37 protein-coding genes, 8 tRNA genes and 1 riboswitch are annotated in these 57671 nt (G+C 72.9%); of the genes, 21 read left to right on the plus strand and 24 right to left on the minus strand.

The window, feature by feature from the left end:
- Positions 1-169: 169 nt before the first annotated feature.
- A complete protein-coding gene (locus ABT345_RS14610; protein WP_345088649.1) occupies positions 170-727 on the minus strand; it encodes a MarR family winged helix-turn-helix transcriptional regulator in 558 nt (185 codons plus the stop codon).
- 214 nt (positions 728-941) lie between these two features.
- Between ABT345_RS14610 and ABT345_RS14615 the strand changes: the two genes are divergently transcribed.
- Positions 942-2246 carry an MFS transporter gene (locus tag ABT345_RS14615; RefSeq protein WP_345088652.1) on the plus strand — a complete coding sequence of 435 codons (1305 nt, stop codon included), beginning with the start codon at positions 942-944 and terminating at the stop codon, positions 2244-2246.
- A gap of 119 nt (positions 2247-2365) precedes the next feature.
- Here the strand turns inward: ABT345_RS14615 and ABT345_RS14620 are convergent, their stop codons facing one another.
- Together ABT345_RS14620 and ABT345_RS14625 are read right to left on the minus strand one after the other, a co-directional pair.
- The gene (locus tag ABT345_RS14620; protein ID WP_345088654.1) at positions 2366-4174 is read right to left on the minus strand and encodes an ATP-binding SpoIIE family protein phosphatase; all 1809 of its coding nucleotides are present in this window, start codon (positions 4172-4174) and stop codon (positions 2366-2368) included.
- A gap of 390 nt (positions 4175-4564) precedes the next feature.
- Positions 4565-5890 (minus strand): NAD(P)/FAD-dependent oxidoreductase, encoded by a 1326-nt coding sequence (locus tag ABT345_RS14625; protein WP_386460305.1) that lies wholly within the window; start codon positions 5888-5890, stop codon positions 4565-4567.
- 499 nt (positions 5891-6389) lie between these two features.
- Between ABT345_RS14625 and ABT345_RS14630 the strand changes: the two genes are divergently transcribed.
- The gene (locus ABT345_RS14630) at positions 6390-7190 is read left to right on the plus strand and encodes a TetR/AcrR family transcriptional regulator (RefSeq protein ID WP_345089653.1); all 801 of its coding nucleotides are present in this window, start codon (positions 6390-6392) and stop codon (positions 7188-7190) included.
- A gap of 222 nt (positions 7191-7412) precedes the next feature.
- The gene (locus tag ABT345_RS14635; protein ID WP_345088658.1) at positions 7413-9377 is read left to right on the plus strand and encodes a sigma-70 family RNA polymerase sigma factor; all 1965 of its coding nucleotides are present in this window, start codon (positions 7413-7415) and stop codon (positions 9375-9377) included.
- A gap of 34 nt (positions 9378-9411) precedes the next feature.
- Here ABT345_RS14635 and ABT345_RS14640 read toward each other — a convergent pair whose 3' ends face one another.
- Positions 9412-11511, minus strand: a complete 2100-nt coding sequence (locus ABT345_RS14640) for an asparagine synthase-related protein (RefSeq protein WP_345088660.1) — start codon at positions 11509-11511, stop codon at positions 9412-9414.
- A gap of 707 nt (positions 11512-12218) precedes the next feature.
- On the opposite strand from ABT345_RS14640, the gene ABT345_RS14645 reads away from it, so the two are divergent.
- Positions 12219-13676 carry an NsdA family TPR-like regulatory protein gene (locus ABT345_RS14645; RefSeq protein WP_030284263.1) on the plus strand — a complete coding sequence of 486 codons (1458 nt, stop codon included), beginning with the start codon at positions 12219-12221 and terminating at the stop codon, positions 13674-13676.
- 347 nt (positions 13677-14023) lie between these two features.
- On the plus strand, positions 14024-15238 hold the full coding sequence (gene lhgD, locus ABT345_RS14650) for an L-2-hydroxyglutarate dehydrogenase (protein ID WP_345088664.1): 1215 nt from the start codon (positions 14024-14026) through the stop codon (positions 15236-15238).
- Positions 15239-15320: 82 nt separating this feature from the next.
- On the opposite strand, the gene ABT345_RS14655 is transcribed toward lhgD, so the two are convergent.
- A complete protein-coding gene (locus ABT345_RS14655; RefSeq protein WP_345088666.1) occupies positions 15321-16610 on the minus strand; it encodes an outer membrane protein assembly factor BamB family protein in 1290 nt (429 codons plus the stop codon).
- Between the two features lie 1398 nt (positions 16611-18008).
- On the opposite strand from ABT345_RS14655, the gene trmB reads away from it, so the two are divergent.
- On the plus strand, positions 18009-18914 hold the full coding sequence (gene trmB / locus ABT345_RS14660) for a tRNA (guanosine(46)-N7)-methyltransferase TrmB (RefSeq protein WP_386460280.1): 906 nt from the start codon (positions 18009-18011) through the stop codon (positions 18912-18914).
- A 74-nt stretch (positions 18915-18988) separates the two neighbouring features.
- Here the strand turns inward: trmB and ABT345_RS14665 are convergent, their stop codons facing one another.
- Positions 18989-19933, minus strand: a complete 945-nt coding sequence (locus ABT345_RS14665; protein ID WP_345088668.1) for a YDG/SRA domain-containing protein — start codon at positions 19931-19933, stop codon at positions 18989-18991.
- A 294-nt stretch (positions 19934-20227) separates the two neighbouring features.
- On the opposite strand from ABT345_RS14665, the gene ABT345_RS14670 reads away from it, so the two are divergent.
- Positions 20228-20530 (plus strand): hypothetical protein, encoded by a 303-nt coding sequence (locus ABT345_RS14670; protein ID WP_030284274.1) that lies wholly within the window; start codon positions 20228-20230, stop codon positions 20528-20530.
- Positions 20531-20680: 150 nt separating this feature from the next.
- On the opposite strand, the gene ABT345_RS14675 is transcribed toward ABT345_RS14670, so the two are convergent.
- The 3 genes from ABT345_RS14675 to ABT345_RS14685 form a co-directional block, all read right to left on the minus strand.
- On the minus strand, positions 20681-21769 hold the full coding sequence (locus ABT345_RS14675; protein WP_345088672.1) for a protein kinase family protein: 1089 nt from the start codon (positions 21767-21769) through the stop codon (positions 20681-20683).
- A gap of 321 nt (positions 21770-22090) precedes the next feature.
- The gene (locus tag ABT345_RS14680; RefSeq protein WP_345088674.1) at positions 22091-23032 is read right to left on the minus strand and encodes an aldo/keto reductase; all 942 of its coding nucleotides are present in this window, start codon (positions 23030-23032) and stop codon (positions 22091-22093) included.
- 216 nt (positions 23033-23248) lie between these two features.
- Complete coding sequence (locus tag ABT345_RS14685) at positions 23249-24400, minus strand: M23 family metallopeptidase (RefSeq protein WP_345088676.1); 1152 nt, start codon at positions 24398-24400, stop codon at positions 23249-23251.
- A 12-nt stretch (positions 24401-24412) separates the two neighbouring features.
- Positions 24413-24566: riboswitch (cyclic di-AMP (ydaO/yuaA leader) on the minus strand.
- 385 nt (positions 24567-24951) lie between these two features.
- Between ABT345_RS14685 and ABT345_RS14690 the strand changes: the two genes are divergently transcribed.
- Positions 24952-26061, plus strand: a complete 1110-nt coding sequence (locus tag ABT345_RS14690; protein ID WP_345088678.1) for a DUF2332 domain-containing protein — start codon at positions 24952-24954, stop codon at positions 26059-26061.
- A gap of 125 nt (positions 26062-26186) precedes the next feature.
- Here the strand turns inward: ABT345_RS14690 and ABT345_RS14695 are convergent, their stop codons facing one another.
- The 3 genes from ABT345_RS14695 to ABT345_RS14705 form a co-directional block, all read right to left on the minus strand.
- The gene (locus tag ABT345_RS14695) at positions 26187-27326 is read right to left on the minus strand and encodes a PP2C family protein-serine/threonine phosphatase (RefSeq protein WP_386460274.1); all 1140 of its coding nucleotides are present in this window, start codon (positions 27324-27326) and stop codon (positions 26187-26189) included.
- 310 nt (positions 27327-27636) lie between these two features.
- Positions 27637-27709: transfer RNA gene (locus ABT345_RS14700), tRNA-Lys, on the minus strand.
- Positions 27710-27905: 196 nt separating this feature from the next.
- Positions 27906-30122: a DEAD/DEAH box helicase gene (locus ABT345_RS14705; protein WP_345088680.1), complete on the minus strand. Its 2217-nt coding sequence runs from the start codon at positions 30120-30122 to the stop codon at positions 27906-27908.
- A gap of 271 nt (positions 30123-30393) precedes the next feature.
- Here ABT345_RS14705 and ABT345_RS14710 point away from each other — a divergent pair, with 271 nt between their 5' ends.
- Entirely contained in the window at positions 30394-30792 is a 399-nt protein-coding gene (locus ABT345_RS14710; protein ID WP_345088682.1) for a hypothetical protein, read from the plus strand.
- A 388-nt stretch (positions 30793-31180) separates the two neighbouring features.
- Here ABT345_RS14710 and ABT345_RS14715 read toward each other — a convergent pair whose 3' ends face one another.
- Positions 31181-31531 carry a metallopeptidase family protein gene (locus tag ABT345_RS14715; RefSeq protein ID WP_345088685.1) on the minus strand — a complete coding sequence of 117 codons (351 nt, stop codon included), beginning with the start codon at positions 31529-31531 and terminating at the stop codon, positions 31181-31183.
- A gap of 186 nt (positions 31532-31717) precedes the next feature.
- Between ABT345_RS14715 and ABT345_RS14720 the strand changes: the two genes are divergently transcribed.
- The 3 genes from ABT345_RS14720 (at position 31718) to ABT345_RS14730 (ending at position 31990) form a co-directional block, all read left to right on the plus strand.
- Positions 31718-31790: transfer RNA gene (locus tag ABT345_RS14720), tRNA-Glu, on the plus strand.
- 47 nt (positions 31791-31837) lie between these two features.
- Positions 31838-31912: transfer RNA gene (locus tag ABT345_RS14725), tRNA-Asp, on the plus strand.
- Positions 31913-31916: 4 nt separating this feature from the next.
- Positions 31917-31990 (plus strand) — tRNA-Phe (locus tag ABT345_RS14730).
- A gap of 60 nt (positions 31991-32050) precedes the next feature.
- Here the strand turns inward: ABT345_RS14730 and ABT345_RS14735 are convergent.
- The gene (locus ABT345_RS14735; RefSeq protein ID WP_345088687.1) at positions 32051-33211 is read right to left on the minus strand and encodes an ABC-2 transporter permease; all 1161 of its coding nucleotides are present in this window, start codon (positions 33209-33211) and stop codon (positions 32051-32053) included.
- A gap of 186 nt (positions 33212-33397) precedes the next feature.
- Here ABT345_RS14735 and hrpA point away from each other — a divergent pair, with 186 nt between their 5' ends.
- The gene (gene hrpA, locus ABT345_RS14740) at positions 33398-37507 is read left to right on the plus strand and encodes an ATP-dependent RNA helicase HrpA (RefSeq protein WP_345088689.1); all 4110 of its coding nucleotides are present in this window, start codon (positions 33398-33400) and stop codon (positions 37505-37507) included.
- Positions 37508-37716: 209 nt separating this feature from the next.
- Positions 37717-37791: transfer RNA gene (locus ABT345_RS14745), tRNA-Asp, on the plus strand.
- A gap of 884 nt (positions 37792-38675) precedes the next feature.
- Here ABT345_RS14745 and bldC read toward each other — a convergent pair.
- Together bldC and ABT345_RS14755 are read right to left on the minus strand one after the other, a co-directional pair.
- Positions 38676-38882, minus strand: a complete 207-nt coding sequence (gene bldC / locus ABT345_RS14750) for a developmental transcriptional regulator BldC (RefSeq protein WP_003980577.1) — start codon at positions 38880-38882, stop codon at positions 38676-38678.
- Positions 38883-39492: 610 nt separating this feature from the next.
- A complete protein-coding gene (locus ABT345_RS14755; RefSeq protein ID WP_345088691.1) occupies positions 39493-40332 on the minus strand; it encodes a DUF8083 family protein in 840 nt (279 codons plus the stop codon).
- Positions 40333-40536: 204 nt separating this feature from the next.
- On the opposite strand from ABT345_RS14755, the gene ABT345_RS14760 reads away from it, so the two are divergent.
- Positions 40537-41676 carry a Leu/Phe/Val dehydrogenase gene (locus ABT345_RS14760; RefSeq protein WP_345088693.1) on the plus strand — a complete coding sequence of 380 codons (1140 nt, stop codon included), beginning with the start codon at positions 40537-40539 and terminating at the stop codon, positions 41674-41676.
- Between the two features lie 397 nt (positions 41677-42073).
- Complete coding sequence (locus tag ABT345_RS14765) at positions 42074-42328, plus strand: DUF3073 domain-containing protein (protein WP_030284304.1); 255 nt, start codon at positions 42074-42076, stop codon at positions 42326-42328.
- Between the two features lie 149 nt (positions 42329-42477).
- Here the strand turns inward: ABT345_RS14765 and purM are convergent, their stop codons facing one another.
- From purM to ABT345_RS14780, 3 genes are all read right to left on the minus strand, one after another.
- Positions 42478-43566 (minus strand): phosphoribosylformylglycinamidine cyclo-ligase, encoded by a 1089-nt coding sequence (gene purM, locus ABT345_RS14770; RefSeq protein ID WP_345088697.1) that lies wholly within the window; start codon positions 43564-43566, stop codon positions 42478-42480.
- Positions 43567-43598: 32 nt separating this feature from the next.
- Entirely contained in the window at positions 43599-45158 is a 1560-nt protein-coding gene (gene purF, locus ABT345_RS14775; RefSeq protein WP_345088699.1) for an amidophosphoribosyltransferase, read from the minus strand.
- Between the two features lie 310 nt (positions 45159-45468).
- The gene (locus ABT345_RS14780; protein ID WP_345088701.1) at positions 45469-46257 is read right to left on the minus strand and encodes a maleylpyruvate isomerase family mycothiol-dependent enzyme; all 789 of its coding nucleotides are present in this window, start codon (positions 46255-46257) and stop codon (positions 45469-45471) included.
- Positions 46258-46758: 501 nt separating this feature from the next.
- Here ABT345_RS14780 and ABT345_RS14785 point away from each other — a divergent pair.
- Positions 46759-50637 (plus strand): CLIPPER-2 domain-containing protein, encoded by a 3879-nt coding sequence (locus ABT345_RS14785; RefSeq protein WP_345088703.1) that lies wholly within the window; start codon positions 46759-46761, stop codon positions 50635-50637.
- 214 nt (positions 50638-50851) lie between these two features.
- Here ABT345_RS14785 and purL read toward each other — a convergent pair whose 3' ends face one another.
- Genes purL through purS form a run of 3 tightly spaced genes read right to left on the minus strand, consistent with a single transcriptional unit; the run spans position 50852 to position 54050 of the window.
- On the minus strand, positions 50852-53101 hold the full coding sequence (gene purL, locus ABT345_RS14790) for a phosphoribosylformylglycinamidine synthase subunit PurL (protein ID WP_345088705.1): 2250 nt from the start codon (positions 53099-53101) through the stop codon (positions 50852-50854).
- Positions 53098-53802 (minus strand): phosphoribosylformylglycinamidine synthase subunit PurQ, encoded by a 705-nt coding sequence (purQ, locus tag ABT345_RS14795; RefSeq protein ID WP_345088707.1) that lies wholly within the window; start codon positions 53800-53802, stop codon positions 53098-53100. The genes purL and purQ overlap by 4 nt, the downstream gene beginning before the upstream one ends.
- The gene (purS, locus tag ABT345_RS14800) at positions 53799-54050 is read right to left on the minus strand and encodes a phosphoribosylformylglycinamidine synthase subunit PurS (RefSeq protein WP_030284318.1); all 252 of its coding nucleotides are present in this window, start codon (positions 54048-54050) and stop codon (positions 53799-53801) included. The genes purQ and purS overlap by 4 nt, the downstream gene beginning before the upstream one ends.
- 300 nt (positions 54051-54350) lie before the next feature.
- On the opposite strand from purS, the gene ABT345_RS14805 reads away from it, so the two are divergent.
- The 4 genes from ABT345_RS14805 to ABT345_RS14820 all read left to right on the plus strand — a co-directional run bounded on the left by ABT345_RS14805 (position 54351) and on the right by ABT345_RS14820 (position 55320).
- The gene (locus ABT345_RS14805; protein ID WP_345088710.1) at positions 54351-54671 is read left to right on the plus strand and encodes a histone-like nucleoid-structuring protein Lsr2; all 321 of its coding nucleotides are present in this window, start codon (positions 54351-54353) and stop codon (positions 54669-54671) included.
- Between the two features lie 119 nt (positions 54672-54790).
- A tRNA-Gly gene (locus ABT345_RS14810) sits at positions 54791-54862 on the plus strand.
- Between the two features lie 89 nt (positions 54863-54951).
- A tRNA-Gly gene (locus ABT345_RS14815) sits at positions 54952-55024 on the plus strand.
- 223 nt (positions 55025-55247) lie between these two features.
- Positions 55248-55320 (plus strand) — tRNA-Gly (locus ABT345_RS14820).
- Between the two features lie 52 nt (positions 55321-55372).
- Here ABT345_RS14820 and ABT345_RS14825 read toward each other — a convergent pair.
- Both ABT345_RS14825 and ABT345_RS14830 read right to left on the minus strand, forming a co-directional pair.
- A complete protein-coding gene (locus ABT345_RS14825; RefSeq protein WP_345088712.1) occupies positions 55373-56272 on the minus strand; it encodes a phosphoribosylaminoimidazolesuccinocarboxamide synthase in 900 nt (299 codons plus the stop codon).
- 81 nt (positions 56273-56353) lie between these two features.
- Positions 56354-57583: an MFS transporter gene (locus tag ABT345_RS14830; RefSeq protein ID WP_345088714.1), complete on the minus strand. Its 1230-nt coding sequence runs from the start codon at positions 57581-57583 to the stop codon at positions 56354-56356.
- Between the last annotated feature and the right edge of the window lie 88 nt (positions 57584-57671).

A 57671-nucleotide genomic window follows, 5' to 3' on the forward strand; every position in this document is an offset into this window, starting at 1 on the left:
CGGTGTGAATTTCGGGCATGCCGAAATTCGTTCCGGTGAGGAGTCGTGCGGTAGTGGTGTGCCGCGATGCGGCGGATGGCTGCCACAGAACCGTTCCGGCTGTGTGGCAACTCGGAGAACACTACGTATCGGCCAGGGCCGCGTCAACTCGATCAGTCGAGCGACCCGGTCAGTCGAGGTCGCTGAGGCGGCCTTCGGCGTCGGGCTGGGTCTCCTCGACGCGGCGCAGGAGACGGGTGAGGACCGCGCCGAGGACGCGGCGCTCCTCGGCGTCGAGGTCCTGGAGGAGGTCCTCCTCGAAGACGGAGGCCATCCGCATGGCCTCCAGCCACTTCTCGCGGCCCTCGTGGGTCAGCTCGACGATCACCCGGACCCGGTTGTTCTCGTCCCGCTCGCGGTTGACCAGTCCTTCGGCGGCCATGCGGTCGATGCGGTGGGTCATCGCGGCGGGGGTGAGGCCGAGGCGCTTGGCGAGTTCGCCGGGGCCGAGGCGGTACGGGGCGCCCGAGACGACGAGGGCCTTGAGGACCTCCCATTCGGCGTTGCTCATGCCGAGGGTGGCGGTCTGGCGTCCGTAGGCGACGTTCATCCGCCGGTTGAGCCGCTGGAGTGCGGAGACGACCTGTTCCACCTGGGGGTCGAGGTCTTGGAACTCTCGCTGGTAGGCCGCGATCTGTTCCTCAAGGCTCGGCTCGGTGGCACCGGCCGTATCTGAGGTCTCAGGCATGCGCCGCAGTATGGCATGGAACTCATTGGCGTTGAAGTCCTTCGCCATGTACTCTTTAGCTTCGAACTTTAGAGTTGAAGTCTTCAGGGTGTGATCGTCCGGTCCCCTGGAGAGGCGGGGGCTTTTTCGTGCCCGCGCGCCGGTCCGCCGGGCTTCCTCCGCAGTTCATCCCGTACTTCCTGATCGTCTTTCGACCTGACCTAGGTAGGTGAGTGTGACCACCGCAATGGGCGCCGCGCTGCGCCGGATCCAGCTGGGGAACGCGCTGAGCGCGTTCGGCAACGGCTTCACGGTTCCGTATCTCTACGTCTATGTGGCGAAGGTGCGGGACCTGGGTGCCAGTACCGCGGGTGTGGTGCTGGCGATGCTGGCGATTTCGGCGCTGGCCGTGCTGCCGCTGACCGGTCGGGCCATCGACCGGCGCGGTCCCCTTCCGGTGGCCGTCGTCGGTACGGTCTCGGCGGCGCTCGGTGCGCTGGGGATGGGGCTGTCCGTCAGCCAGACGCAGGTCATCGCGTCGGCGGTGGCGCTCGGTGCCGGTATCGCGGTGATCCAGCCGGCGCTCGCCACGATGATCGTGTGGTGCTCGACGACGATCACCCGCTCGCGGGCGTTCGCCACGCAGTTCTTCCTGAACAACCTGGGGCTCGGCATCGGCGGGCTCGTCGGCGGGCTGCTCGTCGATGCGGCGCACGCGTCGAGCTTCGTGCGGCTCTTCGCCATCGAGGCGGCGATGTTCCTGGTGCTCGGCGCGGCGGTGGCGACCGTGCGGCTGCCGCGGACGCCGAAGGTCGAGGGCTCGGTGCCGACGGGTGAGAAGCCGCAGGGTGCCTGGCGGGCGCTGCTGTCCGACCGGCGGATGGTGTGGCTCTGCGTGCTGGGCTTCGTCCTCTTCTTCGCCTGCTACGGGCAGTTCGAGTCGGGTCTGGCGGCGTACGCCACGGAGGTCACCCGGATCGCGCCGGCCACGCTGGGGATCGCGCTGGCGGCCAACACGGCGGCGATCGTGGTGGCGCAGTTCGTGGTGCTGAAACTCGTCGAGCGGCGGCGGCGCAGCCGGGTGATGGCGGTGGTCGGGCTGATCTGGACGGTCGCGTGGGTCGCGGCCGGTCTGTCCGGGCTGGTGCACGGCTCGCAGGTGATCGCGACGACGCTGCTGATCTCGACGTATGCGCTGTTCGGGATCGGGGAGTCGCTGCTGTCGCCGACGGTGGCGCCGCTGGTGGCCGATCTGGCCCCGGCGTCGCTGATCGGGCAGTACAACTCGGCGTTCGCGCTGGTCAAGCAGTTGGCGCTGGCGGTCGGTCCGGCCGTGGGCGCGCTGATGGTGGGCCATGGGATGTCGGCTGCGTACATCGGGATGCTGGTGCTGTGCGCGCTGGGGATCACCGTGCTGTCGCTGCGGCTGGGGCGGATGCTCTCCCCGGTGCAGGACAACCCGCACCGCGCGGCGGTCGCTCCGGTCCGTCCGGCGGAGGGTGCGGCGGACGGCGCGGAGACCGCGGTGGCGGTGGCCTGAGCGGTCCCGGCGGGCGGTGGCCCGTGCCCGTAGGGGGATCCCGTACGGGATGAGTGGTGAAGGGGAACGGCCCGGCGCGAGGTGCGCCGGGCCGTTCGTCGTTGCTGCGGGGCCGGGCGTCAGGGGGACGGGAGGGCGAATTCGCACCAGACGGCCTTGCCGCCGTCGGGGGTGCGGCGCGAGCCCCAGTTGGAGGCGATGGTCGCGACGATGGAGATGCCGCGGCCCGCTTCGTCGGCGGGCTCGGCGGTGCGGCGGCGCGGGAGGTGGTCGTCGCCGTCGGTGACCTCGACGATCAGGCGGCGGTCGGTGCGGCGCAGCCGCAGGCGCATCGGCGGGGTGCCGTGCTGGAGGGAGTTGGCGACCAGCTCGCTGGCGGCGAGGACGCCGAGGTCGTGCAGCTCGGGGGCGAAGCGCCAGGAGGCGAGCACGCCGGAGGCGAAGGCGCGGGCGCGCGGCGCGGCCTCGGTGCCGCCGTGCAGCTCCAGGACGGCGTTGTGGAACAGCTCGGCGTCGTGGCCGGTGCGCTCGGGGTGCTGGACGACGAGGATCGCGACGTCGTCGTCGTGGGCGTCGGTGATGCCCATGGAGCGCAGCAGGCGGTCGCAGACGACGGCGGGGGCGTCGTCCGCGCCGGCGAAGGCGGCGGCCAGTGCCTCGACGCCGTGGTCGATGTCCTTGTCGCGGCGCTCGACGAGGCCGTCGGTGTAGAGGACGGCGGCGGCGCCGGGGCCGAGCGGGACGGTGCCGGAGGTGTGCAGCCAGCCGCCGGTGCCCAGGGGCGGGCCGGTCGGCTCGGCGGCGCGGTGGACGGTGCCGTCGGCGTCGCGGACGAGGATCGGCAGATGGCCGGCGGAGGCGTAGACCAGGCGGCCTTCGTTGGGGTCGTGGACGGCGTAGACGCAGGTGGCGATCTGGCTGGCGTCGATCTCGGCGGCGAGGCCGTCGAGGAGCTGGAGGACCTCGTGGGGCGGCAGGTCGAGGCGGGCGTAGGCCCGGACGGCGGTGCGCAGCTGGCCCATGACGGCGGCGGCGCGGACCCCGCGGCCCATGACGTCGCCGATGACGAGGGCGGTGCGGCCGCCGCCGAGGGTGATGACGTCGTACCAGTCGCCGCCGACCGCGGCTTCGGTGCCGCCGGGGCGGTAGGTGGCGGCGACGCGGAGGTCGTCGGGCTGCTCCAGCTCCTGCGGGAGGAGGGAGCGCTGGAGGGTGACGGCGGCGGCGCGCTGGCGGGCCTCGCTGGCGCGGAGGCGTTCGGCCGATTCGATCTGGTCGGTGACCTCGGCGCCGAAGACGAGGACGCCCTTGTGCGGGGCGACGCAGGCGACCTCCGGGTCGGGGGCCGGGCCGCTGGCGGCGACCTCGATGGGGGTGCAGGTGAAGGTGTAGTAGGTGTCGCGGGCGCGGGCGGCGCCGGCGCGGATCCGGCGGGACTTGACGGTGCGGGGGCGGCCGCTGCGCAGGACCTGGTCCATCAGGGGCAGCAGGCCGAGTTCGTCCAGCTCGGGCAGGGCCTCGCGGGCGGTGCGGCCGGCCGGGCGGGGGCCGAAGACGGTGGCGTAGGCGGCGTTGACATAGGCGAGGCGGTGCTCGGGGCCGTAGACGACGGCGACCAGGGCGGGGATGGTGCCGAGGATGTCGTGGACGGAGAGGGCGTCGACGGTGGGCGGGGCGGCGGCGCCCTGGGGGCCCGCGGCGGCCGCGGTGGACTCGGCGGCGGGCGGTACGTCGCCGTCGGGGGCGGTGGGGCCGGATGCCTCGGCGCGGGCGGCCGGGACGGCGCCGCCGGGCGGGGGCTCGGCCGCGGCGGCACGGGCGGCGGGCGGCTGCTGGCCGCCCTGCGGGGCGGCGGCCGGGCGTGCGGTCCGGCCGGGGCGGGCGGTGCGCCGCTGGGGGAGCTTGGCGCTCCAGCGCGTGAAGATCACGGAGGGGTACCTCTTACTTCGCTTCGTCGCGCGGGCTCGGACCTGTCGTCACGCTCCCGTTGTCGCCCGAAGGGCGCCGGGCGGGGCCTTGCGGACACGCCCCGGGGCCGTCGGCTCGGGGGGTGTGCCTGCCGGGGGACCGTCGTGCGGTCGGCCGGGGCCCTGTGCGGCGCTCTCTGACGTGGTGCAGCAAACGTCCGAATTCCTCGTGATTATTACTCTTCGCGGAGACGAGCCCACCCATGGTCACACGACCAGTGTGGCCGACCCGGGCGGTATCCGTCAGACGTCCGGGCGCCGGGCTGGAGTTCCGGACTCCGTTTCGCCCGGCCGGACCCGGTGCGGCCGGGCCGCACGGGTGGGGCGTGGCGTGTCCCGGTGGACGGCGGGTCAGCTGGCCTCGTTGTGGCGGCCGGTGCCGGCCGCCAGCTCGAATTCGGCGCGGGGGTTCTCCAGCGAGCCGAGCGAGACGATCTCGCGTTTGAACAGGCCGGAAAGGGTCCACTCGGCGAGCACCTTGGCCTTGCGGTTGAAGGTGGGGATGCGGCTGAGGTGGTAGGCGCGGTGCATGAACCACGCCGGATAGCCCTTGAGCTTGCGGCCGTAGACGTGCGCGACGCCCTTGTGGAGGCCGAGGGAGGCGACGGAGCCGGCGTACTTGTGGCGGTAGTCGAGGAGCGGGCCGCCGCGGACGGCGGAGGCGACGTTCTCGGCGAGGGTGCGGGCCTGGCGTACGGCGTGCTGGGCGTTGGGGGCGCAGAGGGCGGGCGGGTCGTCGGGGGAGGCGGGCGCGGGGGCCGTGAGGTCGGGGACGGCGGCGGCGTCGCCGGCGGCCCAGGCGTGGTCGGCGCCGTCCACCTGGAGGGCGGCGGTGCACTTGAGACGGCCGCGGTCGTTGAGGGGGAGGCCGGTGGCGGCGAGGACCGGGTGCGGTTTGACGCCGGCGGTCCACACGAGGGTGCGGGTGGGGAAGCGGGAGCCGTCGCTGAGGACGGCGGTGCGGTTCTCGCAGGAGTCGAGGCGGGTGTCGAGGCGGACGTCGATGTTGCGGGCGCGCAGCTCCCGTACGGCGTAGCGGCCCATCTCGGGGCCCACTTCGGGAAGGATCTTTCCGGTCGCCTCGACGAGGATCCACTTCAGGTCGGTGGCCTCGATGTTGTGGTAGTAGCGGGCGGCGTAGCGGGCCATGTCCTCCAGCTCGGCGAGCGCCTCGACACCCGCGTAGCCGCCGCCGACGAAGACGAAGGTGAGCGCGGCGTCGCGGACCGCCGGGTCGCGGGTGGAGGAGGCGATGTCGAGCTGTTCGAGGACGTGGTTGCGCAGGCCGATGGCCTCCTCGACGGTCTTGAAGCCGATGCCGAAGTCGGCGAGTCCGGGGACCGGGAGGGTGCGGGAGACGGAGCCGGGGGCGAGGATCAGCTCGTCGTAGGGGATCTCGGTGTCGGCGGCGCCGGCCGCCTCGGTGGCGAGGGTCTCGACGGTGGCGGTGCGCGCTCCGTGGTCGAGCGCGGTGACCTCGCCGATGACGACCCGGCACTGCGGCAGCACCTGGCGCAGCGGCACGACGACATGGCGGGGGGAGATGGATCCGGCCGCGGCCTCGGGGAGGAAGGGCTGGTAGGTCATGTACGGCTCGGGGTCGACCACGGTGATCTCGACGGTGCCCTGCCGCAGCTCCTGGGCGAGTTTCCGCTGCAGCCGCAGGGCGGTGTACATGCCCACGTAGCCGCCGCCGACGATCAGGATGCGCGCCACTTCGTTCGAAGACACAGCCTTCACAGAGCTTCTCCTCGCGGTGGACCGGTCCCGGCAAGGCCCCGGGGTCCGGCCGGCCGGCGGCACGGCAGCCCCAGGAGGCACTGTGCCCCCGGGAAGGCACAGCACTGTTCCATGACGCCTTCCCGGCCGCGCTTTGTCCACAGGCTCGACGAAATGCGCGGGCGGTCGCGCGGGCCCGGGCGGAGGGTCGGCTTCCGCGATGTGCGGGCGAGGTGCGCAGGTCAGACGGGCGACGGCGGTGCGGCGGGTGGGCGCCGTGGAGAAGGTGGTGCCGGTGTAGGCCGATCGGGGGTGCGGTGTGCCCGGAACTGACCCTTCAATCTTGACCGGGGCTCAACTATGTTCGGTAGCTCATGGGGGCGGGCCCGATCGGCGCGCCCCTTTCCGTCAGGGCGGGGAGTCTCCGGGGGGAGACGTCATGACCGGGGGATCACAGATGCATATTCAGGGCACACATTGGTCGGGCACCGTCACGGCGCCCGGTAACGGCGGCCGGGCCGCCACGGCGCACGGCGGCGAGGCGGACGGCCGCCCCGGGCGGCCCGCAGGAGGGGGCTCGCGCAGCGCACCGCTGCGGGTGGACGCCCAGCGCAATCTGGAGCATGTGCTGCGCGCCGCGCGCGAGGTCTTCGGCGAGCTGGGGTACGGCGCGCCCATGGAGGACGTCGCGCGGCGCGCACGGGTCGGCGTGGGAACGGTCTACCGCCGCTTCCCGAGCAAGGACGTACTGGTGCGGCGGATAGCCGAGGAGGAGACGTCCCGGCTGACCGAGCAGGCGCGTACCGCGCTGGGCCAGGAGGAGGATCCCTGGTCGGCGCTCTCCCGCTTCCTGCGGACGTCGGTCGCCTCGGGCGCCGGGCGGCTGCTGCCGCCGAACGTGCTGCGCGTCGGCGCCGGTACGGAGGCGGAGGCGGCGCCCGAGGGCGTGGCCGACGCCGCGGGCGCCCGGGTGCCGCAGCAGCGGCTGCCGGTGGCGGGCGAGGAGCCCGCCGCGGACGCGTACGGCGCGGAGGCGGAGCGGTCCGGGGGTGTGCCCGCGCTGCTGGACGTGGTGGGGCGGCTCGTGGAGCGCGCCCGGTCGGCGGGGGCGCTGCGGCCGGACGTCACGGTCGGCGACGTCCTGCTGGTGATCGCCACCAGCGCGCCGACGCTGCCGGATCCGGGGCATCAGCAGGCGGCGTCCGCGCGGCTGCTGGACATCCTGCTGGAGGGGCTGCGGTCGCGGCCGCAGAGCTGACGGACCGCGGAGTTCCGGCCGGGGCGGCGCGTCCCGGCCGGACGGCTGCGGGCCGCCGGTGCGGGGCGCGCACATTGTGCCCCGGAACGGCGGCCGAAGGGGCCCTCTCCGGGCAGCGCGCCCCGGATGAGTGGTTGCGGGGACGGACTCGTCGGCCCGGGCGTGTCGTGTGGCACGCTTGCGCGGTGTTCCGGTGTGACGGCGTGTTCGGGGGCCTTGGCGATGACTCTTGACGGGCGGGACGAACAGCGCGGTGGCGACCACACCACCACCGATCCGGACGAACGTACGGGGCAGGTCCCGGGGCAGTCGGGGCCGCTGGGCGCCACGCCCGCGGCCGCCGGTCCGGCGGCGCCGCCCGATCGCACCGACGCCACACCGCTCGCCGGGGTCCCGCCGCAGCGCGACCGCACCGAGGCGCCGTCCGCCGCGCCCGTGACGCCGTCGTCCGCACCCGAGCCGCCGGAGGGCGCCGAGGCCCCGTCGTCGGATGCCGCGCTGGTCGGCGCGGTGCGGGCCGGGGACGACGGGGCGTACGAGGAGCTGTACCGCCGCCACGCCGAGGCGGTGCGCCGCTATGCGCGCAGCTGCTGCCGGGACGTGCACACCGCCGAGGATCTGACCGGCGAGGTGTTCGCGCGCACGCTGCAGGCGGTGCGGGGCGGCGCGGGTCCGGACACCGCGGTGCGGGCGTATCTGCTGACGACGGTCCGGCGGGTGGCGGCGGCCTGGGCGAAGACCGCCAAGCGCGAGCAGCTGGTCGAGGACTTCGCGGTGTTCGCGGTCTCCGCGGCCGGGACGTCGATGGACGCCGGGGGCGGCCCGGGCAGCGGGGTCGATCTCGGCGCCGACGTCCGGGCGATGCAGGAGGCCGAACGGACGCTGGCGATGCAGGCGTTCCGCAGCCTGCCGGAGCGCTATCAGACGGTGCTGTGGCACACCACCGTCGAGGAGGAGACGCCCAGTCAGGTCGCGCCGCTGCTCGGGCTGACCGCCAACGCCACGGCGGTGCTGGCGCACCGGGCGCGCGAGGGGCTGAAGCAGGCCTATCTGCAGGCGCATGTCAGCCAGTCGCTGACGGCCGGCGGCGACTGCGCGCGCTACGCCGACCGGCTCGGCGCGTACGCCCGCGGCGGGCTGCGGATGCGGGCCGAGCGGGGGCTGCGCAAGCATCTCGACGGGTGTGCGCGGTGCCGGATGGCGGCGCGTGAGGTCGCCGACGTCAACCAGCGGATCGGCGCGCTGCTGCCGGTCGCCGTCATCGGCTGGTTCGCCGCCTCGTACGCGGTCAAGGCCGCGGCGGCGGTCGCCGGGACGGCCGGGGTCGGCGCGGTGGCCGGGGCGGGTGCCGCGGCGGCCGCGGCCGGCGGCGGCTCCTCGGGCGGTGCGGCGGGCGGCGCCGCGGCCGGGGAGGCGCTGGGCATGCCGGTGAAGGTCGCGATCGGCGCCGGGGTGATGGTCGTGGCCGGTGCGGCGCTGGCGATGGCGATGACCGGGGCGCCGGAGCCGACGGAGAAGGCCGAGGCGCGGAAGGAGCCGACACCCGCCGTGGCGCCGCGCACGCCCGCGCCGAAGCCGCCGCCCGCGCCGAAGCCGGCGCCCACCCCGCCGCCGGCGACCCGTCCGGCTCCGCCGCCCCCGCCGAAGCCCACGCCGACGCCGACGCCCACACCCGCCCCGCCGAAGCCGACCCCGAAGCCGACGCCCACCCCGACGCCGACCCCGACACCGACACCCACGCCGACGCCTGCCCCGACGCCGTATCCGCTCAACTCCCTCGGGACGGACCTCGGCGGGGACGGGACGGAGCCGGAGGTCCGTCTCTGGGGCAGCAGTTGGATATGGCAGCGGAAGACGCCGGACATCGACGGCCGGTCGTATCCGAACGGCGTGACGGTCCACGGCGCGTCCACCGTCGTCATCGATCTGCACCGGCCCTGCACGTCGTACGACGCGGTCGCCGGGGTGGACGATCTCAGCCTGGGGCGGGGGGCGGTGCGGTTCTCCGTGGAGGGGGACGGGGCGTTGCTGTGGCGCTCCGACGTGGTGCGCGGCGGGCGGCCCGCGGTGCCGGTGCACGTCCCGCTGACCGGGGTGAAGACGCTGCGGCTGAGCGTGACGCCGCGGACGCCGGTGGATTCGTTGGTGCTCGCCGACTGGGCGCAGTCGGCGATCAACTGCCGCTGATCCGGGGCCTGCCGGGCGGGCCCGGCGGCCGCGCTCAGAGGCGGGCGCGGGACGGCACGCCGGCGGCGACCGCGCGGCGGCGCGGGGCGGTGGCCGCATCGGTCCAGCAGCTGCCGCGGCGCAGGACCAGGCGGCGCAGCCACAGCTCGGTGGAGACCAGTTCGGCCAGGCCGTCCAGGGGCAGCGCGGCGCCCTCGGCGGCGGCGTGCAGCGCCTTGCGCACCACCCGCGCCTCCACCAGCCCGGCGTCGGCGAGCAGCGGCGCGTCGAAGAGCTGGACGAGGCCGTCGAGGCCGGCCCGCAGCCCGGTGCGCAGGGCGGCGGTGTGCGGGAGGTGGGCGGTGGCGCCCCAGCCCGGCGGCAGGTCGCGGACGCCCGCGCCGGCGAGGACCGAGCGGAGGACGGCGGCGCGGGCGCCGGGCTGGACGCGCAGGGTGTCGGGCAGCGCGCGGCAGGCGAGCACCACCTGGTTGTCGAGGAACGGCGCGTGCAGACGCTGGCCGCGGACCTCCACGGCCTGTTCGAAGACGCGGTGGTCGGCGGCGCGGCGGGCCAGCGCGGCGCGGGCCCGGCGCTCGCCCGGCCGGCCCGCGCCGGGGGTGCGCGCCGCCGCCGCGCCCAGCCGTACGGACACCTCGGCCAGCGCCTCGCCGGTGAGCCAGCGGGCGGCGGGGCCGGGGCGGCACCAGAACAGCGCGGCGAGGGAGGCGTCGACGGCGCCCGGGTCGCCGACGCCGTCGACCCGCCGCTCCACCAGCCGCCGCGCGGTCTCGGCGACCCCGGTCCCGTAGGGCGTACGGGCGAGCTTGCGGGCGGCGCGGTAGACGGTGAAGGGCACCAGGACGGAGTGGGCCGAGGGGCCGTCGGCCCTGGCCAGCGCGGTGACCGGGCGCAGCAGATGGCGTCGGCGGCGGTCCAGGAGGAGGTCGGCGAGGCGGGCCGGGTGGGCGTCGAGGACCTGGCGGGCGCCGTGGCCGGTGAAGTGGTCGGCGCCGCCGGCGAGCAGGCGGCTGCGGTGACGGAACGCGGTGACGAGGGAGGGGCCCGGCTCGTCGGTGAGCGGGAGGGTGCCGAGCCCGGCGAAGGGCAGGGCCTCTTCGCCGCCGGTGACGACGCGGTGGTGCAGCCGCGGGTTGTCGGCGAGGGCGCGGGCCCGCTCCAGCTCGGCGTCGCGGTGGGCGCGGCCGCCCTGGGTGGCGTGGTCGGTGAAGGTGACGGCGAGGAGGCGCTCGCCGTGACCGGTGAGCGCCCCCGGTGCGCCGGGCAGCCCGGCGGCCAGCAGGGCGAGGGTCCCGGAGGCGCTGCCGCCGGAGAGGTCGGCGGCGACACCGGGGGCGGGGGCGCCGCGGGCCGCGCGCCGCTCGGCGGGTCCCATGCCCGGCACCGGGCCCGGGTCCAGGCCGCCGGGCCCGGCCGGGCCGTCAGGGCCATCGGGGGCAGCTGCGTGCCGGGGGCTCGACAGCCGGGCCCGGACCGCGTCGACCAGGGCCTCGCGGACGCCGTCCACCGCCTGCTCCGGGGCGACGCGGGGACCGGCGACGGCCAGCGAGGCGGCCGGTTCGTACGAGGTGATCTCGCGGGCGCCGCCGCGCAGCACCAGGGCGTGGCCGGGCGGGACGCGGCGCACCCCTTCGTAGGGCGTGCCGGAGCCGAGCGCCTCGGGGGCGTCCGGGCAGGCCAGGAGGGCGCCGAGGTGGCCGATGTCGAGTCCGGCCTCGATGAGGTCGGCGAGCGGCAGGGCGGCGGTGGCGAAGGCGGTGCCGCCCTCCCAGGGGGTGTGGAAGACGGGGCGGGCGCCGGCGAGGTCGCCGGTGACGGTGAGGCGGCGGCCCATGCGGACGACGGCGGTGTAGCTGCCGGGCCAGGCGGTGAGGTGGCGCAGCGCGCCGCCACGGGCCGCGTAGAGGCCGACGCGCAGCTGGTCGTCGGTGGCGCCGCAGACGCCGAAGACGGCGAGCGCGGTCTCCGGGTCGGCGCGGACGACGCGGACCTCGTCGGGCCGCCAGTCGCCGACCGCCCACAGCGGATCCGGTCCGTCCCACAGGAGTTGGGCGCCCACGGGGAGGACCGTGCGGCTCCCCCCGGTGGCGGCCGGCCCCGCGGTGGCACTGCTCCACCCCACCAACCAGCGCATGCCGCCTCCCCGCTCCCCGTGCCGCGGGGGCGCGCCACCGCCCCGTACCGCGGATTTCAGCCGTTGTGCGGTCCATGCTGCCATGACGGGGGCGTACGGGAGCCGAGCGAAGCGGCGGGGCGGCGCCCGGCGGTGGGGAGTTGACGTCGCGGGCGGGGCGGCGGCTCGCGTACGCGGCGGAGTGCGGGCGGGGCGCACGGCGGGCGCCGGGGAGCGTGCCGTGGGGCGCGTCGCGCCGAGCGGTGGGCGCCTTCCGGTCCCGCGGCGCGTTTCCGCCGCCCGTCGTTATTCGGCCAAAGTCTGCTGAACTCCGTTCAATTGGCGATGCGCCGCGGCGTGTCGCGCGACACGGCGGTAAGGGGGCCGCGGCGGCTCGCGCGACGGTCCGGGAAGCGGGCTGCGCCTCCCGGACCGGACCACCGCCCGCGGGGAATGGAGCGGCGGTATCCCCCAGCCCACCGGATCCAGTACAGCGGGCCGACCCACGCGGCACCCATGGAAGCGGCGGCGTTCCCGGGGAGGCAGCGCGCACATGTGGGCGCACGGCAACACGTACCCGGAGCACATGCCAACTCCCGCTCCCCCGGCCCGAAATGAATCTCGCCATCCGGGACACCGGCCCTTAACGGTCGGGATCCGGCGAACTACTCTGGGTGGACGCACGCCCCGGGGCACCGGGGCTGCCGTCGCAGTGTCGAGGGGTGCGCATGTCCAGGGATATACGCGGGCCGAACGAGAAGCTCGGCACCGTTCTCGCCCTCGCGGGTATCAGCAACGCCGGTCTGGCGCGCCGGGTGAACGACCTCGGCGCACAGCGCGGGCTCACGCTTCGTTACGACAAGACGTCGGTCGCCCGCTGGGTCTCCAAGGGGATGGTGCCGCAGGGCGCCGCGCCCCATCTGATCGCCTCCGCGATCGGCAGCAAGCTCGGGCGGCCGGTCCCGCTGCACGAGATCGGCCTCGGGGACGCGGATCCGGCGCCCGAGGTCGGGCTGACATTTCCCCGCGATGTGGGCGCAGCGGTGCGTTCCGCCACCGATCTCTACCGGCTGGATCTGGCCGGACGGCGGGCCGGCGGCGGAGGAATCTGGCAGAGCCTGGCCGGATCTTTCGCCGTCAGCGCGTACGCCACCCCCGCCTCCCGGTGGCTGATATCCCCGGCCGACAGCTCGGTGGCGCGCAACGCGGTCGAAGCAGCCGAGGCGGGTGAGAAGGAGGCCGCCTCGGCCGCGGACGCGGCGACCCCTCAGCATGTCGGCCACAGCGATGTCAGCAAGCTCCGCGAGGCGGCGGAGGACGCGCGCCGCTGGGACTCCAAGTACGGCGGTGGCGACTGGCGTTCGTCCATGGTGCCGGAGTGTCTGCGGGTGGACGCGGCCCCGCTGCTCCTCGCCTCGTACAGCGACGAGGTCGGGCGCGCCCTCTTCGGCGCGACCTCCGAACTCACCCGGCTCGCCGGGTGGATGGCCTTCGACACCGGGCAGCAGGAGGCCGCCCAGCGCTACTACATCCAGGCGCTGCGGCTGGCCCGTGCCGCGGCCGACGTCCCGCTGGGCGGCTACGTCCTCGCCTCGATGTCCCTGCAGGCGACGTACCGCGGCTTCGCCGACGAGGGCGTCGATCTCGCCCAGGCGGCGCTGGAGCGCAACCGCGGGCTGGCGACCGCCCGCACCATGAGCTTCTTCCGTCTGGTGGAGGCCCGCGCCCAGGCGAAGGCCGGCGAGGCCCGCGCCTGCGAGGTGGCGCTGAAGGCCGCCGAGGGCTGGCTGGAGCGCTCCCGCGGCGGCGACGCCGACCCGTCCTGGCTCGACTTCTACTCCTACGAGCGGTTCGCCGCCGACGCCGCCGAGTGCTACCGCGACCTGCGGCTGCCCCGCCAGGTGCGCCGCTTCACCGAGCAGGCCCTCTCCCGGCCCACCGAGGAGTTCGTCCGCTCGCACGGGCTGCGCCTGGTGGTCTCCGCCGTCGCCGAGCTGGAGTCCGGCAACCTCGACGCGGCCTGCGCCGCCGGCACCCGCGCCGTCGAGGTCGCCGGCCGCATCTCCTCGGCCCGCACCACCGAATACGTCCGCGATCTGCTGCACCGCCTGGAGCCGTACGGCGACGAGCCGCGGGTGGTGGAACTGCGCGAGCGGGCCCGGCCGTTGCTGGCGGCGCCCGCGTAGACACGCGGGCGCACGGGCGCACGAGGGGCGGACGGGAGCGGGGCGCCGGGCCGGTCAGGATGCGGCGCCGGGCCCTCGACGCGGGGGCCGGGACCGCGCCGCGCAGCCCGCCGGGCGGCGTCCGGCCCGGCCCCGGTCCCGGCCCCCGCTCCTCGGCCGCTTGCGCCGGAGTTGCCCGCTTCCGCTGCCGTTTCGCGGGCTCTGCGGGGATTCCCGCCCTGGTCGCGCGGTGTTGTCAGTACCTCGCGTCATGATGGGGTAGGTCGTCGGGCGACGGCGAGCGGGCCGCGGTCAGGGGTGGTCCGCGTCGGGGGCGCATCCCGCGTTCTCGCGGTTGGGGAGGTGCAGTGGCGGCGCACGACTGCGACGTGCTGGTGATCGGTGCGGGCATCGTCGGACTCTCGACGGCCCATGCCCTCACCCGCGCCGTACCGGGGCTGCGCGTGACGGTTCTGGAGAAGGAGTCCGGCCCGGCCCGGCACCAGACCGGCCGCAACAGCGGCGTGATCCACAGCGGCATCTACTACCCGCCCGGCTCCCTCAAGGCCCGCTACGCCCTCCGGGGCTCGGCCGAGATGGTGGAATTCTGCGCCGAGCACAGCATCGCGCACGAGGTCACCGGCAAGCTGATCGTCGCCACCGACCGCGCCGAGCTGCCCCGGCTGCACGCCCTCATCCAGCGCGGACGCGAGCACGGCCTGCCCGTACGCGAGCTGGGCCCGGCCCAGATCACCGACCACGAGCCGGCGGTCCGCGGCCTCGCCGCCATCCACGTCGGCACCACCGGCATCTGCGACTTCGGCGCCGTCGCCCGCACCTTCGGCCGCCTCGCCCAGGAGGCCGGGGCGTCGCTCGTGTACGGCGCCGAGGTGACGCGGATCGGGCGCCGCCCGGGCCGGGTCGCCGTCGCCACGGCGGACGGCACGGTCCACCGCGCCCGCGCCCTGGTCAACTGCGCCGGTCTGCACAGCGACCGCATCGCGCGGCTGGCCGGTGACGATCCGGGCATGCGGATCGTCCCGTTCCGCGGCGAGTACCACCTCCTCGCGCCGGAGCGCTCCGGGCTGGTCCGCGGCCTGGTCTATCCCGTCCCCGACCCGGCGTTCCCGTTCCTCGGCGTCCATCTGACCCGCGGCATCGACGGCGCCGTCCACCTCGGCCCGAACGCCGTCCCGGCCCTGGCCCGCGAGGGCTACGACTGGCGCACCCTGCGCCCCGCCGAGCTGGCCGGCACCCTCGCCTACCGCGGCTCGTGGCGGATAGCCCGCCGCCACTGGCGGTACGGCGCGGGCGAGCTGCACCGCTCGCTCTCCCGCCGCGCCTTCACCACCGCCGTGCGGCGACTGCTGCCCGCCGTCACCGAGGCCGACCTGCGCCCGGCGCCCGCCGGCGTCCGCGCCCAGGCCGTCCTCCCCGACGGCACCCTCGTCGACGACTTCCTCTTCGCCGACTCCCCCGGCATCGTCCACGTCCTCAACGCCCCGTCCCCGGCGGCCACGGCGTCGCTGCCCATCGGCCGGGAGATCGCGGAGCGGGTGACGGCGCTGCTGGACCGGCGCTGAACGCACGCGTGGGCGGTGCGGGCGCGTGGCCCGCACCGCCCACGCGGTGCTCACGGACGGCGGGCCGCCCGGCGGGAGGTGGTCAGTCGGCGGGGATGGGGACGGGGGAGGCGTTCGACGCCTTGTAGGCGCGGAGGAACGGCCGGAAGGTCGACACCGATTCCCCCTCGACGTACAGCACCCGTTCGTTGCCGTTCCACGCCAGCGACATGTTCGGCCCGGTCGGCAGGTCGTGTCCCGCGGTCAGGAGCGTGCCCAGGAGCTTCGTCTTGGCGTCCCGCAGCCCCACCGAGATCAGTTCGGGGTCCTGCGTGGCGGGGTGCGAGGGGCTGCCGTGGGAGACGCCGACCGCGATGACGTTCCCTTCTTCGAGCGCCACGGCCGCCGCCCCGGACCGCTTCCACAGACGCTTGCCGGTCTTCAGGTCGACGGCGGTCATGCCCGAGCGGTTGCCGTACGTCGTCACCAGGACCTTGGACTCCTCGTCGACCATGGTGGACCGGGCGTCGAGGTCCAGCTCTTCCAGGTCGCCGGTCAGCGGGATGGACTTGTCCGGCTTCGGCTTGCCCTCCGTGTCGAACGTCCGCAGCTCCCGCTTGCCGTCGGAGCTGTCCTCGCCCATCAGGAGGACCAGCGGGCTGTCGGAGACGATGCGCCGGACCTCCAGCTTCTCGTTGGGGACGAACGCGTTGAAGCTGTCCAGTTCGTGCTCCTGGACCAGCAGCGTCCGGTGCGGCTTGGCCTTCGAGCAGTCGCTGACCCGCGCCAGGTACTCGTTGCTCATCCCGAACGTCGCGGTGCAGTCACCGGCGGGCCACTTGAGGCTCCACTTGCCGGCGCCGCCGGAGATGTCGTAGCCGGAGTAGCTGTTGCCGATGGCGACGACGACCTGCTCGTTGCTGATACCGACGAGCGGGTGGTGCTCCGCCTCGCGGCCCTTGAGGTTACGGACCCAGAGGGTGTGGCCGGACTTGGTGTCGAAGACGGAGAGGAACGAGCAGTCGCCGCCGCCCGAGTCGAAGACCGCGGCGCCGACGCCATCGCGGTTCGGCTCCGTGGGCAGCGCACAGACCTGGCCGGCGCCCTTCGGGGCCTCCAGCTCCCATTCCTGCTTGCCGGTCTGGTCGTTGTAGGCGCGGACGCCGTCCTTGTCGCCGTAGACGACGGCGCCGTCGGTCATCCAGACCGACCGCATACCGGCGTCGTCGTCGGGCGGGTTGTCGCTCTTCTTCAGGTCGGTGTTCCACAGCTGCGCCATGGAGAGCGGCGGCTTCTGCTCCGCTTCGTCGTCGGAGCCGCCGGCCAGCAGGAAGTAGCCGCCGGTGCCGAGGGCCAGCAGGACGACGAGCACGATCGCGACAATCGCGGCCACCGGCACCCCGCGCCGCTGCCCACCCGGCGGCACCGGCGCCCCCGGTATCCCACCGGGCCCCTGCCCGAACGGCCCGCCACCGGGCGGCATCTGCCCGAACCCCTGCGGCCCCCCGGGCGGCGGATAGCCCGCACCGCCCGGACCGGGAGCCATCGGGCCACCGGGCGGCGGGTACATCCCCGGCGCCCCGGACTGCTGACCGTACGCACCGGGGGCGGGCTGACCCGGTACGCCCTGGCCGGGTATGCCCTGACCAGGTACGCCCTGGCCGGGGGCGTACGGTCCCGGGGCACCGGGCTGCGGACCAGGGCCCGGCTGGCCCGGCTGGCCCGGCTGGGCAGCCTGCGGTGCGCCGTACGGTCCCGGGGGCGACTGTGTCCCCGGGGGGCCCTGGGGGGCGGGGGGCTGCGGGGCGCCGGGCTGTCCCTGCGGCGCCGACGGGGCACCGGGCGCGGACCGGCCGGGGTCCTTGGCCATGGAGAGCTGCATGGTTCCGGCGGGGTGAGCCGGGGCCTGCTGGTCCGGGGCCTGTTGCGGAGCCGCGGGCGGCTGGACGGCGGCGAGCTTCATCGTCCCGGCGGGGCGCGCGGGGGCGGGCGGCGTGGCGGCGCCCGGGGCGGGCGGAGCCTCGGGGGTGCCCGGGGCCGGTGCGGCGCCCGGGGCCGGTGTGGCTGCGGGCGGGGTGCCCGGCGTGCCTTCCGGGGCGGCGCCCGGTGCGGACGTGCCCGGGGCGGCGCCCTCCTGCCCCGGCCCCTGAACCGCATCGGCGGGCCGGGCCGACCCGGAGCCCGGTGGCTCTCCCTGCGGATGAGCCCCGTTCCCCTGCTCCTGCGTCATTCCGACCGACCCCCTGGTTTGTTCGTGTGGCGGCCACGCATCGTATGCAGCCCACTGCACAGCGCGCCAACCGCCCCCTGAGCCCGGTGGCTGCGCGGAGATACGCGGGGAGATACGCGGGATGGAGAGGTGCGGGAAGGCTGTGTAGAGGGTGTGGGGGAGGCGTGTTTCGGTTGTGTGGCCGGGCCTGGGCAGCGTCGACCGGTTGGTCCTGGCTGACTGGAGTTGGCCGGTTGGTCCTGGGCACGGCGGGTGCCGGGCGGCGAGCGCTGGGGGGCGAGCGCTGGGGGCGGCTGAGCCGGGCGAGGAGGCGCGGGCGATCGGCCCGGAGGCAGAACGGCCGGCTCCCGCCGGTCGGCCCCGGCCCCGGCCCCAGTCCCGCTCCCGGCCCCGGCCACGGCCCCGTCGAGGCGACTCGGCACTGTCAACCCGAGGACCACAAGGCCGGACGGAGCAGTCCATGAGCAGTCCATGAGCAGCCCGTGAGCAGCCCGTGAGCAGCCGAGCACCGACCGATCAGGGACGCGTCCGGCCGCTCGTGGCCCGTAGAATCTCCGCACTGTGTCCGAGAATCCCCGCACCCCCGAGTCCGGCAGCCAGGAAACCAGCGTCCCGGAGGGCGCCGCCCCGTCCCGGGCGGAATCCGTCCCGGCCGACGGCACCGTGAACAGCGGCAAGGCGAGCGGCGGCGCCCCGGAGCCCGGTGGCGTAGAGGCGTCCGGTGCGACGCGGATCCGCCGCGACGGTCCGATGTTCCCCGACGGGAGCGGGCCCGCCGCCGATCCGGCCGGTGACCACCACGAGCGCCGGATCCGTTCCTTCCAGCCCCGCCGCAGCCGCGTCTCGCCGAGCCAGGCCGCCGCGCTGCGACGCCTGTGGCCGGTGTGGGGACGGGACATCGACGGGCTCTCCCGTATCGACCTCGACACGTTCTTCGACGGCCGCCCGGTCGTCCTGGAGATCGGCTTCGGCATGGGCGAGGCCACCGCGCAGATGGCCGCGGCCGACCCGGACACCGGCATCCTCGCCTGCGACGTCCACACCCCGGGCCAGGGCAACCTCCTCGCCCTCGCCGAACGGAACGGCCTGACCAACATCCGCGTGGTCAACGGCGACGCGATCATCCTGCTGCGCGAGATGCTCGCCCCCGGCTCCCTGGCCGGCCTGCGCGTCTTCTTCCCCGACCCCTGGCCGAAGAAGCGCCACCACAAGCGCCGCCTCATCCAGCCGGACTTCATCAGCCTGGCCACCACCCGCCTCGCCCCGGGCGCCCTCGTCCACTGCGCCACCGACTGGGAGCCCTACGCCGAGCAGATGCTCGACGTCCTCACCGCCGAACCCACCCTCCACAACATCTACCCCGACTACGCCCCCCGCCCGGACTTCCGCCCCCTCACCAAGTTCGAGGGCCAGGGCCTGGACAAGGGACATGTGGTGCACGACCTGATGTTCCGGCGGGGGGAGTAGGGGCGGCGCCCCGCCATCGCGCGAGTGCTGAGGTGAGGGGCTTCCCGGGGTCCCCTCACCTTCGCGCGCCAGCTTTAGCGGTCAATCGGCGTACTGAAGCGATCATCCCAACGCTGCCGATGGTGGCGCACAAAATCAACCTTTATTTTGTGCTCTCGAACCTTTTTCAGCTTGCCCTTGATCGTCCGGTTCAGCCCGTCGAGCACGTCAAGGTCATCAGATAGCTGAAGCGCACCCCGATCAAACAAGGCATGGCAGTTAGCGCACAGGCAGAGCACATTTTCCAGAACATCCGGGCCATTATGCGGCTTACCTAGCGCTCGAATATGTGCAGCCTCGCTATATGCCTCACCTCCAGGGGAGACCTGTAGGCGAGTCTCGCATATTTGGCAGGAATTTCCGTACATTTCCTTGACGGTGCGCACCACCTTAGAATTCCGCACCAGCCGCTGATACTCCACAGTGCGGCGCACCTGCTCCTCGACAGAAGTGTCTTCGACCTGCGGAGGCGCTATCGGCTTCGCCTTGGGCGTTTCCCCCGGCGCCAGCTTCATCAACTTGAACTGACAGACGAGAAAACCCTCTTTCCCGACGGTCATCCAGTGGTCAGCCACCCGGAACAAGCCGCAATACTCATATCCCCCCATCGCCCTGCGCCGCTTTCCTCCTCTGATATCCAGGCCACGAACGACGCGGACGGAGTTTCCGCGCGCCTCGTTGAGCAGGAGTCCAGCATTACCGGGGCTTTCCATGCTCTGGTCCGCGTAGAGACGTCCAGTTTCTCTATCGCGACACCCTTCCCCCGTATAGACGATCTCTTCTTCGCCATAGACATCATCAACATACCCACCAGAGAGGACGATAGAATCTACGCCACCCAAGGCGGTGCCTGCGATTCCCCTACCAAAGGCGCGATGCACCCCAGCTTCGTATAGTTCCGCGTGCCCCTTGAACCACTGCCCCTCGAATACCTCATCTGGGGTGCCAAAACGAATGGGTGCCGTTTTCTCCTTCGCCATGGGTCGATCTTGCCAACCCGTCGAAGGAATGGCACGCATCTGCAAGCGATGTGCGCAGCGCCACATCTTCGCGCGTGCTGACTCCCTGAAGATCGCCAACTCAGCGGTTCCCGTTGCTCGCTGGTGCGGCACAACCCCCGCCATACTGAACGGATTTGAGCCGAGGAAGCGAGCAGTGCTCTCCCCGGATGTCGTAGCGCGCCGGGCATCTCCTCTGGGTCCAGCGGTACGGGCGTAAGGTCCAGCAGCGAGACGGTTTAGCAAACCCGTAAGCGAGAGGCATAAGTGATGGCGATGGCAGGCATTCCGACAGCAGCAGTGGCCGCGACCGGTCTCGTGGGTGGTTACGCCGTGGCCCGGTGGACGAAGAAGCGGCCCCTTGGTGGGGTGGCGTTGGCGGCTGCCGGGGCGGTGGCGGCCAAGGGGTGGCAGGAGAAGGCCGGCGGGAAGGCCGCGGCGGCGCTGGGCGGGGCGTATGTGGCGGCGTTCGCCGGGTCGCATCCGCTGGCGAAGAAGATCGGGGCGTGGCCGTCGGTGTTCGCGGTTGCCGGCGGCATGGCGCTGGCGTCGTGGGCGGTGGCGGACCGGCGCGGGTGATCCTGCCGAGGAGCGGCGGGGCCGGGTGACTCGGCCGGTGGGCGTTCCCTGGGGTCCGGGCCGGGTGGCCGGGCGGCGGCGGGGATCGGTCCGGACCGAAGGCCAGCCGCCCCCTCACCCGTCCTGCCCCGCTCCACCTCTCACCCCACGTCAGCCACACCGCACCCCCAACGCCCTCTCGACCTCGCCCGCCGGGAACCGCGTCCGTTTGCTCTGTTCGAACCACCGGTGGTGGAACGCGTCCAGGACCGCCGCGTGCGGGGCATGGCGGTCGAGGAGACCGACGATCTCGGAGGGGAGGCCGGCGGGGCGGCGGCCGGTGAGCCATGCCTTGAGGAAGGCTTCCTGATCCAGACCGCCGCGGACGGGGTCCGGGAGGTGGTGGCGGAGGAGGTGCCACGGTGCGTAGGAGCGGTCGTACACGAGGTGGTCGGTGAGGAAGGCGGACTCCTCGGGGGAGAGGTCGAAGTCGCGGCTCAGAGCGAGGCCGAAGTCCGTGAAGTAGACCTGGTGGCCGTCGGTGAGCAGGTTGGCGAAGTGGGTGTCGAAGTGGACCAGTCCGCGGGCGCTCATGAACTCCGTGCCGCGGACCAGTTCGTCCTCCGCCCAGCGGTAGGGCGCGCTGCCGCCGGGCTCCGCCCAGGCGCCGTCCCGGAGCCCGCAGAGCCGGTCCGCGAGCGTCCGGGGCAGGTACTCCAGGAAGAGCACCAGGCTGAAGGAGGAGTCGCCGATGGCCTCCAGCCGGCGGCGTACCGCGGCGGAACCCTCCCAGTGGGCGACGGCCCCCTCGATGCCGCCGAACGCGTCGGCGAAGTCGCCCGGCGGCCGGTCCGGCAGGACGCGCCAGTGGTACAGCAGCGGGAAGCCCGGGTACGCGTTCCGCAGGACCCAGGCGGTGGTCATGAGGTGCGCGGCCAGCTCCCGCCAGGCGCCGAAGCCCGCCGAGCCCGCCCCGTACTGGTAGTAGAGGGGCAGGCCGAAGAGGTTGGCGGTCGAGCGGAGGTGTTCCGGGCGTAGTTCCAGGTCGGTCAGCGGGACCCGTTTGACGAAGACCGGCCGCCCCCCGACCGTCATCTCCGCCCGTCGGCCGCCGATGCCCGAACCGCGCGCCGGAGCGGCGGCCACCGCATCACCGAGCCTGCGGTCGCTCAACAGGGACAGCCGCGCGCCCACGTCCGCGTAGGCCGACAGCCGCGCGGCGGAAGGAAGCGGTTCGGCATCGGCGACGGGCGCCCTCACGAACCCCGCCCCCGGCCCGCGAACCTCATCCGTATCCAGAACCTCATCTGTATCCAGAGCCTCATCCGTATTTACGGGTGATCCCTGATCCATGGATGGTTCCTGATCCATGGGTGGCCTCTGATCCATGGGTGGCTCCTGTCCGGTGGTTCGCGCCCGGTGGTTCGTGCCCGGTAACCGTAGGTCCCCGTCCCCTGGCCCTCATTCGGTGGCTCAGCGGCTCAGCGGCTCAGTGGCCCCTGCCGATGCCGGGTGCCGGAGGCCTGCTCCGGCACCCGGCACCCGACCACCCGGCACCGGAGCAGCCCCGCCTCCTCTCCCCTACGCCGAAACCTCGTCCAGCAGCGCCAGTTCCTCGGCGTCGAGCCGGAGGTCCTGGATGCCGAGGAGGGCCGGGAGCTGGGCGGTGGTGCGGGCGCTGGCGATGGGGGCGGTGACCGTGGGGCGGGCGGCGAGCCAGGCGAGGGCGACGGTGGCCGGTTCCGCTCCGTGGGCCGCGGCGACGGTGTCGAGGGCGGTGAGGACGCGGATGCCGCGGTCGGTGGCGAGGTGAGCTGCGGCCTTGCCGGACCGGGCGCTGTCGATGTCCGTGCCGGGGCGGTACTTGCCGGTCAGGAAGCCGGAGGCGAGCCCGTAGTACGGGACGGCGGCCACGCCGTGGCGGGCGGCGACATCGGCGAGTTCGCCCTCGTAGGTGTCGCGGGAGACCAGGTTGTACTCCGGCTGGAGGGCGACGTAGCGGGCGAGGTTCTCGCGCGCGGAGAAGGTCAGGGCCTCCTCCAGGCGCGCCGCCGAGATGTTGGAGGCGGCGATCTCGCGGACCTTGCCGGCCCGGACGAGGTCGTCGAGGACGGTCAGGAACTCGCCGACCTCCAGCGACTCGTCGTCGTAGTGGGTGTAGTAGAGGTCGATGTGGTCGGTGCGCAGGCGGCGCAGCGAGCCCTCGACGGCCTTCTTGATCGTGTCGGCGGAGAGGCCCTTGAGGCCGGGGAGGGCGCCGACCTTGGTGGCGATGACGACGTCGTCGCGGTTGCCGCGGGCCGCGAGCCAGTTGCCGATCACGGTCTCGGACTCGCCGCCCTCGTTGCCCGGAACCCAGGCCGAGTAGACATCGGCGGTGTCGATGAAGTTGCCGCCGCCGGCGACGTACGCGTCGAGCACCGCGAACGACTCGGCCTCGTCGGCGGTCCAGCCGAAGACGTTGCCGCCGAGGCAGAGCGGGGAGACGGAGAGCGAGCCGAGGGGATTACGTGTGGTGGTCATGCAGTTATTCAACACAGCGCGGGGCAGCGGCATTTCCCGGCTACGGCATCCGGGCGCGATACGTCCCCCGGGGCGCGCCGGCTGCCCGCCCCGGACGGGCGGTCCGGGGCCCGGCGCACGGCGGCGGTCCGGGGCCCGGCCCGGCGCGCGGCGCGGTTGCGCGCGCCCCGGACTCGCGCCCCGGACATGGGCCCCGGACTCCCCTCAGGGCAGGCCTCAGACGTTCAGGCCCCGGGCCCGCAGCCACGGCATCGGGTCGACGGGGCCGCCGCCACCGGGGCGGACCTCCAGGTGGAGGTGGGGGCCGGTGACGTTCCCGGTGGCGCCGACGCGGCCGATGACCTCGCCGGTGGAGACCTTGCCGCCGGTCTTCACCATCGACGAGAGGTGGCAGAACCACAGCTCCGTACCGTCGTCGAGGGTGAGGACGATGCGGTAGCCGTACGAGCCGGCCCAGCCGGCCTGGGTGATGGTGCCGGAGTGCACGGCCTTGACCGGCGTGCCCGTGGGGGCGGCGAAGTCCTGGCCGGTGTGGTCGGCGGCCCAACGGTCGCCGGCCTGGCCGAAGCTGGCGGTGAGGGTGTACGAGGTGACCGGCAGCAGATAGCTCTTGGCCAGCTCGGCCAGGCGCGCCGCCTCGGCCTTGGCGCGGGCCTCGGCCTCGCGCTTCGCCTTGGCCGCCGCCGCCTTGCGCGCGGCCTCGGCCCGCTCCGCCTTCGCGTCGGCCACCGCCGCCTTCTGCTCCGTCGTGGCGGTCTTCTCCGCCTGGGCGAGGGCGGTGTGTTCGGCGGCGTCCCGGGCGTCGCGCTCGCCGGCCTCCTGCTGGGTGTCGGCCTGCTGGAGGATGCGGCTGCGCAGCGCCTCCCCGGCGTCCGTGCCCCGGCCGTCCTCGGTGGTGATCCCGGCGGACGACAGCGGCGCCGCCGCGGTGGCCGCATCGGACGCCTCGTCGGAGGAGCCGAGCAGCGGCCCGATGCCGGGCAGCGATTCGGCGTCCGGCAGCGCCCCGGTGACGTCGGTGGCGAGGGCGCCGATGTCCGGCATGGAGATCGGGACCGGCGGCTTGTCCTCGGCGGTCGCCATGCCGCCGGCGCCGACCGCCGCGATCACGCCGACGCCGAGGACCGTGCCGCTGCGGGCCAGCGCGCCGCGCTGCTTGCCGACGCGGTGACGGCCGCGGACGGACCGCACGGACTCCTCGGTCGGGTTCCACTCACCGGGCGCGTCGTCCGCGACACCGTAGGGGCCGGGGCCCTCCGGGGCGAACGCGCCCGGCGCGAAGGTGGCCGTATCGGTCAGGGAACCCGGCAGGTCCTGGGGGAAGTGGTCGGCTGACGGGGCTTCGGGGGCAAGCCTGTTGGACGCCACGGAGGCGCACTCCTTTCCTTCCTTCGCGCCTACCGGGTTAGCTGACGGGTTCGGAGCAGGAAGGTCTCCTACGGGCGGCCTCTGGCCGAGGCGTCCGATTCACCCCATGAAGGTGGTTCCCCGGTTCCCTCCGCGCCGGTCGGGCCTGCCGAGGCATATCCAGGACACGTCACGGCAGTTCACGAAATATCGGCGCACCGGCGCACAAGGGGGCGCCGTCGCGGGAAGTGACCACCGGTGTGCCTGGGTGTCCGGCATACCTGAAGAGCGCGTACGGGATTCGGCGTGGGGGCACGGTGCCGCCTCTGCGACGGCTGGGACGACCGCGCTCCGTTATCGGACAGTAATAGAGATCGCGGCCGATTTCCAAGCGATCCCGCGAATCCGCTCCGTACGACTACGGTCATTGGCCAAGACTTTTCGGGGCAACAGCCGTGCAAACCGGGCGAGTTGATCGCCTTTCACGAAACGGCCTGTACGTGATTGTGCATCACTTGTTATGCGGAGGGGTGCGCATTCCTCACGCTCCGTGAGGGCAGTAGCGTCTGATCATGGTCGTCGACTTCACCAACAACGCATCGGCCCTGGCAGCGCGCTACCGGGACTTCTCCTGGTGGGAGGCGCGGGGCCGGTGTGCGGCCCACGAGGAGTTGACGGCACGGATCGGGCAGGACCCGGAGCTGTGCGAACTCCTCGCCGCATCCCTCCCGATGGGTAACAAGCAGCAGCCCAACCTCCTGCTGGCGGCCGTCCGCCACCTCGACGGTCCGCACGCCGAGCAGGGCCCGCGCGGCGAACTGGCGTACGGCCGCTGGCGCGAGTGGACGATCCGGCACTGGGCCGAGGTCCGCGCGGTCGTCATGAGCCGCTCCACCCAGACCAACGAACCGGGCCGCTGCGCCACCCTGCTGCCCCTCCTGGCCCGCCTCCGCGGCCCGTTGGCCCTCCTGGAGGTGGGCGCCTCGGCCGGCCTCTGCCTCCACCCGGACCGCTACCGGTACGCGTACGAGCCGGACACCGCCGCCCCGGGGACGCCCGCTCCGGCCGCGCCCCCGCAGGCGTACACCCTCGGCGCCCCGGACAGCCCGGTCACCCTCCGGTGCCGCGTCGGGCGGGAGGAGGGGGTGGCCGCGGCGGACGCGGCGGCGCCCGCGGGGCTGCCGGAGATCGTGTGGCGCGGCGGCATCGACCTCGCCCCGCTCGACCCGGTGGACGACCCCGAGGCGCTGCGCTGGCTGCGCTCCCTGGTGTGGCCGGGCACCCCGGAGCGCGCGCAGCGGCTGACGGCGGCGGTGGACGCGGTGCGGGCGGCGCCGCGGCCCGAGATCGTCCGCGGCGACCTGGTCGAGGAGCTGCCCGCGCTGGCGGCGCGGGTCCCCGAGCACGCCACGCTCGTCGTCTTCCACACGTCCGTGCTGTCGTACCTGCCGCTCGCCCACCGGGAGCGGTTCGCCGACCTGGTGCGCGCGCTGCTCGCCGGGCGGCCGGGCGGCGGCCACTGGATCTCCCAGGAACACCACTCCGTCACCCCGTGGCGGCCCGCACCGGCCGCCGGCCGCCTCACCCCGGACCACCGGGAGCGGCTGCTGACCCTCGCGCTGGACGACCGCCCGGTCGCGCTGACGGGGGCGCACGGCCAGAGCCTCCACTGGGTGGCGTAGGGGTCCGCCACCGGGACCGCACCCGGCGCGCGGGGCCCACTCACGCGCCCCGCGCGCCGGTGCGGCCCCGGGACTCCTCGCACGCCCGGCGCGCGCCGGCACCCCGCGCGCCCCGCGCTCCGGGCCTACTCCCCCAACGGCCGCTGCACCGCCAGCAGCGCCATGTCGTCCGCGCCCGCCCCGCCCGTGTGCACGGCGACCTCGGCGACCAGCGTGTCCAGCAGCTGATCGGGGCCGGGGAAGACCCGGCCGCGCAGCCGGGCCACCGGGTCGTAGAACTCCCCCGCCCGGTTGCGCGCCTCCGTCAGCCCGTCCGTGAACAGCAGCAGGACCGAACCGGCGGGGAAGAACAGCTCGTCCGCCCGGTCCGGCCACCCGGCCACCTCGCTCATCCCCAGCGGCAGCGCGTGCACCGCGGGCACCAGCGTCCGCAGCCCGCCGTCCGGGTTGAGCAGCAGCGGCGGCGGATGGCCCCGGTTCAGGACGCGCAGCACGGCGCGCTCCCCGGACGGGATCTCCGCGAGCACCGCCGTGGTGAACCCCTCGTACTGGTCGAGGCCCTCGCGCCGCCGCCCCTCCCGCTGGAGCGCCCGCTCCAGCCGGCCGGCCACCGCCTCCAGCGTCGCCTCCTGCTCCGCCGCCTCCCGGAACGCCCCGATGACGATCACCGCCGCCTCGACCGCCTCCAGCCCCTTCCCCCGGACGTCACCGACGATCAGCCGGACGCCGTGCGGCGTCTCCTGCACCGCGTAGAGGTCCCCGCCGATCCGCGCGTCGGCCTGCGCACCCACGTAACGGGCGGCGACGGCCAGCCCCCCGATCCGCTCCGGCGGCGTGGGCAGCACCGCCCGCTGCGCCGCCTCGGAGACATCGCGTACGGAGGCGAGCCGGGCATCGGAGAGGCGGACGACGCGGTTGATGCCGAGGGCGAGGAGGGCGACGACGAAGACGGTGGAGACCTCGGTGGCGGAGAGGTTGGCGTCCTGGGTGTCGTTGACGAGTGCCGACCACAATTCGCCGAACAGCGCCGCGAGGGCGCAGAGCGCCGTGTTCCGCAGCGAGTAGAGCGGCGCGGCGACCAGCGGCGCCGCCGAGAAGAACGGCGAGGCGGTGTAGCGGTCGGGCGTGACGACGTCGAAGACGATGCCGACGAGGATGAGCAGGGCGGGCAGCCACCGCGCCAGCCGGCGGCCGAGCGGCGACATCTGTGCCCGGCGCGCCCACCGCTCCCGTTCCGCCGAGCGGACCCGCCCGCCTCGCGCCATCCGCACCGGCCTCTTCCCGCTCGCCTGCCCGCGGCCGGCCGTGCTCCCGGCCGCTCCTCCGGCCCCCCAAGGCTCGCCGCCCCGGCTCCGGACGGCGAGCCCGGAGGGGCCGGACGGGTCACCGGCCGTCGCGCCCGCACCGAACGGACGGCACCGCCCCGCACCTGACACAGCGCACGGCAGGCACCGGCCGGCCCGAGCATCCGCACGCGACCGGGCGCGCCCCCCAAACGACGGAGCGCCCCACCCCGTACATCCCGGGTGAGGCGCTTCCTCGCAGTTCAGCGGCGCCGCAACGCACCGCATCCGGTGGGCCATCAGGGGCTCGAACCCTGAACCAATGGATTAAAAGTCCACTGCTCTGCCAATTGAGCTAATGGCCCGCTCCGAGCAGCATAGCCCGACACCCTCCCGCGGCCCGAAGGCATTGCCGCACGGAGCGCTCCGCGGCGGCCCCGCCCGGGTGCGCCCGCGGCGGCAGCGGCGCCGCAACGCACAGGGCCCGTACGGCACTTGTGTGCGGTACGGGCCCTGCGGGCGGTTCAGCGGCGCCGGTTCACGGCGTCACGCCGGCTGCCGTCAGCCGTTGCGCTTCCAGCGCGGCTTGTCGTCGCGGCGGCCGTAGGAACCGGCGCCGGCACCCGAGCCGCGGTGGTCGTCACGGCGGCCGTAGGGACGGTCGCCACCGGAGCGGAAGCCGCCGGAGGGACGGCCACCGGAGCGGTCGTCACGGTTGAACGGACGGTCGCCGCCACCGGAGCGGTAGCCACCGGAGGGACGGCCACCGGAGCGGTCGTCACGGTTGAACGGACGGCTGGGGCGGTCACCGCGGTCGCGGTCACGGCCGAAGCCGGAACGGTCGTCGCGGCGGTCGAACGAACGGCCACCGGAACGGTCATCGCGGCGGTCGTCACGACGGTCGAAGGAACGGCCGCCCGAGCGGTCGTCACGGCGGTCGAACGAACGGCCACCGGAACGCTCGTCGCGGCGGTCGTCACGACGGTCGAAAGAGCGGCCACCGGAGCGGTCGTCACGACGGTCGAACGAACGGCCACCGGAACGCTCGTCGCGGCGGTCGAAGGAACGCCCGCCGGAACGGTCGTCACGACGGTCGAACGAACGGCCACCCGAGCGGTCGTCGCGGCGGTCGAACGAACGGCCACCGGAACGCTCGTCGCGGCGGTCGCGGCGCTCGTAGTTGCCGCGCTCGTCACGCTGGGGGCGGCGCTCCTCGGGGGACTCGGCCTGGGCCGGCACCTCGGCGGCCACGGCCTCGACGGTCGCGGCGACGGCGGCGAGCGCCTCGGCCGGGTCCTCGCCGCGCTCACGGGCGGCGCGGGCGGTCAGCCGGTCCGCGTCCTCGCGCAGCTCGGTGGCGCGGCGCTGGACGCGCTCCAGCTCCCGGGTCAGCTCCTGGACCTCGCGCTCGGCCTGCTTGGCGGAGTTCGCGGCCGACTCGGCCTGGACCTCGGTGAGCGACCGCGCGCCGGTGATCCGGGCGACGTCGTCGTCGAAGGCACCGGCGCCGCCGACGATGTGGCGCGAGGCGTCGACGCCCGCGTCCTCCATCAGGCGGAAGATCTGCCGGCGCTGGTGCGGCAGGGACAGCGACACGACGGTGCCGGAGCGGCCCGCACGCGCCGTACGGCCGGAACGGTGCAGGTAGTCCTTGTGGTCACCGGCCGGGTCGACGTTGAGGACCAGGTCGATGCCGTCGACGTGGATGCCGCGCGCGGCGACGTCGGTGGCGACCAGGCAGTTGACGTAGCCGTCCTTGAAGTCGGCCAGGGTGCGGGTGCGCGCGCCCTGCGTCATGCCGCCGTGCAGCGCGTCGGCCTTCACCCCGGCGTCGCGCAGCTGCTCGGCGACGCGGTCGGCGCCGAGCTGGGTGCGGACGAAGATGATGGTGCGGCCCTTGCGGGCGGCGATGGCGGCGGTGACCGGCGCCTTGTCCTTCGGCTTCACGACGAGGACGTGGTGGGTCATGGTCGTGACGTTGCCCTGGGCGCTGTCGACCTCGTGGCTGACCGGGTCGTTCAGGTACCGCTTGACCAGCGTGCCGATCTCGTTCTCCATCGTGGCGGAGAAGAGCATGCGCTGGCCGCCGGTCGGCACCAGGTCGAGCAGCTCGGTGACCTCGGGCAGGAAGCCCAGGTCGGCCATCTGGTCGGCCTCGTCGAGGACGGCGACCTCGACGTCGTCCAGCGAGCAGGCGCCGCGGTTGATGATGTCGCGCAGCCGGCCCGGGGTGGCGACGAGGATGTCGACGCCGCGCTCCAGCGCGTAGATCTGGTTGCCCATGGACGTACCGCCGCAGACGACCTTCAGCTTCAGGCCGAGGACGTCGCCGTAGGGCTGCAGCGCGTCGCTGACCTGCATGGCCAGCTCACGGGTGGGGGTGAGGATGACGCCGCGGGGGCGCTTCTTCTCGGTGCGGCCGCCGGCCAGGCGGGTCAGCAGCGGCAGACCGAAGGAGAGGGTCTTGCCGGAGCCGGTACGGCCGCGGCCGAGGATGTCGCGCCCGGCGATGGCGTCCGGGATGGTCGCCGCCTGGATCGGGAACGGCGTGGTGACACCGTTCTGCGCCAGCTTGCGGACGATCTTCTCGTCGAGACCGAGGTCCGCGAAGGTGATCTGCGGCTCCTCGTCGGCGGCGGCCTCCTCGACGGCCTCGACGGCCTCGGGCGACTGCTCGGCGGGGGCCTCGGCGGCCTGCTCGGCGCCCTCGGCGGGAAGCGCCGTCACGGCCTGCTCGTCGTCTGCGGGCAGGACGGACTGTTCAGTGGAAATGGACATGCGAAATGCGAAACCTTCCGGAGTCTCGGCACGCGCCCAAACTCCGTGTGTTTCACAGAGACCGCCTCAATGCGGTCAGCCACGGCAAGGGAGAGAACGCGCCACGCGGCGCGCTTCTTTTCTGGCGCCGGGCAAATGGGATCAAACGATCTACCACCATACGCACCTCCACCCCGGTAAGGCAAATGGCCGCCGCCCCTCCCGGTGCCACGACGGGCTCCGCGCCGCGCCTCAGCTCAGCACACCCGGCAGCGGCCCCGGCGCCTGCGGCGTGGGCCCCGACGCCCCGGCGCTCGGCGTCCGGGCCTCGCCGGACGGCGGTACGGGGCTGCCCGGCGTGGCCGGCGGCGTCGGCCCGGCGGACGTGGCGGGCCCGGCCACCGGCCCCGACGGCGACGGCCGCGGCCCCACCGGGGAGCCCGGCCCGCGCCGCGGCACCCCGGCGGTACGGGACGGCGCGGGCGGCGCGGTGGCACCCGGCCCCGCCGCGCGACCCGCCCCGGGCACCGCGGTGCGGCTCATGCCCTGCTCACCCGGGGTGGCCGCGGGCCGGCCCATCCGGTGCGGCCCCGAGCCGCTGCCGTCGACCGTGAGCCCGCCCGGCGCCCGCGGCGCCCGGTCGTCCGCACCGCTGCGCGAGGCGGTGCCGCCGGCCGGCCGCGGCGCATGACCGGGCCCGGTGACGCTCACGCACCCGGCGAGCGAGGCGGCCAGCGACGCGGCGACGGCCACCGCCGCCACGGCCCGGCGCACGGGCCCACCGTCCGTGCCGGGAGCGGGTGTTGGCGCGGCGCGGGGCGCCTCGGGGAGCGGCGGGGCGGTGCCCGCCGAAAGCACGGGCGTCGCGGGGTTCGGTCGCACGGGCGGACCTCCGGGCCCGGGGCGCGGACTGCGGCAGGCGTCGGCGCGGCCGGCTGGAAGAGCGGGGGACGCCCTGCCCAACTCCCGCGCCCCGCCCGAGGACACGCGCCGGACCGCCCCGATCCCGGGCGCGCCCGCGCACCGACCCGGCGAGGCCCGCCGCCCACGGGCGCGCCCGCACGCCCGGCCCCCGCGGCTCAGCCGTACCCGAGCGCGTGCAGCCGCTCGTCGTCGATGCCGAAGTGGTGGGCGATCTCGTGGACCACCGTCACCTCGGTCTCGGCGACGACGTCCTCCCGGGTGTCGCACATCCGCAGCGTCGGCCCGCGGTAGACGGTGATCCGGTCGGGCAGCACGCCCGCGTACCACTCACCGCGCTCGGTGAGCGGCGTCCCCTCGTAGAGCCCGAGCAGATCGGGGTCGTCGGACGGCGGCTCGTCCTCGACGAAGACCGCCACGTTGTCCATCAGCCGGGTCAGCTCCGGCGGGATCCGGTCGAGCGCCTCGGCGACCAGTTCCTCGAACTCCTCGCGCGTCATTTCCAGCACGGGCCCATTGTCCGCCCCCGGCGCCGCATCGCGCCGCCCCCGGCACGCCCCTCGGGAGGTTGCCGGGCGCCCTGCGCAGGTCGTCGCGGCGGCGCCAGGACAACCGTTTTGGCGAACGGTCCTCCCATCCCATATGCTTCTCACGTCCCCGACGGCGCCGGTAACGACGCCAAGGCGGGCCAATTAGCCCTCATCGTCTAGTGGCCCAGGACGCCGCCCTTTCAAGGCGGTAGCACGGGTTCGAATCCCGTTGGGGGCACGCAACACCGTGTGCAAGAATGATTCACGTCGTTCCGCACAATGCAAGGTCCTGTGGAGCAGTTTGGAGTGCTCGCCACCCTGTCAAGGTGGAGGCCGCGGGTTCAAATCCCGTCAGGACCGCTGCGGCTGGGTAGCTCAGTTGGTACGAGCGATCGCCTGAAAAGCGATAGGTCGCCGGTTCGACCCCGGCCCCAGCCACACCCATTGGGAGAAGGCCCCGATCTTCGGATCGGGGCCTTCTTCGTGTGCGTACGCCGCTCACTCCGCCGCGTGCGCCGGGGGCTGCTCCGGCTCGCGGCCGCCCGGATGGCGGTGGCGCCACACCCAGAAGACCGTGCAGGACACCACCGACCAGCCGGCCAGCACCAGATACGGGAAGAGGTGCTGGGAGCCGGCGAAGTAGACCGCGGTGTGCTGGGCATTGACCGACGCGCCCGGGGGCAGCCACTGGCCGATGTGGCCGAGCACCGACGGCAGCAGCGGCCAGGAGACCGCGCCGCCCGAGGACGGGTTGCCGAGCAGCACCATCACGCCCCACGTGGGGATCATCGCCCAACGGCCCATCAAGGTGTTGAACATCGTGAAGACCATCCCGGTCGTGAACATCGTGAACGACAGGATCAGCCAGGAGTGCACGAACGGCAGGCGGAGCGCGCCCAGCCACCAGTCGACGACGGCGGCGATGACGAAGCCGCCGAGCAGCGCGTAGGCGATCGTGAAGGCGATGCGTTCGGCCGGGTTGAGGGCGCGGGCGTGCACGCTGAGCTGGATCGCGCCGACGAAGCCGACGATCACCGCGGCGAGCGAGATGTAGAAGAGCGCCAGGCCCCGCGGGTCGCCCTTCTGGAGCGGCTTGATGTCCTGGACGCGGACCGGCACCCCGACCGCCTCGCCGACCCGCGGCCCCGCCGTGGCCAGCAGCTCCGCCACCGACGCGCCCGCGGCGCCCGCCACGTCCAGCTCCACACCAGCCTCGCGCGGCCGCACCACCGCGAACTCCCGCTGCTCCTCGATCGCCTTCCTGGCCTGCGCATACGTCGGGTACGCGGTGAGCCGCAGCGAGGCGTTCAGCGCCTCCTCCATGCCGTCCGCGAAGACCTTCTCCCGCGAGGGCCCGCCGCCCGGTGCGGTCTCCCGCCCGACGATCGCGATCGGCACATGGCGCGGCGTGGGGTTGGCCATGGCGTAGGTGTACGAGCCGGCGAAGAGCCCGGCGGCCGCGGCGAGGATGAAGAGGAGGACGCAGGCGGGGAGGAACGGCGACGCCTTGAAGGCGCGCCAGCGCTGCGCCGCGGTCGGGGGCCTGCCGTGGGCGCCGTGCGCGGCTCCGGTGCCGTCACCGGGCGCGTCGCCCCGCGGGCCCGCCCCGTCGTGCGCGGGCGTGCCGTCCGGGCCGTGGGCGCCGTGCTGATCAGCCATGCGAACACGCTAAAGCACGTAATGCGGACATACCTCTGCACGGCGGGGCCCGGAGCGCGGGGCGCGGGCGGGGCGCTCCGGCCTCGCGGGACGCCGCGCCCGGCCCGCCGGGCCCGCGCCACGCGCCCGGCCGCTCCGGCAAATCGTTCGCCAGTCGAATCGGGGAGGTGAGATCCTGGGATCCGTATGTCCAGTCAGCCTGCCTCCGCCCTGCCCGACGGCGCCTCTGCCGTGTCCGCGGCCGCGCCCACGCTCCCCGCCCTGCTGGAGCGGCTGCCCGAGCTGATGCTGCGCGACCAGCAGCGGCTGGGGCGGCGGCTCGACGGCGCCCGGCGGATCCGTAAGCCCGAGGCCCGTGCGGCCGTGCTCGCCGAGATCGCCGACGGCATGGCCGAGGCGGAGGAGCGCGTCGCGCGCCGGCGCGCCGCCGTGCCCGCGATCAGCTATCCCGAGCAGCTGCCGGTCAGCCAGAAGAAGGACGAGATCCTGGCGGCGATCCGCGACCACCAGGTCGTGATCGTCGCCGGTGAGACGGGCTCCGGCAAGACCACCCAGATCCCCAAGATCTGCCTGGAGCTGGGGCGCGGCGTCCGCGGTCTGATCGGGCACACCCAGCCGCGGCGGATCGCGGCCCGTACGGTCGCCGAGCGGGTCGCCGAGGAGCTGAACACCCCGCTGGGCGAGGCGGTGGGCTGGAAGGTCCGCTTCACCGACCAGGTCGGCGGCGAGACCCTCGTCAAGCTGATGACCGACGGCATCCTGCTCGCCGAGATCCAGACCGACCGCGAGCTGCGCCAGTACGACACGCTCATCATCGACGAGGCCCACGAGCGCAGCCTCAACATCGACTTCCTCCTCGGCTATCTCGCCCAGCTGCTGCCCAAGCGGCCGGACCTCAAGGTCGTCATCACCTCCGCGACGATCGACCCGGAGCGCTTCGCGCGGCACTTCGGCAGCTTCGCGGCGGTCGGCCCCGGGGCGCCGCGGCCGGCGGCGGACGAGGAGGCGCCGAGCGCCCCGATCGTCGAGGTCTCCGGCCGGACGTATCCGGTCGAGGTCCGCTACCGCCCGCTCCTGGAGGAGGGCGGCAGCGACGGCGACCGCGATCAGATCACCGCGATCTGCGACGCCGTCGACGAGCTGCAGGCCGAGGGCCCCGGCGACATCCTGGTCTTCCTCTCCGGCGAGCGGGAGATCCGCGACACCGCGGACGCCCTCAACAAGAAGAACCTCCGCGCCACCGAGGTGCTGCCGCTCTACGCCCGCCTCTCCCACGCCGAACAGCACCGCGTCTTCCAGCGCCACACCGGCCGCCGCATCGTGCTGGCCACCAACGTCGCCGAGACGTCCCTGACGGTCCCCGGCATCCGGTACGTCATCGACCCCGGCATGGCGCGGATCTCGCGCTACAGCTTCCGCACCAAGGTGCAGCGGCTGCCGATCGAGCCGGTCTCGCAGGCCAGCGCCAATCAGCGCAAGGGCCGCTGCGGCCGTACCAGCGACGGCATCTGCATCCGCCTCTACTCCGAGGACGACTTCCTCTCCCGCCCCGAGTTCACCGACGCGGAGATCCTGCGGACCAACCTCGCCTCCGTCATCCTCCAGATGACCGCCGCCGGACTCGGCGACATCGAGAAGTTCCCGTTCATCGACCCGCCGGACCGCCGCAACATCAAGGACGGCGTCGATCTGCTGCACGAGCTGGGTGCGCTGGAGGCCCGTACGAAGGGCGGATCCGGCGGCGCGGCGAAGGCTCCGGCCAAGGGCGGCGGCCCCCGGCTCACCCCGATGGGCCGCAAGCTCTCCCAGCTGCCGGTCGACCCGCGGCTGGCCCGGATGGTGCTGGAGGCCGACCGGAACAACTGCGTCCGCGAGGTCATGGTCATCGCCGCGGCGCTCTCCATCCAGGACCCGCGCGAGCGGCCCTCCGACAAGCAGCAGCAGGCCGATCAGCAGCACGCCCGGTTCAAGGACGAGACCGGCGACTTCCTGGCGTATCTGAATCTCTGGCGCTATGTGCGCGAACAGCAAAAGGCCCTCTCCTCCTCCGCCTTCCGCCGTATGTGCCGCAATGAGTTCCTGAATTACCTGCGCATACGCGAATGGCAGGACATCTACTCCCAGATGCGTTCGGTCGCGAAGACCATGGGAATTCATCTGAGCGAACAGGACGCGGCGCCCGACCACATCCATACGTCGCTGCTGGCCGGCCTGCTCTCGCACATCGGGCTGAAGGACACCGACGCGAAGAACGAATACCTGGGTGCCCGCAGCGCCAAATTCGCGGTCTTCCCGGGCTCCGCGCTCTTCAAGAAGCCACCGCGCTGGATCATGTCCGCCGAGCTGGTCGAGACCTCCCGGCTGTGGGCCCGCGTCAACGCGAAGATCGAGCCCGAGTGGATCGAGCCGCTCGCCCAGCACCTGGTCAAACGCACCTACAGCGAGCCGCACTGGGAGCAGAAGCAGGCCGCGGTGGTGGCGTACGAGCGGGTGACGCTCTACGGCGTCCCGATCGTCGCGCAGCGCAAGGTCGCCTACGGCCGGATCGATCCGGAGACCTCCCGTGATCTGTTCATCCGTAACGCCCTGGTGGAGGGCGACTGGCGCACGCACCACCAGTTCTTCCACGACAACCGCAAACTCCTCGGCGAGGTCGAGGAGTTGGAGCACCGCGCCCGCCGCCGCGACATCCTCGTCGACGACGAAACCCTCTTCGACTTCTACGACCAGCGCATTCCGGCGGACATCGTCTCCGGTGCGCATTTCGACGCGTGGTGGAAGAAGAAGCGGCAGGAGGAGCCGGAGCTCCTCAATTTCGAGCATTCCATGCTCATCAACGAATCGGCCGAGGCCGTCACCAAGGACGACTATCCCGATTCCTGGCGGCAGGGAAAGCTGAAGTTCAAGGTCACCTACCAGTTCGAGCCCGGCGCGGACGCGGACGGCGTCACCGTCCACATCCCGCTCCAGGTGCTCAACCAGGTCGCGTCCGAGGGCTTCGACTGGCAGATCCCGGGCCTGCGTGAGCAGTTGGTGACGGAGCTGATCCGCTCGCTGCCCAAGCCGATCCGCCGCAACTACGTGCCCGCGCCGAACTTCGCCGCCCGCTTCCTCGACACCACCGTCCCGCTCCAGGGCGCGCTGACGACGTCGCTGGCCGCCGGGCTCCAGCGGATGGTGGGCGTCCCGGTCTCCGCCGACGACTTCGACACCGCCAAGGTGCCCGACCACCTCAAGATCACCTTCCGGGTGGTGGACGAGCGGCGCCGCAAGCTGGCCGAGGCGAAGGACCTGGAGGCGCTGCGGCTGCAGCTCAAGCCGAAGACCCGCGCCGCGATCTCCAAGGCGTTCGAGCAGGCGGCCGACCGCCCCGCCCAAGGCGGCAGGGGCGCCAAGGGCGACGGCCCGGCCCTGCCCGGCCTGGAACAGCGCACGGGCCTGACGTCCTGGACGCTCGGCACCCTGCCCCGCACCTTCGAGACCCGCCGGGCCGGCCAGCCGCTGAAGGCGTACCCGGCACTGGTCGACGAGGGCACGAGCGTCGCCGTCCGCCTCTTCGACACCGAGGCGGAGCAGCTGACCGCGATGTGGGCCGGCACCCGCCGCCTCATCCTGCTCAACATCCCCTCCAACCCCGCCAAGTTCGCCCAGTCGAAGCTGAGCAATCAGCAGAAGCTCGCCCTGTCCCGCAATCCGCACGGCTCCATCCCGGCGCTCTTCGACGACTGCGTGACCGCCGCCGCGGACCGGCTGATGGCGGCGCGCGGCGGCCCCGCCTGGGACGAGGAGTCGTTCCGGAAGCTGTTCGACGGCGTCCGGGCCGATCTGGTGGACGCGACGATGAAGACGATCGGGCAGGTCCAGGAGGTGCTGGCCGCCTGGCAGGCGTGCGAACGGCGGCTGAAGGACACCTCGTTCCCCTCGCTGCTGCCGTCGCTCACCGACGTCAAGGAGCAGTTGGCGGCGCTCATCAAGCCCGGCTTCGTCACCGCACACGGCGCGAAGCGGCTGCCGGACCTGATGCGCTATCTGGTCGCCGCCGACCGCCGCCTCCAGCAGCTCCCGACCAACGCCGAGCGCGACCGCGCACGGATGGCGAAGGTCAAGGAGATGCAGGACGAGTACGCCTGGCTCCTTGAGCAGTTCCCCCGCGGCCGCCCGGTTCCGGCGGCGGCGCGGGAGATCCGCTGGATGATCGAGGAGCTGCGGGTCAGCTACTTCGCGCATGCGCTGGGCACGGCCTATCCGGTGTCCGACAAGCGCATCGTCAAGGCCGTGGACGCGGCGGCGCCGTAGCCCGGGGCGCGGCGGCGCCGGCATCGGCACCGCCGTTCCGGGAGCGGCGCCGGTACGCGCTCCCGGGCGGTGCGCACCGGCACGTACGGGGGCGCGGGGCGCCTTCCGTACGCCGGGCGGGGCATCACCCGGAGCCTGGTTCGACCGCACCCCCTGACCTGCTGTAGAGTCTTGCTTCGCAGCGACCGCGCAAGCGGAAGCGGCAGCAAGGTCCTGTGGAGCAGTTTGGAGTGCTCGCCACCCTGTCAAGGTGGAGGCCGCGGGTTCAAATCCCGTCAGGACCGCAGCAGAACGGCCCGTATCCGATAAGGATGCGGGCCGTTTTCCGTTCCGGCACCGACGGCCTTCGGCCGCACGGACGGCGCCTCCCGCCGCGTGGCCACGCGGCCGGATCTCCGCCCCTCCCGCCGCGTCGTCCTTCCCTTCCCGGAACCCGTTTCCGCGCCTCGGCCGGTCGCGGCACGACGGCGGGGACCTGCGCCCATGAACGACACCCCGGGGCCGACCCTCCGCGCTCGGCGCCCCCGGGCGGCTCAGCGGCCGCGTACGGGCCGTTCGGGAGCCCCGGCGTCCGCATCCGCTCCGACGGTGCCGCGGGCCGCTCACGGGGCGCAGACGGGAAGGCCGAAAGCCCCGGCGCCCGATGGCCGAAGAAGGCGCCCCCATCTCCCTTGCGGCGGGAGGCTGGTGACGGAGCGTCGGACAATCCGGCCATTACCGCAGAGGCAAGCGGAGCTTCAACCTCTCCACCGTGTGACGGGTGTCACCGTACAAGTTTCCAGAAGTGGGGAACTTACCCCCGCCCTACAACTGGTCCATTTAATATGTGCAATTGCACCACCCCTCAGGGCGCCCCAAAGGAGACCGCGGGGTCTGTCCGCGGAACGGCCCCAAGGGCCCGCGAAGGCCCCTCCCGAAGGCGCCGGCGGGCACGGCGCGACGGACGGAGTCCGTGCCGCCGGGAGGCTCCGGAGCGCGCGCACAAAAAGATCGCGCTGGACCCGGCGGAGTCCAGCGCGATCGATGACGTACCCGACTGCTGCGGGTGTGGGCCCGTTGGGGCGGGCGCCGCGTCGTGTGAAGCTGTGTGGAGCGTGGTGAAGCTAGGGGTGCTGCATGGGCGCTTTTCGGGTTGGGGGGCCCGAAAACAGCCCGGCTATGCGGTTATTCAGGACTCGCTGCGCTGCTGCGGAATGCCCGCGAGCAGTGCGCGGACCTCAGCCTCGCGGTAACGCCGGTGTCCTCCGAGCGTGCGGATGGACGTGAGCTTGCCTGCCTTGGCCCAACGGGTCACCGTCTTCGGGTCCACGCGGAACATCGTGGCGACCTCGGCGGGGGTAAGCAGCGGCTCGGCGTCAGGGGTGCGAGCGGTCATGAGCGGCCTCCTCGGGAGAACCGAACCATCACGGTTCTTTCCTCTAAATTCTGCACCTTGACCCGCGTTGCCCGAAATGGCGGACGCGGGCCGAGTCGGTTATAGGACGAACGGCTTGTCCTCGGCACTACAACTACACCATCCGTCCAGCCACGTCGGCCAAACCGATGGAATTGCCCTCTCAGGTGTTCAACCTCGACGGAAGCCGATGGACCATGTCATAGCGGACAGTCACGCCACCGTGACGATCAGTCACAGGGTGATCACGCGTCACTAGACCCCTCAAGGAGCGCAATACCGATCTATCCACCCAAAGTTGGACGGAGGAGCCCAAGTCAGACTCCTTGTCCTATTTTGGCACGAGGAGATGGCTTGGGCGCAAGGCCCGTTGTCAGTGCTTTGGGTCACTGCTGAGGCAAACGCCCGGATCGGGACCTACGTCCTGGAGAACACCAGCCTACGCGACGGCGCCCGCTTTCAAGATCATCTCCTGTCCGGAACCGTCCCCGGGACGGCCGCCGGGATCCGGCCGCGGCACCACGAACGCCGCCCGCGCCACCGCCGCGCACCGCTCCCCGCCGCGGCCGGCCGACCGGAGATCCACCGGGGATCAGCTGGCGAACTGCCGCTCGCGCACCGTCCGCCAGCGGTCGCTCAGCTTCTCGTACGCGGCGCCCGCGCGCTCGCCGTCGCCGTCGCGAAGTGCGGCGAGCCCCTCGGCCACCTCCGCGGCCGACCGGTCCTCGGCGAGCTGCTGCCCGGAGACCGCGTGGACCAGCCCGCCGTAGTCCAGCTCGACCAGGGAGCGCGGGTGGAACTCCTCCAGCCAGCGGCCCACGTCGAGCAGGCCGTCGATCAGCGGGCCCTCCTCCAGGGTGTCGCGCAGCGTCCGCAGCCCGCGGGCGACCCGACGGCGGGCCTCGACCATCGGGGTGCGGTAGCGCAGCAGCGGTCCGTCCGCGCCCTTCGGCTCGTACTCGCGCTCGGCGTCGTCGAAGAGGACGAACCAGCGGACCGGGACGTGCCAGGTGGCGCCGCGGATCCAGGGGCGGGCGTCCGGGTTGCGCTCCTGCCACTCCTCGTAGTCGGTCGCGGCCTGGCGGCGCACCACCGGGGGCAGCGCGGCGTCCAGCACCGGCGCGGGCAGCAGCTCCGGCAGGCCCTGGAGCGCCTGCCAGCCGCGCAGCCGGGTGCGCCAGGGGCAGATGCAGGGCACGTCGTCGAGGTGGGCGACGAACGCGTCGGCGCTCTCGTGCACCGGGACCGGGACCGGCGGGGTGGGCAGCAGGTCGGCGAGGGCCTTGCGCTGCTCGTCCTGGGCGGTCGGGGTGGAGGTGCGGCGGGCGTAGCGCGCCCAGTGGGAGCGCTCCGGCTCCGGGAACGCCGCCAGCGGCTCGTAGACCCGTAGGTATGCCCCATACGGGACCGTCACCGACGACGCCAAGGCCACGCACGCTCCTTCAAAGGGAAGTCCGCCACCGGGAGTTACCGGAGGGCCGGGGCCACCGGCGGGCCCGGGACACGGCAAATCGTCGCACGTCCGTCCCCCTCGAGGGGGTGATCCCGCGGACCCGGCCGATCTTCGGGTCGCGGAGGTCTTACGCTCTTCCCGACCGGCCCTCCCCACCCCACAGGAGGGCGTCCTCCCCGGCCTATGGGAGTCACCACCGTGACCGACGTACGTCCTTCCTCCGCCGAGCAGTCCGCCCCGGGTACGCCCCCCGCCGACGGCGTCCTGCACACCCTGTTCCGGACCGAACAGGGCGGCCATGAACAAGTCGTGCTCTGCCAGGACCGCGCCAGCGGTCTCAAGGCCGTGATCGCGCTGCACAACACCGCCCTGGGCCCGGCCCTCGGCGGCACCCGCTTCCACGCGTACGCCTCCGAGGAGGAGGCGGTGCGCGATGCGCTCAACCTCTCGCGCGGGATGTCGTACAAGAACGCGCTCGCCGGGCTCGACCACGGCGGCGGCAAGGCCGTGATCATCGGCGACCCGGAGACCGTCAAGACCGAGGAGCTGCTGCTCGCCTACGGGCGCGCGGTCGCCTCGCTCGGCGGCCGGTACGTCACCGCCTGTGACGTCGGCACCTACGTCGCGGACATGGACGTCGTGGCGCGCACCAACAAGTGGACCACCGGCCGCTCCCCGGAGAACGGCGGCGCCGGTGACTCCTCAGTGCTGACCGCGTACGGCGTGTTCCAGGGGATGCGCGCCTCGGCGCAGCACCAGTGGGGCGATCCGACGCTGCGCGGCCGCAAGGTCGCCGTGGCCGGGGTCGGCAAGGTGGGTTACCACCTCGTCGGGCATCTGGTCGAGGACGGCGCCGAGGTGCTCGTCACGGATGTCCGCGATGCCTCCGTCGAGCGGGTGCTCGCGGCGTATCCGCAGGTGACCGCGGTGGCCGACACCGAGGCGCTGATCCGCACGCCGGGTCTGGACGTCTACGCGCCGTGCGCGCTGGGCGGTGCGCTGAACGACGCGTCGGTGGCCGCGCTGACCGCCACGGTGGTCTGCGGCGCCGCGAACAACCAGCTCGCCCACCCCGGCATCGAGAAGGACCTCGCCGACCGCGGCATCCTCTACGCGCCGGACTACGTCGTGAACGCCGGCGGTGTCATCCAGGTGGCCGATGAGCTGCACGGCTTCGACTTCGACCGGTGCAAGGCGAAGGCCGCGAAGATCTTCGACACCACGCTGGCGATATTCGCTCGTGCGAAGGCCGACGGCATCCCGCCGGTCGCCGCGGCGGACCGGCTGGCGGAGCAGCGGATGGCGGAGGCCCGGCGCGGCTGACGGACGTCCCGGGTGTGTTTCCGCGCCTAAGGCCGGAAACACACCCTCCCCCGCGCCGGAACGTCGACAGGCGCGGCCGGGCACCACAGCGCCGCCCGAAATCTGGCTGAAAATCGCCCGTTGTGCGACCCGCCGGGAGGGCCCGGGGAGACTTCTCTCACCACCCGTCGGCGGGTCGCCGCAAGGGACGGGTTAAAATCGCAGTTGACCAGCGCGGACAGGGCGCCTCGCAGGTCATGCCGAGCGGCGGGTGATGCGGGCGACGTACCGTATGGCCGCGGAAGCAGGTACCGTTGAAGCCCTACGGACCGGTCTCTCTGTCGAGAGTCCGCTCTGAATCATGAACGCGTGTCAAGACTCTGGGGCCGTCGAGCCCCGTCGTTGAGGGGGTCGAGCCATGGGGCGCGGCCGGGCCAAGGCCAAGCAGACGAAGGTCGCCCGCCAGCTGAAGTACAACAGCGGTGGGACTGATCTCTCACGCCTGGCCGAAGAGCTGGGTGCATCGCCGCAACAGCCGGCACAGCAGCCGCCGAACGGCGAGCCGTTCGAGGATGACGAGGACGACGACCCGTACGCGCGGTACGCCGACCTGTATAACGACGACGATGACGAGGACGAGAAGGATTCGTCCCAGCATCGTCGCCGCGCCTGACGACGCACCGTAGACACTTCCGCGGGAATCCACCCGCGGTCGTTCTGCGGGCCTCTGTGTATCCGCTCACGGCGCGCACATTTTCCACGGACCCGGTCCGGGGTGTCTCACCTCGGACCGGGTTCTGTGCTGCCCCGGCGACCGGCGCGTCAGCCCGCGTAGTCACCGGTCAGGGTCACCGCTTCGGCCAGGTCGCCGCGCTCGACGATCTCACCGCTGACCCAGGCGTCCACGCCGCGGTCGGCGAGGGTGGTCAGGGCGACGTCCACGGACTCCTGGGGGACGACGGCGATCATGCCGACGCCCATGTTCAGGGTCTTCTCCAGCTCCAGGCGCTCGACCGCGCCGGCGGAGCCCACCAGGTCGAAGACCGCGCCCGGGGTCCAGGTGGAGCGGTCGACGGTGGCGTGCAGTCCGTCGGGGATGACACGGGCGAGGTTGTTGGCCAGGCCACCGCCGGTGATGTGCGAGAAGGCGTGCACCGGCGCCGTACGGGTGAGCGCCAGGCAGTCCAGCGAGTAGATCTTGGTGGGCTCCAGCAGCTCCTCGCCGAGGGTGCGGCCGAACTCGGGGATCTCGCGGTCGAGGGCGAGGTCCGCGCGGTCGAAGAGGACGTGGCGGACGAGCGAGTAGCCGTTGGAGTGGAGTCCGGAGGACGCCATGGCGATCACCGCGTCGCCGCTGCGGATGCGGTCGGCGCCGAGGACCTGATCGGCCTCGACGACGCCGGTGCCGGCGCCCGCGACGTCGAACTCGTCGACGCCGAGCAGACCGGGGTGTTCCGCGGTCTCGCCGCCGACCAGGGCGCAGCCGGCGAGGACGCAGCCCTCGGCGATGCCCTTGACGATCGCCGCGACCCGCTCCGGGTAGACCTTGCCGACGCAGATGTAGTCGGTCATGAAGAGCGGTTCGGCGCCGCAGACGACCAGGTCGTCGACGACCATGCCGACGAGGTCGTGGCCGATGGTGTCGTAGACGCCCATCTTGCGGGCGATGTCGACCTTGGTGCCAACGCCGTCGGTGGCGGAGGCGAGCAGCGGGCGCTCGTACCGCTTGAGGGCGGAGGCGTCGAAGAGGCCGGCGAAGCCGCCGAGCCCGCCGACGACCTCGGGACGGGTGGCCTTCTTCACCCACTCCTTCATGAGGTCGACGGCGCGGTCGCCCGCTTCGATGTCGACACCGGCGGCCGCGTAGCTGGCGCCGCTGGTGCGCGCGGGCTCGGAGGACTCAGGAGACATGACCCGGAACTTTCGTGTGATGGGTGTGCGAGCTACGGGCGGCGCAGCGCATCGGCGCCACCGACACCGGCCGTCAGCGTCCCGACGCCGTCGACATCCGGCTTGGCCCCGCCCGCGGTCTCCGATTCCAGGAGGTGCTTGCCGAGCAGCTCGGGGTCGGGCAGCTCCATCGGGTACTCGCCGTCGAAGCAGGCACGGCAGAGGTTCGGCTTGGCGATGGTGGTCGCCTCGATCATGCCGTCGATGGAGATGTACGCCAGGGAGTCGGCGCCCAGCGACTTGCCGATCTCGTCGACCGTCAGGCCGTTGGCGATCAGCTCGGCGCGGGTGGCGAAGTCGATGCCGAAGAAGCACGGCCACTTGATGGGCGGCGAGGAGATCCGGATGTGGACCTCCTTGGCGCCCGCCTCGCGCAACATGCGGACCAGGGCGCGCTGGGTGTTGCCGCGGACGATGGAGTCGTCGACGACCACCAGGCGCTTGCCGCGGATGACTTCCTTGAGCGGGTTGAGCTTGAGGCGGATGCCGAGCTGCCGGATGGTCTGCGAGGGCTGGATGAAGGTCCGGCCGACGTAGGAGTTCTTGACCAGGCCGGAGCCGTACGGGATGCCGCTGGCCTCGGCGTAGCCGACCGCCGCCGGGGTGCCGGACTCGGGCGTCGCTATGACCAGATCGGCGTCGGCGGGCGCCTCGGCGGCCAGCTTGCGGCCCATCTCCACACGGGAGAGGTAGACGTTGCGGCCGGCGATGTCGGTGTCCGGGCGGGCGAGGTAGACGTACTCGAAGACGCAGCCCTTGGGGCGGGCCTCGGCGAAGCGCGTGGCGCGCAGGCCGTTCTCGTCGATGGCGACCATCTCGCCGGGCTCGATCTCCCGGATGAAGGACGCGCCGCAGATGTCCAGCGCGGCGGTCTCGGAGGCGACCACCCAGCCGCGCTCCAGACGGCCGAGGACCAGCGGGCGGATGCCCTGCGGGTCGCGGGCGGCGTAGAGCGTGTGCTCGTCCATGAAGCAGAGCGAGAAGGCGCCCTTGACCTGCGGAAGGACGCGCGGCGCGGCCTCCTCGACGGTCAGCGGCTTGCCGTCCTCGTCGACCTGGCCGGCGAGCAGCGCCGTGACCAGGTCCGTGTCGTTGGTGGCCGCGACCTGGGTCGCGCGGCCGCCCTCGCGGGGCAGCGCCGCGACCAGATCCGCCAGCTCGGCGGTGTTCACCAGGTTGCCGTTGTGGCCGAGCGCGATCGAGCCGTGCGCGGTGGCGCGGAACGTCGGCTGGGCGTTCTCCCACACCGAGGCACCGGTGGTGGAGTAACGGGCATGGCCCACGGCGATGTGGCCCTGGAGGGAACCGAGCGAGGTCTCGTCGAAGACCTGGGACACCAGGCCCATGTCCTTGAAGACGAGGATCTGCGAGCCGTTGCTCACTGCGATGCCCGCGGACTCCTGTCCACGGTGCTGCAGCGCGTACAGCCCGAAATAGGTGAGTTTGGCGACCTCTTCACCCGGAGCCCAGACACCGAAGACGCCGCAAGCGTCCTGGGGGCCCTTCTCGCCGGGGAGCAGGTCGTGGCTGAGTCGTCCGTCACCACGTGGCACGCCTTGAGTCTAGGGCAGGTCGCTGATTCATCCGAACCGGGGATGGCCGGTGGGCCGGATGTCCGTACAGGAGCGGTGCGTGCCGCCGGGGCGGCGGGCCGGTCCGCCGCGCGCCCGGCGGGGCCGCGCGGCGGGCGGCGCGGGGGCCACAGCCCTTGGGGCGTCTGGCCTCGGGCGGTACGGGGACGGATGGCCGCACCGGCCGGGGCGCGGCTGCGCCGCGCGCGCGTGAGGCGCCCCGCCGCGCGGGCCCTCGCGGGCGCCCGCGCCCGCGTGTGAGATGCGCTACGCCCGGGGCGGCGACGGTCGTTCAGGACAGGATCGGCAGATATCCGCCGATGTCCGCGCGCTCGCCGCTGGCGGTGACCTGGGCCGCCTCCCGCGCCTCGGCCCAGGACGTCCGGCCGGTGGCCAGGCGTATCCACGTCAGCGGGTCGGTCTCGACGACGTTCGGCGGGGTGCCGCGGGTGTGGCGGGGGCCCTCGACGCACTGCACGACGGCGAACGGCGGGATCCGGACCTCGACCGATCCGCCCGGCGCCGCGGCCGCCAGCGCATCGGCGAGCAGGCGGGTGGCGGCGGCCAGGGCCTGGCGGTCGTACGGGATCTCGATGCCGGTGGCGGCGGCCAGATCGTCGGTGTGCACGACGAGTTCGACGCAGCGGGTGGCCAGGACGTCGACGAGCCGCATGGCGGCGGGCCGGACCGCGACGACCCGCTCGGCCGGATCCGGATCGACGACGCGGAGGAACTCCTCGGCGGTGCGCTCCAGCAGCTCCACCGGGTCGTGGGCGGCGGCCAGGGCGCGGGTGCGGTCGTCGACCGAGGCGGCGAAGGTGGCGGCGGCGTGCGGCCACTGCGCCGGGGTGGCCTCCGCCCGTGCCGGCGGCGGCTGTTCGAGGCCGCGCGCCACGCTGCCGGTGGCCATGGAGAGATGCGCGACCAGCTCGCGGACAGTCCACTCCCCCAGCCGCGTCGGCAGGGCGAACTGCTCGGGCGTGAGGGTGCGCACGGCGGCGCGGACGTGGTCGAGCTGGGCCAGGACGGCGGCGCGGGTCTTCCGGCCGTCGTACCGGCGGGCGCGGGCGGCGGATGTCATGTGCTTCAGCGTAGGCGGCACCACTGACAATCGGCGGGGTCTTATCCGTTCTCCGGGCCGCTCCCGGAATGCCGTGCGCGGTCTTATCCGGCGGGCATCGGTGAACGTCCGGGGAGAAACGTCCGGTGAATCCCGCGGCGCTTCCGCAACGGGATGGGCGGTGCGTCATGCCGGCCCTTCCGCATCACACACGGCGCCGGCGGCGGGCCCGCCGGGGCCCGGAAACCGTGCGGGCGGCGGCCTGTTCGGGGCCGCCGGCCCGGCGAACGGGACGGTCCGGCGCCGTGCCGGGGCGCCTTGGGAGAACCGGCCCGACAGCCTTGAGAGAACCGGTCTGATAAAAGCGGATCCGTACCACCATGGGTGTGGATAAAGCACAGGTAAGTGCGTGTGCTGATGCCCGCAAAGGGGAGAAATACCTACGTTCCCCGCATGATGCCGAAACATAGATATCGGGTATATGGCGAAAGCGGGTGGCACGGCCGCGCCCGGAGATGGGCGATGGCCCTGCTGGGCGTCCTCAGCATGGTGGCCGCGACCCTCGGACTGCCCGCCACCACCGCCCATGCCCAAGGGGTGGGCGTACCGCTGGTGAACGAGACGTTCACCGGAGCCACGGCGGACCCGGAGTTCGAAGGGTTCGGGAACGCGTGCCTGACCGGCGCGCCCCAGGGCACCGCCCCCGGGCCCGGGACGCATCCGCTCGGTGGCTGCCCGCCGAACGAGGTCGGTCCCGTACCGCCGAGGAACGGCGCGCCGCACGGCTACCTCCAGCTGACCGACGCCGGTCGCGACCGGGCCGCGGCGGCGCTCTACAACCACGCCCTCCCCGCCAACCAGGGCCTGGTGACCACGTTCGACCAGTGGCAGTACGGCAACACCACCAACCCGCCGGCCGACGGCATCTCCTTCTTCCTCATCGACGGGGCGGCCACCCTGGACGCGCCGGGCGCGTTCGGCGGCAGCCTCGGCTACGCGCAGAAGATCCCCGCCGACGATCCGGCGGAGCCGTTCATCCCTGGTGTCAACCGCGGCTACCTCGGCGTCGGACTGGACGTCCTGGGGAACTTCTTCGGCGACTGGGAGCACCGGGGCAACGGCTGTACGCGGCGGTCCCCGGCCGGCACCATCTTCCGCGTCCCCGCCCCCGGCACCAACATGGTCACGCTGCGCGGACCGGGCAACGGCACCGAGGGCTACTGCTTCCTGGACGCCACCACCAGCAACTTCTCCACCAGCGGCCCCTGGCCGTCCACGCTGCCGGGCCAGATCCACGGGCCGACCACCTCGCTGCCCGCGAACGCGACGCCCGCCGAGGCCGAGGCACTGCTGGAGCCCTCGCGGCGCACCGTGACCGTGGAGGTCTCGCCGGCGCCGAACCCGGTGGTCACCGTCTGGATGGACTTCCACGACGGCCGCGGCACCCAGGAGGTGCTCTCCACCCCGGCGCCCACCCCGGTGCCGAACACCTACAAGCTCGGGTTCGCCGGGTCGACCGGTGACTTCACCGACGTCCATCTGATCCGGAACGTCAGCGTGCGCCCGGCCGCGGCGCTGCCGCAGCTCAACATCGTCAAGCAGGTCTCCGAGGCCACCGAGGTCCCGCAGCCGCTGACGCCGGGGCAGCAGGTGCCCTTCGAGTACGTCGTGACCAACAGCGGGAACGTCACGCTGAACGACGTGAACGTGACGGACGACCGCGTCCCCGGTATCACCTGTCCGCAGACCTCGCTGGCCAGCGGGCAGAGCATGACCTGCCGGGGGACCTATACCGTCACCGACGCGGACGCCGAGGCCGGGTCGGTGACCAACACCGCCGTCGCGCACGGCACGGGACCCGAGGGGCCGGTGGATTCGCCACCGGACGAAGTGACGCTACCGGTCCAGCGCGGACCGGGGCTGCGGCTGGAGAAGACGACCGACGAGGGCCGTGAGTACCGCGTCGGTGACGAGGTCACGTACAAGTACACCGTCACCAACACCGGTCCGACCACGCTGAACGACGTCAAGATCTCCGACGACCACGTCACCGGCATCACCTGCGACGCCACCACGCTGGCCCCGAGCGGCGAGCCCGGTGACTCCACCACCTGTACGGGGACGTACACCGTCACCGAGGCGGACGGCCGGGCCGGGTCGGTGACGAACACCGCCGTCGCCCACGGGACGTCCAACGGCACCCCGGTCGACTCCGGACCGGACCAGGCGACGATCGCGGTCGCCTCCGACCTCTCGCTGAGCCTCACGAAGAGCGTCGACAACTCGCATCCGTACGAGGTCGGCGACGAGGTGACCTACACCTACACGGTCACCAACACCGGGGACGCGACGCTCAGCGGGATCGAGGTCACCGACGACCGGGCCGCCGGGATCACCTGCCAGGCCACCACCCTGGCGCCGGGCGCGAGTACCACCTGCACCGGTACGTACACCGTGACCAGGGCCGACGCCGATCTGGGGAACGTCACCAACGTGGCCTTCGCCCAGGGGCGGGACGCCGACGGCACGATCGTGGAGTCGCCGCCGGACGACGCGGTGATCGACGTCGTCCCCAACCAGCCGGGGCTGGAGATCCAGAAGGTCGTCGACGCCTCGCACCCGTACCAGGCCGGTGACACCGTCACCTACCGGTACGTCGTGCGGAACTCCGGGAACACCACGATCACCGGTGTCAACGTCGCCGACGACCGGGTCTCGGGGATCACCTGCCAGGACACCACGCTGGCGCCCGGGGCGAGCACCGAGTGCACCGGTACGTACACCGTGACCGCCGCCGACGCGGACGCCGGGCAGGTGCGCAACACCGCCGTGGCGCGCGGTGAGTCCGACGGCACCGCGGTGGAATCGCCGCCGGACAGCGCCGAGATCGAGGTCGGACGGAACGAGCCCGGGCTGTCGGTCAACAAGACCGTCGACGCCTCGCGCCCGTACCGCGTCGGTGACGAGGTCACGTACACCTACAGCGTCACCAACACCGGCAACACCACGATCACCGGCGTGACCGTCGCCGACGACCGGGTCTCCGGGATCACCTGCGAGGCGACCACGCTGGCGCCCGAGGCGAGTACCACCTGTACCGGTACGTACACCGTGACCGCCGCCGACGCGGAGGCCGGGAGCGTGGCCAACACGGCGGTGGCGCGCGGTGAGTCCGACGGGACGGCGGTGGAGTCGCCGCCGGACAGCGCCCGGATCGACACCGTCGCCGACCGGCCCGCGCTGTCGGTCGAGAAGTCCGTGGACACCTCGCGCACCTACGCGGTGGGCGACCGGATCACGTACACCTACCGGGTCGCCAACACCGGCAACACGACGATCAGCGGCGTGACCGTCACCGACAACCGGGTCTCCGGGATCACCTGCCTTGCGACCACGCTGGACCCGGGTGAGAGCACCACCTGCACCGGCAACTACACCGTGACCGCCGCCGACGCGGAGGCCGGGCACATCACCAACACGGCGGTGGCGCACGGCCAGTCCGACGGCACCGCGGTGGAATCGCCGCCGGACAGCGCGGAGGTCCAGGTCGGGCGGCACGAGCCCGCGCTGGCGATCGAGAAGTCCGTCGACACCTCGCGCACCTACGCGGTGGGCGACGAGGTGACCTACACCTACCGGATCAACAACACCGGCAGCACCACGGTCAACGACCTCACCGTCGCCGACGACCACGTCTCCGGCATCACCTGCCAGGCGACCACGCTGGCGCCCGGGGCGAGCACCACCTGCACCGGCACGTACACCGTCACCGAGGCCGACGCGCAGGCCGGGCACGTACGCAACACCGCCGTCGCCCGCGGCCGGTCCAACGGCACCGCCGTGGAATCGCCGCCCGACAGCGCGGAGATCCAGGTCGGACGGCACCAGCCCGGCCTGACGATCAAGAAGACCGTCGACACCTCCCGGACCTACCGGGTCGGCGACCGGATCACCTACACGTACACCGTCACCAACACCGGCAACACCACCCTCAACGGCATCGCCGTCGAGGACAACCGCGTCACCGACGTGACCTGCCGGACCACCACGCTGGCCCCCGGTGAGAGCACCACCTGCACCGGCACCTACACCGTCACCGAGGAGGACGCCAAGCACGGCACGATCACCAACACCGCCGTGGCGACCGCCGACGGCGGGGTCCGCTCCGAACCGGCCGAGGCGACCGTCAAGGTCACGGAGAAGGAACCCTGCAAGGGCAAGGACTGCAAGCCCTGCAAGGGCAAGGACTGCCACAAGCCGTGCAAGGGCAAGCACTGCGACAAGCCGTGCAAGGGGAAGGACTGCCACAAGCCCTGCCACGGCAAGCACTGCGACAAGCCGTGCGACGACAAGCACTGCGACAAGCCCTGCCAGGAGAAGGGGGGCTGCAAGCAGGAGTGAGCCGGCCGGCGCGGCGGTGAGGCCCCTGCCGGGCTGAGCACCGCGCCGCACGACAGGGCGTCCGCCGCACACCGGCGGGCGCCCTCGTCGTTGCCGCCGGAACGGGAAACCGACCGGAACGGGAAGTCGTCCGGAACGCGGAACGGCCCGCCAGGAATCCTGGCGGGCCGTTCCGCGGTACATCACCGCCGCACACGGGCGGTCGGTCCGGCGATCAGGCGATCAGGCCCGGGATCGTCTCCTCGTGCGCCGTCCGCAGCTCGCTCAGCGCGATGCTGAACTGGCCCTGGACGTCGATCGCGTCCCCGTCGACCACACCGATGCGGGTGGCCGGCAGCCCGCGCGCCCCGCACATGTCGGTGAAGCGCAGCTCCTCGCTCCGCGGCACCGAGACGATCGCGCGGCCCGCGGACTCGGAGAAGAGGAAGACGAACGGGTCGACGCCCTCCGGGACGACCAGCCGGGCGCCGTTGCCGCCGCGCAGGCACGACTCGACGAGCGCCTGGATCAGACCGCCGTCGGAGAGGTCGTGCGCCGCGTCGGCCATGCCGTCGCGGGAGGCCGAGATCAAGATCTCCGCCAGCAGCCGCTCGCGCTCCAGGTCGACCTCGGGCGGCAGACCGCCGAGGTGGTCGTGGACCACCTGCGACCAGGCCGACCCGCCCAGCTCCTCCTTGGTGTCGCCCAGGAGGTAGATCAGCTGGCCCGCCTCGGCGAACGCCACCGGCGTACGGCGGTTGACGTCGTCGATCACGCCGAGCACCGCGACCACCGGCGTCGGGTGGATCGCCACGTCGCCGGTCTGGTTGTAGAGCGAGACGTTGCCGCCGGTCACCGGGGTGCCCAGGGTCTGGCAGGCGTCGGCGAGACCGCGGGTGGCCTCGGCGAACTGCCACATCACCGCCGGGTCCTCGGGCGAGCCGAAGTTCAGGCAGTCGGAGACCGCCAGCGGCTTGGCGCCCGTCGCGGCGACGTTGCGGTACGCCTCGGCCAGCGCCAGCTGCGCACCCGCGTACGGGTCGAGCTTGGCGAAGCGGCCGTTGCCGTCGGTGGCGAGGGCGACGCCGAGGTTGGTCTCCTCGTCGATGCGGACCATGCCGGAGTCCTCCGGCTGCGCGAGGACGGTGTTGCCCTGCACGAACCGGTCGTACTGGTCGGTGATCCACGCCTTCGACGCCTGGTTCGGCGACGCCACGACCTGGAGGATCTGCGCGCGCAGCTCGTCCCCGGTGGCCGGCCGGGCCAGCTTGTTCGCGTCGTCGGCCTGGAGGGCGTCCTGCCAGTCGGGGCGGGCGTACGGCCGGTGGTAGGTCGGGCCCTCGTGGGCGACCGAGCGCGGCGGGACGTCCACGATCTGCTCGCCGTGCCAGAAGATCTCCAGCCGGGTGCCGTCGGTCACCTCACCGATCACGGTGGCGATGACGTCCCACTTCTCGCAGATCTCCAGGAAGCGGTCGACCTTGTCCGGCTCGACGATCGCGCACATGCGCTCCTGCGACTCGCTCATGAGGATCTCCTCGGGCGAGAGGGAGGAGTCACGCAGCGGAACGGTGTCCAGCTCGACGCGCATACCGCCGGAGCCGGCCGACGCCAGCTCGCTGGTGGCGCAGGACAGCCCGGCGCCGCCGAGGTCCTGGATGCCGGCGACCAGCTGCTCCTTGAAGACCTCCAGGGTGCACTCGATGAGCAGCTTCTCCTGGAAGGGGTCACCGACCTGAACGGCGGGGCGCTTCGTCGGCTTGGTGTCGTCGAAGGTCTCGGAGGCGAGCACGGAGACGCCGCCGATGCCGTCGCCGCCGGTGCGGGCGCCGTAGAGGATGACCTTGTTGCCGGCGCCGGACGCCTTCGCCAGGTGGATGTCCTCGTGCTTCATCACACCGATACAGCCGGCGTTGACCAGCGGGTTGCCCTGGTAGCAGGCGTCGAAGACGACCTCGCCGCCGATGTTGGGCAGGCCCAGGCAGTTGCCGTAGCCGCCGATGCCCGCGACGACACCCGGCAGGACGCGCTTGGTGTCGGGGTGGTCGGCGGCGCCGAACCGCAGCGGGTCGACGACCGCGACCGGGCGGGCGCCCATGGCGAGGATGTCGCGGACGATGCCGCCGACGCCGGTGGCCGCGCCCTGGTACGGCTCGATGTAGCTGGGGTGGTTGTGCGACTCCACCTTGAACGTGACGGCGTAGCCCTGGCCGACGTCGACGACACCGGCGTTCTCACCGATGCCGACGAGCATCGCGTCGTTCTCGGGGACCTTCTCGCCGAACTGCTTCAGATGGACCTTGCTGCTCTTGTAGGAGCAGTGCTCGGACCACATGACGGAGTACATCGCCAGCTCGGCGCCGGTCGGGCGGCGGCCGAGGATCTCGCGGATGCGCGCGTACTCGTCCTGCTTCAGCCCCAGTTCGGCCCAGGGCTGCTCGGCCTCAGGGGTCTTCGCGGCGTGCTTGACCGTGTCCAGCGTCATGCGTTGACCAACTTCTTCAGGATCGAGGTGAAGAACCCGAGGCCGTCGGTGCGGCCCGTGCCGATCAGCGGCTCCACGGCGTGCTCGGGGTGCGGCATGAGGCCGACGACGTTGCCCGCCTCGTTGGTGATGCCGGCGATGTCGCGGAGCGAGCCGTTGGGGTTTCCGTAGCCCTCGGCGGCTTCGCCCTCGGCCAGGTAGCGGAAGGCGACGCGGCCCTCGGCCTCCAGCATGTCGAGCGTGCGCGCATCGGCGACGTAGCGGCCGTCGATGTTCTTCAGCGGGACGGAGATCTCCTGGCCCGCGGCGTAATCGGTGGTCCAGGCGGTGGCCGCGTTCTCCACCCGCAGCTTCTGCTCACGGCAGACGAAGTGCAGGCTCTCGTTGCGCAGCATCGCGCCGGGCAGCAGATGCGTCTCGGTGAGCACCTGGAAGCCGTTGCAGATGCCGAGGACGGGCATGCCGTCCTTCGCCTGCGCGATGACCGACTCCATCACCGGCGAGAACCGGGAGATCGCCCCGGCCCGCAGGTAGTCGCCGTAGGAGAAACCGCCGGGCAGCACCACGGCGTCGACCTGCTTGAGGTCCTTGTCCCGGTGCCACAGCGGTACCGCCTCGGCCCCGGCGACCCGGACGGCGCGCTGGGTGTCGCGGTCGTCGAGCGTCCCGGGGAACGTCACGACGCCGATGCGTGCAGTCATGATCCGGCCTCGACGCGGACGGTGAAGTCCTCGATGACGGTGTTGGCGAGGAAGGTCTCGGCCATCTCGCGGATACGGGCGAGGGCGGCGTCGTCGGCCGGGCCCTCCACCTCAAGTTCGAAACGCTTGCCCTGACGGACGTCGGCGATCCCCTCGAATCCCAGGCGTGGCAGTGCGCGCTGCACCGCCTGCCCCTGCGGGTCGAGGATCTCCGGCTTGAGCATGACGTCGACTACGACGCGTGCCACTGGCACTCCCGGTGGTGTGGTGCGTAAGGCGGTTCCCTCACACTACCGTGTGCGAAATTCTACGCGCATAGATAAGTGATCGTCCCCTCACGGTGCGGTATCGGCCCGACGTGCACACCAGGGAAAATCCTCGAAAAGATCCGCGCTCCGGATTGCGACATGACACGCTGAAGAAATTAACTGGGCTTCACAATGCATTGCCCCCCGCTGTACAAATGAAAAAGCATTGATTCCTGTCAACAGGATCCGAAGCAACACCCCACGTCAACACGGGGTTGCTGCACGAAAGGACCGATATCCGTGGCGCAGCGCGTAGTGGTAACGCTCTCCGATGACATCGACGGAGGAGAAGCCGCAGAGACGGTCGCCTTCGGATTGGACGGGAAGTCGTACGAGATCGACCTCAATCCCGCCAATGCGAAGAAACTGCGCGACACCCTGGAGCCGTTCGTCGAGGCCGGCCGCAAGCGGGCCAAGTCGGGCAAGGCCTATCACCGCACCGCGGTGACACCAGACCCCGCGGCGGTCCGGGCCTGGGCCCGCTCTCACCAGATGGAGGTGCCGCCGCGCGGCCGCATCCCGAAGAAGGTCTACGAGGCGTTCAGCGCGGCCAACCACTGAACCGTGCGCGGGCCCGCCGGGGCCCGCCGGGAGCCGACTTGCACGGCACCCCCATTGATCAGCTAGAGTCTGGAGCACGCCGAGGGGCGAGGCCGAAAGGCCGGGCCCCGAGGAGTCACGCGGGTGTAGCTCAGTAGTAGAGCGCCCTCTTTCCAAGAGGGAGGCGCAGTGTGCAATCCCTGTCACCCGCTCTGACAGTTCTCGGTCTTTGGACTCAAGCAGTCTTTTCGATCAGGTAGAGTAGCTGTCGCGCCGCTCGGTGAAAGCCGGGTGGATGCCTGCGGACGTAGCTCAGTTGGTAGAGCGCAACCTTGCCAAGGTTGAGGTCGCGAGTTCGAGCCTCGTCGTCCGCTCAGCAAAAGGCCCCGGCCGGTGGAAACACCGGCCGGGGCCTTTGTCATGTCGCGCCGTCTCCGTAAGGGTGTGGCGGCGTAAGGGTGTGGCGGCGGCCACAGAAAAGCGGCGGGGCGGGCGGGGCGGATCGCGGGTGGTTCGCGGAGGTCCATTCATTGGCTATAGTGGTCCCCGCACCGCGCGGCGGAGGCCGGAAACGGCCGCCGGATTCGCACGGAGCATGCGGACGTAGCTCAGTTGGTAGAGCGCAACCTTGCCAAGGTTGAGGTCGCGAGTTCGAGCCTCGTCGTCCGCTCAGCAAAAGGCCCCGGCCGGTGGAAACACCGGCCGGGGCCTTTGTCGTGGGCTCAGCTCCAGGCCAGGCCGGTCAGCCGCTCGTACGCCTCGATGTACTTGGCGCGGGTGGCGTCGACGACGTCCTGCGGGAGGCCGGGGGGCGGGAGTTCGCCGTGGCGGTCCCAGCCGGACGCCGGGGACGTCAGGTGGTCGCGGACGTACTGCTTGTCGAAGGAGGGCTGGGCGCGGCCCGGCTGCCAGCGGTCGGCCGGCCAGAAGCGCGACGAGTCCGGTGTCAGGACCTCGTCGGCCAGGACCAGTTCGCCGTCCTTGAAGCCGAACTCGAACTTGGTGTCGGCGAGGAGGATGCCGCGGCCGCGGGCGATGTCGCGGGCGCGGCCGTAGATGTCGAGGGTGGCGCGGCGCAGCCGGGCGGCGGTCTCCGGGCCGACCTGGCGGGCGACCTCCTCGTACGAGACGTTCTCGTCGTGGTCGCCGACGGCCGCCTTGGTGGCCGGGGTGAAGATCGGGGCGGGGAGTTCGGAGCCGTCGACGAGGCCCTCGGGGAGCGCCAGGCCGCAGACGGTGCGGGACTCCCGGTACTCGGCGAGGCCGGAGCCGGTGAGGTAGCCGCGGGCGACGCACTCGACGGGGGCCATGTCCAGGGAGGTGCAGACGAGGGTGCGGCCCGCCCAGTCGGCGGGGGCGCCGGGCGGCAGCTCGGTGGAGAGGACGTGGTTGGGGATCAGGTCGGCGAGCTGATCGAACCACCACAGGGAGAGCTGGGTGAGGACGCGGCCCTTGTCCGGGATCTCGGTGGGCAGCACCCAGTCGTACACGGAGATGCGGTCACTGGCGACCATGATCAGTTCGCCGTCGGCGTTCTGGTAGAGGTCACGCACCTTGCCGGTGTGAAGGTGGGTGAGGCCGGGCACCTGCAAGGGCTCGGGCTTTTCTACAAAACCGGACACGCTGCCTCCGCGTAGGTTGGTCCAGGAGTCCTGCCGATTCTCCCGTACGCGCAGGACGGGCGGCGGGGCGGGGCCGACCGGTCAGGTGCGGGCGGCGCCTCGGACGAGGGCGGCGAGGGTCAGCAGGGCGAGGGCGGCGGCGCCGGTCAGGACGGCCTGCGGCGACCAGACGCCGGTGAGCAGCGTGACCGCGTACGGGGCGCAGAAGCCCAGGTAGCACAGGGCCCAGAAGCGGGCGGTCCGGCGGGCGAGCGCGTGCGGCGGGGTGAGGGCGGCGACCTCGGTGAGGCCGTACGCGACGCAGAGGCCGTAGCCGCCGCCGAGGAGGGCCGCGGCGAACAGGGCCGACGCCGGGTCGGTGCGGGCCACCGCGAGGGCGCCGAGGAGCAGTCCGGCGGCGACGGCGGCGAGGCCGCAGAGCGCGGTGGCCATGCGGTGACGGGCGGCGAGGCGGCGGGCGAGCGGGGCGACGAGGAGGCCGGTGCCGGGGGTGACGGCGGTGGCGAGGCCCGCGTAGACGGTGCGCCAGCCGTCGAGGTCCGCGTCGACCAGCCCCGGAAGGACCGCGAAGGCGATGGTGGGGGCGGCGAAGACCCAGGGCGCCATGGGGGCGACGAGGCGGCGGAAGGCGGTGGGGGACGGGGCGGGTGCGGGCTCGGCGGGCGCATCGGCCCGGTGGTGGGCCGCGGCGGTCTCCGGGGTGCGGGCCGCGCTGAGGGCGGCGGCCGCGGCGAGGACGAGGTGCGGGAGGTAGGCGAGGACCATCGGGTGCGGCGCCCACTCGGCGATGCAGGCGGCGGCCAGGCCGCCGGAGGCGAAACCGGCGGAGAGGAAGAGGCCGGAGCGGCGGGCGGCGGCGCCCGGGGTGGGGGCGGTGCCGTAGGGGGCGGCGGACAGTTCCTTGATCCAGACGCTGCCCGCGGTGAGCAGGGTGCCGGCGCCGAGCCCGGTGAGGAAGCGGCCGGGCCACAGCAGCCAGACGGCGGACGGGCCGGCCATCAGCAGGCAGGTGGCCAGCACGGAGACGGCGAGCGCGGCGAAGGTGACCGGGCGGCGCCCGCGGCGGTCGGCGGCCGGTCCGGCCAGCAGCAGGCCGGGGATCAGGCCGAGGACGTAGACCGCGAAGAGGCCGGTGGTGGTGGCGTCGGTCAGGCCCAGGTCGGAGCGGTAGGCGCCGAGGAGGGCGGAGAACTGGTTGGCGCTCCAGCCGGACGCGGTCATCAGCCAGCCCGCGCGCAGCCAGTGGCGCGGCCGGGCGGCCGGGGGTGCCGGGGCTGCGGGTATGTCGGTCCGGAGGGAAGGCGTCGTCATACCGGCCGTTCTACGGGAGGCCGCGGGGCGGGCGCCGCAGGCGTTCAGGAATCGTGAACGCGTACGAGTCGTCGGGGGCGCCGGTCGT

It is taken from the genome of Streptomyces sp. NPDC000404 (assembly GCF_040300365.1).
Taxonomy (GTDB): domain Bacteria; phylum Actinomycetota; class Actinomycetes; order Streptomycetales; family Streptomycetaceae; genus Streptomyces; species Streptomyces ramulosus.

Bases quoted from the DNA above. Each gene is read 5' to 3' on its own strand.
- ABT345_RS14610 (WP_345088649.1), bottom strand. From the start codon at position 727: ATGCCTGAGACCTCAGATACGGCCGGTGCCACCGAGCCGAGCCTTGAG.
- ABT345_RS14625 (WP_386460305.1), bottom strand. From the start codon at position 5,890: ATGTACACCGCCCTGCGGCTGCAGCGGAAACTCGCCCAGGAGCTGCGG.
- ABT345_RS14630 (WP_345089653.1), top strand. From the start codon at position 6,390: ATGCATATTCAGGGCACACATTGGTCGGGCACCGTCACGGCGCCCGGT.
- ABT345_RS14635 (WP_345088658.1), top strand. From the start codon at position 7,413: ATGACTCTTGACGGGCGGGACGAACAGCGCGGTGGCGACCACACCACC.
- ABT345_RS14640 (WP_345088660.1), bottom strand. From the start codon at position 11,511: ATGCGCTGGTTGGTGGGGTGGAGCAGTGCCACCGCGGGGCCGGCCGCC.
- ABT345_RS14645 (WP_030284263.1), top strand. From the start codon at position 12,219: ATGTCCAGGGATATACGCGGGCCGAACGAGAAGCTCGGCACCGTTCTC.
- ABT345_RS14665 (WP_345088668.1), bottom strand. From the start codon at position 19,933: ATGGCGAAGGAGAAAACGGCACCCATTCGTTTTGGCACCCCAGATGAG.
- ABT345_RS14670 (WP_030284274.1), top strand. From the start codon at position 20,228: ATGGCAGGCATTCCGACAGCAGCAGTGGCCGCGACCGGTCTCGTGGGT.
- ABT345_RS14680 (WP_345088674.1), bottom strand. From the start codon at position 23,032: ATGACCACCACACGTAATCCCCTCGGCTCGCTCTCCGTCTCCCCGCTC.
- ABT345_RS14690 (WP_345088678.1), top strand. From the start codon at position 24,952: ATGGTCGTCGACTTCACCAACAACGCATCGGCCCTGGCAGCGCGCTAC.
- ABT345_RS14695 (WP_386460274.1), bottom strand. From the start codon at position 27,326: ATGGCGCGAGGCGGGCGGGTCCGCTCGGCGGAACGGGAGCGGTGGGCG.
- ABT345_RS14705 (WP_345088680.1), bottom strand. From the start codon at position 30,122: ATGTCCATTTCCACTGAACAGTCCGTCCTGCCCGCAGACGACGAGCAG.
- ABT345_RS14735 (WP_345088687.1), bottom strand. From the start codon at position 33,211: ATGGCTGATCAGCACGGCGCCCACGGCCCGGACGGCACGCCCGCGCAC.
- hrpA (WP_345088689.1), top strand. From the start codon at position 33,398: ATGTCCAGTCAGCCTGCCTCCGCCCTGCCCGACGGCGCCTCTGCCGTG.
- bldC (WP_003980577.1), bottom strand. From the start codon at position 38,882: ATGACCGCTCGCACCCCTGACGCCGAGCCGCTGCTTACCCCCGCCGAG.
- ABT345_RS14760 (WP_345088693.1), top strand. From the start codon at position 40,537: ATGGGAGTCACCACCGTGACCGACGTACGTCCTTCCTCCGCCGAGCAG.
- ABT345_RS14765 (WP_030284304.1), top strand. From the start codon at position 42,074: ATGGGGCGCGGCCGGGCCAAGGCCAAGCAGACGAAGGTCGCCCGCCAG.
- purM (WP_345088697.1), bottom strand. From the start codon at position 43,566: ATGTCTCCTGAGTCCTCCGAGCCCGCGCGCACCAGCGGCGCCAGCTAC.
- ABT345_RS14780 (WP_345088701.1), bottom strand. From the start codon at position 46,257: ATGACATCCGCCGCCCGCGCCCGCCGGTACGACGGCCGGAAGACCCGC.
- ABT345_RS14785 (WP_345088703.1), top strand. From the start codon at position 46,759: ATGGCCCTGCTGGGCGTCCTCAGCATGGTGGCCGCGACCCTCGGACTG.
- purL (WP_345088705.1), bottom strand. From the start codon at position 53,101: ATGACGCTGGACACGGTCAAGCACGCCGCGAAGACCCCTGAGGCCGAG.
- purQ (WP_345088707.1), bottom strand. From the start codon at position 53,802: ATGACTGCACGCATCGGCGTCGTGACGTTCCCCGGGACGCTCGACGAC.
- ABT345_RS14830 (WP_345088714.1), bottom strand. From the start codon at position 57,583: ATGACGACGCCTTCCCTCCGGACCGACATACCCGCAGCCCCGGCACCC.